Raw genomic sequence first — 57,671 nt, forward strand, 5'->3', positions numbered from 1 at the left:
AGACCAAGAGCTACCGATTGCTAATGCAACGATAGAACAAATAATTGTAATTGAAACTAAAAATAGTGATGGAGTTAAAAGTTTTAAGCCGTAATAAATCATAGTAGCGACGATTCCGCCGCCAATCCAAGCACCGATCGTTAAACCTACAAGAATAATGATAACGATAGCGGGTAATGCGAGACGAATTCCTTTATACATCGATTCTTCAATGTCATTCCATTTGTAACCGTATCGCCAAGCGACGATCGAAGCAACGGTTGTACCGATAATAAGTGGGACGTGAGGGCTTTGTTCTAATACAACAATTGTAACCATCATAACTGCAACTGTAATGATAATAGGGATTATTGCTATGCCAAAAGGTATTTCTCTTTTCATAAACTGCCTCCTCATTATGTATGTTTGTATTTTTAGAATTGTCGCAAAATAGACGTTATTAAGTTATAATAACTAAAAATAGATGTAAGCGTCAACATACAAACAGAAAATATTGAATGTTCTATTTGTATGGATATCTTTATAAGATGAGTTGAAATCGGGTATTAACGTTATTAAAAAATAAATAATTGACTTTTTTCTTAAAATTCAATATGTTCATAAAAACATCTGTTTTTCATAAGTATAATTAATCTGAATGGTTTGTAATTAGGGGAAGGAGAATGAAGCTTTGAAAACATTAGAACTACAAGAGCGTTTAACTGAAATTTTTCAGCATTTACATGAAAACCCTGAAGTAAGCTGGAAGGAATATGAAACGACAGCTTATATTACTAACTTTCTAAAAGAAGAAGGAATTTCATATAAAATATTTGATGATTGCCCTGGCGTGATTGCTGAAATCGGAAGAGGGAATCCAGTTATCGCGATTCGTGCTGATATGGATGCACTATGGCAAGAAGTAGACGGAGAATTTAAAGCGAATCACTCATGCGGCCACGATGCTCATATGACGATTGTGATGGGCCTTATTTTACAATTGAAAAATATGAGATGGGATAGCGGTACTGTTAGATTTATTTTTCAGCCGGCAGAGGAAAAAGGAAATGGTTCCTTAAAGATGGTAGAGAAGGGCGCCGTGGATGATGCTGATTTCTTATTTGGTGTTCATTTAAGACCGATTGAAGAACTGCCTTTGAAACAAGCTGCACCATCTATTCGTCACGGAGCAGCAGGATTTTTAGAAGGTATGATTCATGGAGATGATGCACACGGGGCACGCCCGCATCAAGGTATAAATGCAATTGATGTCATTTCGATGATCAATATTGGATTGAAAAATATATGGTTACCGCCGCAGACGTCTTATTCTGTTAAGATGACGAGATGCCAAGCTGGTGGTGATAATCTAAATATTATTCCAGGTAACGGACATTTTAGTTTAGATGTAAGAGCAGAAAATAACATATTACTAGATGAATTGAAGCGAAAAATAGAGCAAGTAATTCAGTCAGCTGAATCAATGGGATCTAAACTTTCTTATGAGTGGATTGATCTCGCACCAGGAGCTGAAGTGTCAGAAGAAGCTGAGCGTTTCATGCGAAAAGGTATTCTTGAAGTATACGGGGAAGAGGGATGTACTGGACCACTGTATACGACAGGAAGCGATGATTTCCATTACTACACAGTGAAGAGACCGCATTTAAAAGCTGTCATGCTTGGACTAGGGGCGAACTTACAACCTGGATTACACCATCCGTATATGAAGTTTGATCATAGCTGTATAATGGATGGAGTAGAAATATTGAAACAGACTGTATTGAAAGTGCTGGAAGACAGGGGCTAGAAAGCTCCTGTTTTTTGTAGGAATTTGTCGTTAAGTCGATATATTCGATTTTGCGGCGGTATAATTTCACGTACCAATTAATTTGATGAAAAATTCTCCTCTAGTACATGGTGTATAATAATAAGTACCATTTGTTAATAGGAGAAAAAAATGAACGAACAATATTACGATGCTGTATTAAATATAAAAACCGTTGGTGAGCAAAAAGGGTTTAATAAATCTATGCACTATCACCGTTATGAACCGACACCGTATAGCGGGTTGGATGAGTTATTGAATCAATATGAAATAAAAAGTAGCGATCGAATTGTAGACTTTGGGTGTGGAAAAGGGAGATTGAATTTTTACATGCACCATAAGTGCGATGCATCAGCGGTTGGAATTGAAATGAATGAAGCGTTTTATAAAGAAGCAATGGAAAACCGTGAGCGTTATGCAAGGAAGGTAAGAAACAGTAAAGATAAAATTCAATTTGAATGTTGTTTAGCACAGGAATATGAGATTGATCCACGTGATAACCGGTTTTATTTCTTCAATCCATTTTCTGTCCAAGTGTTTATGAATGTAGTAAATAACATTTTGCTTTCGGTAGAGGAAATAGAGAGGAAAGTGGATATTATTTTATACTACCCTTCTGAAGATTATATTTTCTTCTTGGAGAATCAGACTGCTTTTGAATTGAAGAGAGAAGTTAGATTACCGGGTGCTTATGATAAGAATGGGAATGAGAGATTTTTAGTTTATACATTAGGATTATAAAAAAAGCAGGTGCCTTGGCACCTGCTTTTGTAAAACTCACGTCTATATAATTAGTTACGGATTAAGTAATCAAATGCACCTAAAGCTGCATTCGCACCTGAACCCATAGAGATGATGATTTGTTTGTACGGATTATTTGTACAGTCACCTGCACCAAACACTCCTGGTACGTTTGTAGCGCCGTGTTTGTCTGTTACGATTTCACCGCGAACGCGTTCAACTGTTTCGCCTAACCAGTCTGTGTTTGGCACAAGACCGATTTGAACGAACACACCTTGTAATTCAACGTGATGAACTTCTTCAGTTTCACGATCGATGTAAGAAATACCGTTTACTTTGTCAGTACCAGTGATTTCTTTCGTTTGAACGTTTTTCAGAACAGTTACGTTAGGTAAGCTGTTAAGACGTTCTTGTAATACAGCATCAGCTTTTAATTCTGGCATGAATTCAAGAACAGTTACGTGCTTAACAATACCTGCTAAGTCGATAGCTGCTTCAATACCAGAGTTACCACCGCCGATAACCGCTACGTCTTTTCCGATGAATAATGGACCGTCACAGTGTGGGCAGTATGCTACACCTTTGTTTTTGAACTCAGCTTCACCCGGTACGCCAACATTACGCCAGCGAGCACCTGTTGAAACGATTACGCTCTTACTTTTCAGAATAGCGCCGTTTTCAAGTTCCACTTCAATAAGTTCTTTTTTCTCTAAACGTTTCGCACGTTGTAGATTCATTACATCGATGTCGTATTCTTTTACGTGCTCTTCAAGGCTTGCTACTAGCTTAGGACCTTCAGTGCGTTTTACGCTGATGAAGTTCTCAATACCCATAGTATCCATTACTTGACCACCGAAGCGCTCAGCAACGATACCAGTGCGGATGCCTTTACGTGCTGCATAAATTGCTGCACTTGCACCAGCTGGGCCGCCACCAACAACAAGAACATCGTATGGATCTTTATCAGAAAGCTCTGATGCATCTGGACCGTTACCCATTTTAGCTAAAATTTCTTCAAGTGTCATACGACCACTTCCGAAAGATTCGTCGTTTAGGTAAACAGTTGGTACTGCCATGATGTCTTTGCTTTCTACTTCCTCTTTAAATGCAGCGCCATCAATCATAGTATGTGTAATACCAGAGTTTAGAACGCTCATTACGTTAAGAGCTTGTACAACATCAGGACAGTTATGACAACTTAGGCTGATATAAGATTCAAAATGATATTCGCCTTGAATGTTTTTGATTTGATCGATTAATTTTTGTTCAACTTTTGGAGCACGTCCACTAACTTGTAGTAAAGCTAACACTAATGAAGTAAATTCGTGTCCTAATGGAATACCAGCGAATACGACACCAGTGTCTTCGTCAGGGCGATTTACGCTAAAGCTTGGTGTTCTCTCTAGTTCAACTTTTTCTACTGTAATCTTAGATGACATAGTAGCTAATTCATCTACTAGAGCTAACATATCTTTAGATACGTTGTCTTCTCCTGCGCTTACTTTAAGTAAAATATCGTTCTCCATTAACTGAAGGTATTGGGATAGTTGTGTTTTTATATCTGCATCTAGTATCATTTTGATCGAACTCCTTAGATTTTGCCTACAAGGTCAAGGCTTGGTTTAAGTGTTGCAGAACCCTCTTGCCATTTAGCTGGACAAACTTCACCTGGGTTGTTACGTACGTATTGAGCTGCTTTAATTTTGTTAACAAGAATGCTTGCGTCACGACCGATACCGTCAGCATTGATTTCCATAGATTGGATAACGCCGTCTGGATCGATGATGAATGTACCACGAGCAGCAAGACCTTCTTCTTCAATTAAAACATTGAAGTTGCTAGTGATTGTGCGAGTTGGGTCACCAATCATAATGTATTCGATTTTGCCGATAGTTTCTGAGCTATCATGCCAAGCTTTGTGAGTGAAGTGAGTGTCTGTAGATACAGAGTATACTTCAACACCTAAGTCTTTTAGAGTTGCATATTGGTTTTGTAAGTCTTCAAGTTCAGTTGGGCAAACGAATGTGAAGTCAGCTGGGTAGAAACAAACTACACTCCATTTTCCTTTTAAACTTTCGTCAGTAACTTGAATAAATTCTCCATTATGGTAAGCATTAGCTTTAAACGGTTTTACTTCTGTGCCGATTAATAACATATTAAAATTCCTCCTAAAGGTTGGTTTTGAGCATCGGAAATTAGTTTGCTCATAAAATATATTTTTTAATTAACTATAATAATTCTAATTCGATATTAATTATCATATAGAAGTGGTTATTTTGTCAAGAGAATAAACCAACTTTATACCAATTTAATTAATATTTATTCTCAATTAAGGTTGTTAGGGAATTAAAAGGTAATTTTTAAGTCATAAATTTTCAATGAGTGTTTGAAAGAGTAGTGTGTATGTTAGAGACATGGTGTAAGTATAAATTCTTAGGAAGGAAATATTTCTTAGAAGTTGTGGATTTGAAAAGGAACTGCTTACTTCTATTTTACAAAGAATTGTGCAATAAATAAAACAAAATGTATCGGAATCTTTGTGAACAATTATTGTCATCTTAAATATATATAATAAGAAGTATATTGCAATGAGAAATAGAAACATTGACGCTCATTTCTAACAAGATATAATAAAAGCGAGATATGTATTGCAATAGAGAAGATATAGTATAGATTGAAAAAATTTCAGTCTATTATTTTTTACGGCTTTTAGAAAACGTTTACATTTAGTGTGGAGGGGAAACCATGTCTAAGTTCACGAAGTATTTTTTAATGGAAGCTAAAGATGTGATTGCATATGTGCAAGAGAAATTACCTAAGTTCGAACATGCAAAGGGGCTAAAGTGTAAAGAAATAGGTGATGGTAATTTAAATTATGTGTTCCGCGTTTGGGATGAACAGAAGAACATTTCTGTCATTGTAAAGCAAGCTGGGGATACAGCGCGTATTTCAGATGAGTTTAAGTTGTCGACGAATCGAATTCGTATAGAATCAGATGTTTTGCGATTAGAAGGAGAGTTAGCACCTGGACTCGTGCCAAATGTATATTTGTTCGATAGTGTGATGAATTGTTGCGTGATGGAAGATTTATCAGATCACACAATATTGCGCACAGCACTCATAAATCATCAAATGTTTCCGAAGCTTGCTGAGGATTTAACTACTTTTATGGTAAACACTCTTCTATTAACATCAGATGTTGTAATGAATCATAAAGAAAAGAAGGAACTCGTGAAGAATTATATAAATCCTGAGTTATGTGAGATTACAGAGGACCTCGTATATTCAGAGCCATTCACAAACCATAATAAACGAAACGAATTGTTTCAATTAAATGAAGGATGGATTAGGGAGCATATTTATAGTGATAAAGAGCTTCGTATGGAAGTAGCAAAACTTAAGTTTTCGTTTATGACGAATGCACAAGCGCTACTTCATGGTGATTTACATACTGGTTCTGTTTTTGTAAAAAGTGATTCTACAAAGGTTATTGATCCTGAATTTGCTTTTTATGGACCTATGGGATATGACGTTGGAAATATAATGGCAAATTTAATGTTTGCATGGGTGAATGCAGATGCAGTGATGCAATCTGGTATTGAGAAAGATACATATATGAACTGGATAGAATCTACCATGATAGATGTAATTGATTTATTTAAGAAGAAGTTTTTAGATGCTTGGGATATTCATGTGACAGAGATTATGGCGAAGGAAGAAGGCTTTAACCGAGTTTATTTACAATCTGTATTAGAGGATACAGCTGCAGTAACGGGTCTTGAGTTAATTCGTCGTATTGTTGGTCTAGCGAAGGTAAAGGATATTATTTGTATTGAGAATGACGCGGCGCGTGCTAGAGCGGAGCGAAGAAGTTTATTTTACAAGCGAATCAATATAAAACAGGTAGCAGTTTTGTAGAAACGTTAAAAAAACAGTCAATGCATAGTGCGAAATAAGGGGAGAAGATGATGGCAGAGCAATTAATACCAATTCAGTGGAAAGATGATGCTTTAGTGTTATTGGATCAAACGGTATTACCGAACGAAGTAGTCTATGAATCTTTTAAAACGGCTGAGGGTGTGTGGGATGCGATTCAAGTAATGAAAGTACGAGGAGCGCCGGCAATAGGTGTTTCAGCAGCCTACGGTGTGTATTTAGGGATAAAGGAAGTTGCGAAAAGTTCGGCGGAAGAATTCATAGCGGAAGCAAAAAAGGTATGTGCATACTTAGCGACATCAAGACCGACGGCAGTAAATTTATTTTGGGCGCTTGAAAGAATGGAAAGTGTAGCGAAAGAGAATGCTCACTTATCAATTGCGCAGTTGAAAGATAGATTATTAGAAGAAGCAAAAGAGATTCATAGAGAAGATGAAGAAATTAACCGTCAAATTGGAGAACATGCATTAACATTATTTCATGATGGCATGGGGGTATTAACGCATTGTAATGCAGGTGCGTTAGCAACGACTAAGTATGGTACTGCGACAGCTCCAATGTACTTAGCGAAAGAAAAAGGATGGGACTTAAAAATCTATTCGGATGAAACACGCCCTAGATTACAAGGTTCAACGTTAACAGCATTAGAACTGCAGCGAGCGGGAATTGATGTAACGGTCATTACAGATAATATGGCAGCAATGGTCATGTCACAAGGAAAAATTGATGCAGTAATCGTTGGATGTGATCGTGTAGCAGCAAACGGGGATGTAGCAAATAAAATTGGAACATTAGGTGTTTCGATTTTGGCTAAATATTATAACATTCCGTTTTATGTAGCAGCACCAACGCCGACAATTGATTTGAAAACACTGACAGGAAAAGAAATTCCAATTGAAGAAAGGGATGCTTCTGAAGTGATCAATCGCTTCGGACAATACTCTGCTCCGCAAGAAAGTAAAGTATACAATCCGGCATTTGATGTCACGCCATCTGACAATGTAACAGCGATTATTACGGAAAAAGGAATTGTGAAAGCACCGTTTACGGAGAATTTAAAAAAGCTATTTTAGTAAGTAGATATATATAGTCAGTCATCATAAGCTTCATACTTAGGGGGATGTATATGTTATTACAAAAAGAAAGAGAAGAAATTGTAGCGTATGGAAAGAAAATGATCTCTAGTGGTTTAACAAAGGGGACGGGGGGAAATATTAGTATTTTCAATCGTGAACAAGGTCTTGTTGCAATTAGCCCAAGTGGTCTAGATTATTATGAAACGACGCCTGAAGATGTAGTTATATTGAATTTAGATGGTGAAGTGATAGAGGGAGAGAGAAAACCATCAAGTGAATTAGATATGCATCTTATCTATTATAGAAATCGTGAAGATATAAATGCGCTTGTACATACACATTCTCCTTATGCGAAGACAATCGCATCATTAGGATGGGAACTTCCTGCTGTGTCATATTTAATTGCTTTTGCAGGTCCGAATGTTCGCTGTGCACCGTATGAAACATTTGGTACGAAGCAATTAGCAGAGGCTGCTTTTGAAGGAATGATTGATCGTCGTGCAGTTTTACTTGCGAATCATGGTTTAATGGCCGGTGCGAATAATATAAAAATGGCGTTTACTATTGCAGAAGAAATAGAGTTTTGTGCTCAAATTTATTATCAAACGAAAAGTATCGGAGAACCGAAATTACTGCCAGAAGACGAGATGGAGAATTTGGCGAAGAAGTTTGAAGGGTATGGGCAGCAGTAGAATGAAATGAAAACCCCCTCAAGAAAAAATCTTGAGGGGGTTTTTCTATGCCTTCTTCAATAACAAATACATAAAGTAAGGTGCACCAATTAAAGCAACGACAATCCCTGCTGGAATACCGTTAGGTTCAACGATATTTCGTCCGATTGTGTCTGCAAATAGTAATAGCCATCCACCAATTAAAACAGCGATTGGCATGAAGATTTGATGCCTTGGACCTACTAAAGATTTCGCGATGTGAGGAGCCATTAGTCCAATAAAGCTAATGCCACCTGTTACAGAAACAGCAGCGGCAGCAAGTGCAACGGCTGCGATTAATAAGTATCTTCGCTCTTTTTCAATTTCAATTCCAACACCGATTGCTACTGGCTCGTTTAATGCTAGTATATTTAATCGATTTGCTTTATAGAAGACAAATGGGATTAATACGATTAGCCAAGGAAGCATTGCTAAAACAAATGTCCAGTCATCTCCCCAAATGTTTCCGGCAATCCATTTGGCGATAAAGTTCACTTTCATACGATCAGCGGATGAAATAAGGACAATCATTATTCCAGATAGTGCAAATGAAAAACCGATGCCGGTTAATGTTAATCGTATTGGCTGAAGGCCGGTGGATTTACTATATGAAAATACGTAAATTAGAACAGCTGTTAGAAACGCACCGATAAATCCAACAACTGGTAGTAGGTAAAGGAATGAACCTACGTCTATCGGGAAGTATAGAAAGAAAACAGAAACTGCAACACCAGCACCAGCGTTAATGCCGAGAATACCAGGTTCAGCTAAATCGTTTCGGGTAATACCTTGTAATACAGCACCTGATAAAGCGAGAGCCATACCAGCTAATAATGTAATGACGATTCTAGGTAGCCTTAAAGAATATAAAACGAATTCTTCTTTAAATGTACCTTGTCCCATAAGTGTTGGGATTAATCTGTCATAGGAGAGAGCGGCAGAACCGAGTCCCATTCCAATTACAATTGTTGTGATGGTAAGTATAAGTAATGCAAGTATGATAAGGCGTTGTTTCTTTAGAATAGATTGCATCATGAGAAAGTTCTTCCTCCTTTACGTACAATGAATAGGAAGAATGGTAATCCTACAATTGCGACGATTGCAGCAACTGGTGTTTCATACGGAGCGTTAATTGTACGTCCGATTGTATCTGCGAGCAGCATAAAGGAAGCACCAGCAATCGCTGACATTGGTATAACAAAACGGTAGTCTGGTCCAACGATTGGACGAACCATATGGGGTACCATAAGTCCGATAAATGCCATGTTTCCGACAAGTGCTACAGAAGCACCAGCAAGCAAGATAATAATGATAAATAAAATCGTTTTAATAACGATAATTTTTTGACCGAGTCCAACGGCAACTTCTTCACTGAAACTAAGAACTGTTAATTTCTTTGCAAGTAAGATAGCGATAAATATACTTATTGAAATAACCGGAATAATAATTTTTAATTGACTCCAACTCGTTCCAATTACGCCCCCAGCCGTCCACATTGATACATCTTGTGAAATTTTAAAGTAAATGCCGACTCCTTCTGAAATTGCGAGTAGAAATGCTGAAACAGCAGCACCGGCTAATACAATTCGAAGGGGAGAAAGTCCGCCCTTTTTCACCATGCCAATTCCGAATACCATAATAGCGCCAATTGCAGCGCCGATAAAGCAAGCTAGTGTTAAGTAAAGGTAGCTTATAGAAGGATTGAAAGCAAGTGTTAGTGCAAGTGCAGCATTTGCGCCACCAGTTAAGCCTAGTAATCCCGGATCGGCAAGTGGATTTCGTGTTAATCCTTGCATAATCGCCCCAGAAACAGCAAGTCCAGCTCCTACAAAAATAGCAGCAACTTCACGTGGCAAACGTATTTCGCGAATAATAGATATTTTGTCTCCTTTAGCGGAGGAAGTGAGTGCTAACCATACGTCTTTTATAGAAGTATCAGCAGCACCTAATACCATTGCAAACATAAAAATAAGAAAGAATGCAATGATACTCAAAATTAATTTGTATGTAAAAGCGTTGGAACGTAGGTTGTCTTGCTCTTTTTTCATCAGTTTCACATCTTTTCTTTTCATAGAATAAAGGAAGAGGAATTCTTAAATTAAGAATTCCTCATGTTTGTATTATTGACCAAGAAAGCTCTTCTTGAAGAAGTCTAGTTGGAAATCTAATGTAAGTGGATCATTGAAATAGAATTCCATCATGTTTGCTTCATATACACGATTATTTTTTACTGCTGGAATGTTTTTATATGATTCTGTCTCTTGGAATGAGTTATCAGTATCTTTGTTTTTACTTACGATTAAGTAATCACCAGCGAACTCAGGTAATACCTCAGTAGATAATGCGTAGTATCCTTCTTTTAAAGCTTTTTCTTTTACTTTTTCAGGCATTTTTAATTTCATTTCTTGGTAAAGAATTTCTGTTCCACGGCCCCAGTTTTCGCCGTATACGTAAAGCTGTTTGTTGAAGTTTTCAACAACAGAAACTGTTGCATCTTCACCGATCTTCGCTTTAATGTCTTTTCCAGCTGTTTGTGCGCGTTTTTTGAAATCATCAACCCAAGTTTTTGCTTCTTTTTCTTTATTTAATAATTTACCGATTTCTAAGTGTTGTGTTAAGTAATCAACTTTTCCGTAAGTGTATGTTACAGTAGGAGCGATTTTCTTTAACTTATCAACATTTTTAACATTTGATAAACCAATGATTAAATCTGGATTTAATTCTGCAATCTTTTCAACATTCTCATCTGATACTTCAGCGACATTTTTCAGTTTGCTATCGAAACGTGGGTTTTGTTTAGACCATGAATCTACCCCAACAAGGTTTACACCTAATGACATTACGTTACCAGCGAATGATGATAGGACAACAACACGTTGTGGATTTGCTGGAACTTCTACTTTACCATTTTCTGATTGGTATGTAATTGTTTCTGATTTTTTACCTTTTGCGTCGTTCTTCTTGTCTGTTGAACCGTTGCTACAAGCACTCATAACAAGGACGAACAGAACTGTTAGTGAAATAAATAATTTTTTCATCGTCTTTCTCCTTTAAATAGATGATATGTGTATACAATAATTTGTTTAACTGCAATCTTTTTGAAAGAGTAGTGGTAATACAGAATACAAAATATTTATTAAAAATCTTGAATATGAGATTTCACAATATAGTATTGACCATATTAATGAAAGAAGATGTAATCCCAAATTTGCTAATTATTAACAAACTGATAATGATTATCACTATTGATTCTTTAAATAATATAATTTTATATAGGTGTATTGTCAATAGTAATTTTGATTGTAAATTTTGCGGAAACAGGTTATATTTTATTGAGAATGATAATCAACGACTAATAGCTGAGGAGTGGGCACGAATGAATCGAGAAGAATTGTTTGATGTAACTGTGATAGGCGGAGGACCTGCAGGGCTTTATTCAGCTTTTTATAGTGGACTCAGAGAGATGAAAACGAAAATAATAGAATTTCAACCACAGTTAGGTGGAAAAATACATGTTTATCCAGAAAAAATGATTTGGGATATTGGCGGATTGTTACCGGTTACTGGTGAGAAATTAATTGAGCAACTTGTACAACAAGGATTAACATTTCAACCTGAAGTTGTATTGAATACAAAAATAGAATCAATTATTCGTAATGAAGAGGGTATTTTTACGTTGAAAACAAGCTCTGGGGAAGAACATTTTTCAAAAACAGTGATCGTCGCAACTGGGAGTGGTATATTGAATCCACAAAAGTTATCAATTGAAGGTGCTGAGAGATTCGAAGTCTCAAATTTAAATTATACAGTTAAATCGTTAAAACGTTTCAAAGATAAAACCGTAATTATTTCAGGCGGAGGGAACTCTGCAATTGATTGGGCAAATGAATTAGAACCGATTGCAAAAAAAGTTTATTTAACATATAGAAAAGAAGAATTATCTGGTCATGAAGCACAAGTAAAACAACTTATGAACAGTTCGGCAGAATGTTTCTTTAATACATCGATTACAAAATTAATTGCCGGTGATAACCATGAAGCGATTGAACATGTAGAATTAACAAATCATGAAACTGGAGAGGTTTCTCATTTATCTGTTGAAGAAGTTATTATTAATCATGGATATGAACGTGACATTACATTATTGGAAAATAGTGAGCTAGATGTCGCTATTGTTGATAATTATTATATTGCAGGGAATGCAAATAGTGAGTCCTCGGTAGACGGGTTATATGCCGCTGGAGATATTTTAAAGCATGACGGAAAATTACATTTAATCGCAGGAGCGTTCCAAGATGCTGGAAATGCTGTGAATAAAGCGAAACAATTTATTCAACCAGATGCAAGTGAGTACGGAATGGTTTCTTCGCATAATGAAGTATTTAAGAAGAGAAATCGAGAATTGATAAAGCAGATGATGAATTAATAAAGAAACAAGTATACCCCCATTTACTTCTCTATTCGTATGGACGAGAGAGGTAAATGGGGGTTTTCCTGTTTATTATATCTTCAATCATTATCATGACACCGGTTTCATTAGTTCATGTGGCATGAACGTTTTATTTGTAATCTCTCTAGAAAACAATGAATCTAGGATTGGTTTATGCTGTCCCTTTTTCCTGTTCATTAGGAAATGGTATATTTAGTATAGACGCAATGTATTGTTTTCCGTGTTTTCGAGCTAATGATTCTAATATTTGGCGAACGCGTTTTGTAAGATGACCTTGTTTTTTTATAGCCTCACAATATACGTCATAGAAAACGTATTTAGCCCAAAGGAAATCATCTTGTTGGAATAAGAAATGATTTTTGTACCATTCGCCAATTGTATGATAGCAATTGTTTTCATGTACTGCTGCACTTTGTGAAAGAATACGATCGGATAAAGAATTAGATAGATGAGAAATTGTGTTTTCTGTTTCAACTTGTAATGTTTTTTCTAACATTGTAATGATGTGACGAGTAGCCATATGTTAACTCTCCTTTGTGTAAATGGGTAATACCATTCTATATTTTAAAAAATACTTACTATACTATTATACAATATATGGAATGCATCTACCTGCTTTTTAATTTGTATTTACAAAATCTTTTTTATTTGTTTACAAAAATAAAGTAAGATACAGTATATATATGAAAAAATAATAAAGGAATGAACACATTGTATATAACGATAGAAGAGGCTGCGGAGTATTTGAATTTACCAAAATCTTATGTTGAAGATTTGATTCAGCAAAAGAAAGTTCGTGCGTTGTTCGATGGAGAGCAATATTTATTAAATAAAGAACAATTTAATACACATTTAGAGCAAATGGAGAAATATAAACAGTTAGTGGAAGAAATATTAAACGAACCAATTCCGGAAGATATGGATGTTAAGGACGAAGATTAAATTTATGAAAAGATCCCGTAATAAGATATGCAGGAATGTATCTTATTACGGGATCTTTTTGTATTAAGATATAAAAAATTACCGGAAACCCTAGGATTCATTTAAGCGGAGGAAGGTTTCGTAGGTATTAGTACTACATGTTAAAAGCATATTTTTTCATAGCGGGGACAAACATAGAGAACGTAACCTGTACAGATACATATACTATCAGTGCAAAAGCTTATAAATTAATGGAAGGGGTTTTCTCGTGAGTTTATTTAATTGGGATTTTTTGGAAGGTTTAATTGGATCTTATGTAAGAGTAAACAGAGGTGGACCAGAATCTCAAAAAGGAGCAATAGTATCAGTATATGCGGACTACTTCGTATTACAGAATGAAAAAGGAGAGTACCATTACTACCAGCTTCGCCATCTGAAAAGCATTACAAAAAATACGAAAGATGGTGGGATAGGTGATTCTGTATGGCCGGAAGAAGACAGTGCAGAAGACTTTGAAACGCTACTTCAAGGCTTCAAATACCGCTGGGTAAAAATTAATCGTGGTGGTCCAGAGAAAATTGAAGGTATTTTACAAGATGTTTCTAGCGATTATGTAACGTTAATTATAAAAGAAGAAGTTGTATTAATTGCACTATCTCATATTAAAAGTGTTAATTATAATGCACCAGTAAGTGGAGAGAGCGATGAGAGTAGTGATGAGAGTAGCGATGAGAAAAGTAATGAAAACAGCAATAATTCAAGTCGAGCTCGCGCACAAAGACAATCAAGTAGAGGAAGATAATACAGAAAGGAGGATACGAATTTGAAGGGTGTAGTATGCTGTGATCAAATCAAAGGTTTAGTCGGTGAGAATGTAAAAGTAAATCTTCGCGGACCGGAAAGTCGAGTAGGTGTACTGTCATTGTTAGGAAAAGATTACCTTACACTACAATTACCTCCTGGAGAAGTGGTGTATTATCAACTGAAACATGTGAAGAGTCTAGTCAAGAAAGTGAAAGAAGCACAAGAAGACTATGGTTCATGTTTCTACGCTGATGAAGATACTTTTTTAGATGTATTAAATGACTTGAAGTATAAGTGGATAAAGATTAATCGTGGTGGACCAGAGTGTGTGGAAGGTTTATTAAGTGATATACATGATAATTGTATTACACTAGTAAACTGTGATGAAGTCATTTATGTAATTAATTCTCATATTAAGAGTGTGAGTCAAGTAGTTAAAAGTAAAAAGAATGAAAAAGAATAATGTTTAATAAATAAGAGGGGCATTATGATTGAAAGTGAAGAACGATTTCATATTTCGCTGCAATAATTTCGCGGTATATGAAAAAGAATTCTTACTATTAAAAGACAGAACATTGCCCCTGATTATTTTTTAGAAATGGAAGACAGAAAAGTGCAATTCCATAGAAAGGAGGATATAGATGAATGAGTTAAACAAAAATATTGGAGAAAATATATACGTTAAATTAATCGGTGAAAAAAGATTTAAAGGTGTATTAATTGATGTAGGGAATGATATTGTTGTTCTTTACAATGGACAAGACTATGTATATATATCTTTATATCATATTCAATATTATAGATTTTTAAGAGAGTATGATGAAGAAATATTAAAACCAGATGTGGATTCTGTAATTAAGAGGGAATCACCTTCAATTTCTTTGAGAAAAGTATTAAGTACATCTAAAGGGATTTTTACAGAAATTTATGTGGCAGGAAATGCTCCAATACACGGTTATGTTACAAGTGTAATGAACGATTATATTGTTTTTTATAGCCCAGTTTATAGAACGGTATATATATCTTTAAAGCATTTGAAATGGTTAATTCCTTATAAAGAGAACCAAGTACCTTATTCCCTCAATAAAAATGAACTCCCCGTAAATCCCTTAAATATTACTTTAGCTAGAACGTTTGAAGAACAGCTTATTAAAATGGCTGGGAGAATTATGGTGTTTGATTTAGGTGAGGAATCTAATAAAATTGGAAAAATGGTGAAAATTGATGAAGGACATATTGAAATATTAAAAGCACGTGACGCAAAAATGTACGTGAATATTCAACATGTGAAATCTGTCCATTGTCCGTAGGCTAGTTTAAAGGGCTGGCTTTTTCTTTTATATATGCGGAAGAAAAGGTCGAGCCTATTTGTTTACCGCTATTTGGGTATGAGGGGGAAAGCGAATTGAATATATAAGTATGTTACTATTTTTTACTTATGAAGAGGTAATCTTGTACGAAATTATAAAAAATCTGTACGAGCTATCTTTTATTGTATTCAATTCATTTTTTGAGGAAGTACTGCTCAACTAATCTATTAAAGGGGTTTTGTTTGTGGAGCAGTTTCCAAATGCGTTTTCGATTACATTACTTGGCAGTGCTGGTGGGGCAGCAAAAGCAGTGTTAGCAATTTTGAATCAAGCGGTAGTAAATGAAAAAGATCCAATTTATGAAGTTATAAAGAATGTGAACTTCCATTTGGTGGATATAAAACAAAAAGATAAAAGTTATTATGATGAGTTGTTTCCAAATCTGAAAGGGCAATTTTTTTTATATGAAATAAACCTTCAAGATGTAGTCAAATTTAAACAACATTTAAAAGAAAAAAGAACGAAGGTTGTTATTGATGTTTCAGGGGCAGATACGATTAGGGTACTGAGTTGTTGTAATGACCTTGGCATTTGTTACATTAATTCGGCTTTGGAAAATGAGGCAGTAGATCAAGACGATAGTTTACTTGGTTTTCAGCTTACTGAAAGGTATACGAGGTTTGAGAAGGAGAAAGAAACATTTACAAATACAAGAGCGATTATAGGCTCAGGTATGAATCCGGGTGTTGTTCAATGGATGGTTGTTGAACTTATGAAAGAACGTCCAAATGAAAAGCCGCGAGCATGCTATATTGTAGAACATGATAATTCATTTTTGGGTGATAAAGGGCTAATAAAACCTCATACACTTTATGCATCATGGGCAGTAGAGCGTTTTCTTGATGAAGCGATATGGAGTTATCCTATGTATATGAGCCATCATCGTCCACTTTACTTTTATGAGGATGTATATGCTTCAGAGTATAAAGTGAATTTAGGTGAAAAAGAATTTTATGGTTGCTTAATGCCGCATGAAGAAGTTTTAATCTTGGGAAAATCTTTTGATATGGAAGTGGGTTTTCTTTATCGGATTAATGAGTATACAACAAACTTAATTAGACAGAACTTAGATAAAGTGGAAGATTTATGGAATTGGAATCGTAAAGTATTTAATCCAGCAGAAGATGATATTATAGGAGAAGATTTAGTCGGTGTGTTACTCGTTTATGAAAATAATGAGACATACATGTATAATGTAATGAATAGTAGCCAAGTTTTTCAAAAATATAAAACAAATGCGACGTACTTTCAAGTAGGGTGTGGAATTTATGCTGGTTTATGTAGTTTACTGTTAGATACTTTTGGACAAGGTGCTTATTATGTAGAAGAATTATTATTAAATACTGAAAGTAAGTATGGGGAATATTTAAATTTATATATGAAGGATTTTGTAGTAGGACATAATAATTTTACAGATGGATTGCTAAATGATAGGGTAAGATGGATATAAATTGTGACTGAAAAGGAAGGAGCTGTATCTCCTTCCTTTTATAGTATGAGAAGGTTACATGTTGCCCTGAAAGCAATTTCATAATTATAATTTAAAGAGATAATAGTTGAAATGTTTTTTTGGTATTGATCAAGAGGAGTTTTTATATGAACAAATACAAGAGCTTGATTTATGAAGAAAGAGAAGCTTTAAAAGTATTTATATTATTATTCTATATTATATTCTTTTTATATGATGTTATTTATTATTTCGTTTATCCTGCTATGAATATTAATGAAGCAAGGGTAGGGTGGCCAGAAGGTGGTATGGGAATAGGTGTATATATATTAGTAATATCTTTATTTCCTATTTCAATATATCTTCAAAAACAAGGTTATGTATATTTTGTAAAATATTTATTTTTAATTGGGTACATGCTTATTGATCTTATTAATAACTTAATGATTTATTTACACAGTGATCGTGTTTTTGAACAGGGAAATATGGTTGAAATATTTTTAATTTTATTTGCACCGATTTTCGTGAATAGAAAATATTTTTATTTCGTTTCCTGTAGTGTAATTGGAAAATATGTATTTTTTACTTTGATATTACAAGATGTAAAAGTTGTGATTCCGCTTGTATTATGTATATTCTTTTTCATCATTTCGCATTCTTTATTAAAGAGATTTCAATCTTATGTAAGGACAGTTGTTGAGATGATGAACAATATGAAAGAGACAGAAAATTTAGCTGTTATTGGGACTATGTCTACAACAATCGCTCATGAAATTCGAAATCCATTAACAGCTTTAAAAGGATTTACACAAATTCAAAAAGAAAGAAATCTTGAAGATACGATGAGCTATGAGATTATGCTGCAAGAAATTGAGAGAATTAATGAGTTTGTTAGTGAATTGATGTTATTAGGAAAACCGAAACCAACAAATTATGAAGGGTGTAATATACGGGAAATCCTTTTATATGTTGTACAGTTAATGGAAAGCTATGCGACTCAATATAAAGTGAAATTTCATTTGCAAGTAGATGGAAATTTACCCGTTATAAATGGTGATGATAAGCAATTAAAACAAGTGTTGTTAAACATCATCAAAAATGGAATTGAATCGATGCCAGAAGGTGGGGATATTCAGATTCACGCATATGAAAAAGTTGGAGAGAACTTGTGTATTTCTGTTGAAGATCAAGGTTTTGGGATAGAAAATGAGGAAATAGAAAAGATCGGAAAAGCTTTTTATACAACAAAAGAGAATGGTACAGGACTTGGATTAATGATTACATATAAAATTATTGAAGAACATCAAGGGAGTATCGCGATTCAAAGTAGTATGGGGGTAGGAACGAAAGTAGAAATTTATTTACCAACAGTGTAGTGCATTAGACGAAATTACTTTTCAGAAAAGTGTTCTTGTTGTGTAAATATAAACATTTTATAAAATGTTTAAAGAAGGGTTTTTTTTATAAAACACTTCGTTTATAATGGAGGAAAATATCGACATAGAGCTTTTAGCTCATGTAACGGTTCGGTAGTGTTATGAAAAGAAAAGTAGGGGTGCACGCGCATCCTTTTTTCTATGCAGATATGATGAAAGGGGTGGTATGATGGAATTAACATTGAATTCAACTGTATGTTTACACACAATTCAATTTCGAAAAGAGAGATTAAATTATATTGTAAAAGATACAATTACAGGAGAAACATATGAAATGCCGCCACTTTGGATTGATGCACTAGCAATGATGCGTGACGGTTTTTCATTAGGAGAAATTGAGGAGAAATTAAAAGAAGAGTATCCGGCAGAAGAAGTAAATATGCTAGCATTCACGAGGCAACTGTTAGAGCTAGAGCTTGTCGGAATGATAGATGGAGAAGAGATAGCTTGTACAAAGAAGAAAGATAAAGATTATTTAGCTTGGGTACGTCCAAGGGTGGAACAATTCTTTCTTAACTTAAATAAAAAATATAAAAGCAAAGGTCAAAAGTGATCTTTGCTTTTTTAGTGCAATACAAAATAGGTATTCACCCAAATAAAGATTTTCGCATATTGTAGCTTATGTAAGTAGAATGCTGCGAAGGAGTGAGTGCAGTGACAGGGAATGTATTGAATTATTATGCCGGTGGAAATACAGCTAGAGGATTTCACAGCTTATACGAAGAGAATTTGAAGGGGTTAGACAGGTTGTTTATTTTAAAGGGAGGCCCAGGAACGGGAAAATCTTCTTTAATAAAGGCAATAGGGCGTGAATGGGTCGATAAAGGGTATAATATTGAATTTTTACATTGTTCTTCTGACAATAAATCAGTTGATGGTGTGATTATTCCAAAATTAAAAGTAGGGATTGTTGACGGTACATCACCGCACGTTATTGAGCCGAAAATGCCTGGAGTTGTAGAAGAGTATATAAATTTAGGTGTTGCTTGGGATTCAGATAAATTAAGAAAGCAGAAAATAGAGATTGAACGATTTGTTTCAGAAGCAAGCAAAGCCTTTCAAGCAGCTTACGGGTGTTTTAAAGAGGCGCTAGTTATACATGATGAGTGGGAGAAAATATATATTAATAACATTGATTTTAATAAAGCAAACGAATTAACAGATCAGCTTATACAGAAATTATTTGCAGATAAAGGCGGGAAGAAATCAATTGTGAAACATCGTTTCTTAGGTGCTGCTACACCGAAGGGAGCAGTTGATTTCGTTCCTAATTTGACAGAAGGGCTTCCGCATCGCTATTTTATAAAAGGCCGCCCAGGTTCTGGGAAATCAACAATGCTTAAAAAATTAGCTAAGGAAGCAGAAGAAAAAGGTTTTGAAGTAGAAGTGTATCATTGTGGATTTGATCCAAATAGTCTCGATATGATTATCGTAAGGGAATTAGGATTTGCAATTTTTGATAGCACAGCACCGCATGAATACTTTCCGAGCCGTGAGGGGGATGAGATTATCGATATGTATGATCTCATTGTTGCACCAGGGACAGATGAAAAATATGCTAAGGAAATTCGCGACGTTTCAATTCAGTATAAAACAAAAATGAATGAGGCGATGTCTTTCTTAGCAAAGGCAAAATCAGTTCGTGATAAATTAGAACGAATTTATATTGCCGCTATGGATTTTTCAAAAGTCGATGCATATAGAGAAGAAATCCAAAAAGAGATTGAACGAATTGCAGTTACTGTAATTGAAAAGAAAAAATAGATGTTTTGTTAGGCTGTCGGGAATTTTCTGACAGCTATTTTAGTATCTGGTAAAATTAGTCTTATATTTGTCGAATTTCCAGGGAAATGATCAAAAAATGGGGAGGATATGAAATGAGAGAGAAAATTGAATTAGAACTAGAACGAATTGAAAAAGAGAATGATGTGAAAATTTTATTTGCTGTAGAATCAGGGAGCCGGGCGTGGGGATTTCCATCGAAAGATAGTGATTATGATGTTAGGTTTGTTTATATACGTCCTGTAGAGTGGTATTTATCAATTCATGATAAACGTGATGTGATTGAATACCCAATTAGTGATGATTTAGACATAAGTGGCTGGGATCTTAAAAAGGCATTGCAACTATTTGCAAAATCTAATCCAGCGTTACTCGAATGGATTAGATCACCGATTTTTTATTCGAAAAACTCTAACCTTCCAGAAGAACTTCAGCAAATGAGTGAAAAGGATTTTAATCCGAAATCAACGATATATCATTACTTACATATGGCTTCAAAAAACTATCGTGAATTTTTGCAAGGTGAGAATGTAAAGTTGAAAAAGTACTTTTATGTATTACGTCCTATTTTAGCTTGTAAATGGTTAGAGGAGAAATCGACTTTGCCTCCTGTAGAATTTGATCGATTGATTACAGAATTAATATTAGAACGTAGCGTGTTAGATGAAATTGAAAAGTTATTAATAAAGAAAAAAGCAGGTACTGAATTGGACGTTGGATTGAAAATTGAGGTGCTAAATCAATTTTTAGAAGAACAAATTGATTATTATCAGCAATACGTGAAAGGTATTGAAAAGAGATTAGGGATTGATATTGAGAGTTTGAATACATTATTTCGAAATATGTTGTTTGAAGTATATGAAAAAGAGCACAAGTGAGTTTGTGCTCTTTTTTGTGTTTTAGGAGTAAAGAAAACGGCGCTAGTTACGATTAGTCTTACGAAAGGGAGTAAATGAAAATTCACGCTGAATCTGTAATTATTCGTTATCAACTCGTTTTAATGGTTGATCTGCTGGACCTTCCATAACATCCCCATCAATTGAAAAACGGGAACCGTGACAAGGGCAATCCCACGTACAATCACCGTTATTCCATTCAACTTCACAGCCGAGGTGTGTGCAAGTTGTATCGACGATATGTAATTTTCCTTCTTTATCTTTATAAGCACCTGCTCGTTTACCGTTGACATGTACAACAGATCCTTCGCCAACTTCAAGATCTTCTGGCTTACGTAATGCGGTTTCAATTTTTCCTTCAATTAAGTGTTTAGCAACATCAATGTTCTGAGAGAGGAAAGTTTTTATATCTGGATTTGCATGAAAGCGTGATGGTGCAAACAGTTCTTTATATGGACTGTGGATTTTTAGAATGGAGTCCTTCAGTAAATGAGCTGCTGCAGTTCCAGTCGTCATTCCCCATTTACGATATCCAGTTGCCACAAATATATTTGGATTCCTTTCGTTAATATGTCCGATATAAGGAAGCTTATCTAGCGTGATTAAATCTTGTGCTGACCATCTATAGGGAACTTCATCTACTCCAAAAGTTGCTTCAGCAAAAGAATAGAGTGCTTCGTAATGAAGCATCGTATTAATTCCTTGGCCTGTTTTATGGCTCTCTCCGCCAATCAATATCAGCTTTTCTCCATTGCTTGTCGTATAACGTATGGAGCGTTTTGGATCATCGATACTTAAATACATGCCCCCTGGATAATCTGTTTTTGCTTTTATTGCGAGAGCATAGGAGCGTTCTGCGTACATTCGCGTAAAGAAAAAGCTATTAGCATCATAAAAAGGAAAATGTGAACAAGAGACAATATATTTACAAGTGATGCGATGGTCACCCTTTGTAATTACTTGTGGATAATCTCCTTTTTCCACATCAATAGCTGTTGTTTGCTCATAAACCATTCCGCCCATTTCCACAAACTTTTCTAAAAGTGTTTTTAAATAAAGGAGGGGATGGAATTGCGCTTGATTTTTCATCACAAGTGCAGATTGTACGGGAATAGGAATCGACAGAGATTGAACATAGTCACAAGGTATATTTAACTTTTGATAGGCTTCATATTCTTTCGTTAAATTTCGCAGGCCATTATTGGTAGTTGTATATAAATAAGAATCTTCATTTGTGAAATTACAGTCGATTTTATATGTTTGTACAGTCTCATTTATGAATTGTAGAGCTTTACTATTTGATTCGTAGTAAAGTTGAGCTTTTTCAACACCAAAATTGTTTATTAATTCATCATAAATGAGATCATGTTGGGCTGTTACTTTTGCGGTTGTATGCCCAGTTGTTCCATTTAAAACAGAACCAGAATCAATTAAAACGACTTTCATTCCTTCTTTAGCGAGTAAATAGGCGGTGGTAATGCCTGTAATACCAGCTCCGATAACGGCAACTTCGGTCTTTATATTTTCGGATAAATGAGGAAAAGTAGGAAATTGAGTAGATTCAATCCAATAGGATGATGGTAACTGCGGAAATGTGTCATCTGTCATTTTGAAAACCTCCTAAATTAGAACAATTTTCCTTTTAATATTTCCATATTATATGGAATTCATGTATGTTGTTTTCGTAGCGTTCTATTTTTATTAAACGAAAGATAAAATTATTTTAATATAATTATTTTATTGGGGCAGTATGAAGAAGTAGGATTTATATAAAGCTAAATTCAAGTGATTCCATTTGTTGATTACATAGAGAGTTCTTGAATGAGATAGAGTCTGTGTTGTTTAAGTGGATGTGTACATATAGCGGATAAAGCCTTATGAAATCTATGCTTTTTCTTTAGTGAAATAAAGTATAATTATAAAAATACAACCAACTTTTATTACTAGGTCATAAAAGTTGTTGACAATATAGAAATTCTATTGTTATGATTCATCATGTGGAAAGGTTGATAGAGAGTAAAAAGAGAAATGTTTTTCATTGATAATAAAAGCGGAAAAATAAGTGACGATAGAGTGAGTATATTTTCCTTATGATAAATGCTTTTTGGATCACGTAGTAAAATCAATCTGGAAGCAAGAATTAATATATGCAAGTTGCGCAGGGCGCGGCATAAGAAAGGGGCAAAAGGATGAAGGAGCTTCATACGTTTGGGTGGTATGCAGCGCGTGTATCACCACATTTGCCGAAAAAAGCATTTAAACCAGTTCCTAATCGTTTATTTGGTGGACTGGCTTATTTACTTGTGGCATTGGCTGGTTTAATAACGATCGGTGTATTTGAATTGAATGTGTGGGCAAATCTAGGAATTGCAATTGTTCTTGGATTATGTTTTGCTTCACTTGGGTTTTTAGGACATGAAATTTTACATGGAACAGTTGTAAGAAAGGCATGGCTTCGTGATTTTTTAGGTGCGATAGCATTTATGCCATTATCAACTGGCCCAAAACTTTGGAGAAAGTGGCATAATGCAACGCATCATGTTCACACACAGCATGAAGAGAATGATCCAGATGCATGGCCGACATTTGAGAAACTGAAAAAGAGTAAGTTTTTGAGTTGGGTATATCGCATGCCTCTTCATGTACGTTCATTCTTTAGTTTTCTGTCACTAACAATTCAATTTACGTTACATTCGACTCGAATGTTCTTTCATTTTATAAAAGAATTTAAGTCATCCAATCAAAAATCTGTATGGCTTCAACTTCTTTTGCCCTGGACAGTTTGGATTAGTTTATTGTTTATTATGGGACCTGCAAAGTGGTTCTTTGCATACGTGATTCCGTTGTTAATTGCTAACTTTATTGTAATGGCGTATATCGCAACAAATCACCGCTTAAATCCAATTGTTCCAGTAAATGATCCGTTAGCAAACTGTTTATCAGTAACAGTGCCGCGCTGGGTAGACGTTTTACATTTCAATTTCTCATACCATACAGAACATCATCTGTTTCCTGCTATGAGTTCTAAATACTATCCATTAGTAAAAGATAAAATTAAAGAAATGTGGCCGGAACGCTATCACGAAATGCCGATGACAAAAGCATTGGCAGCACTTTGGAATACACCACGTGTGTATTATCACGGAAGTGAATTAGTTGATCCGCATAGGGAGCATTTCTATGGTTCTTTAGGAAATGGATTGGATCCTCATAATATTTCATATCGTGAGGAACATATAGAGGAAAAAGAGACTATAAAAAAAGCAAATCAATAATAGATATAGTTTACGATGAAAAAGCAAGCTCTTTTAGAGCTTGCTTTTTGTTATAAAGAAACTTCTTTCTTGTTCTTTGTCTTGACTTGGACAGAGTTATTTTCTTTCCGTTGTAGTCGTTTTTCTAGAAGACTAACAAAATAAGTAAATAGAAGAACTAGTGCGAGATAGTATACACCAACAATGATATATGTATCTAATTGCTGGAAGTTACCTGCGGCAATTGATAAACCGGATCCCCATAATTCGGACATTCCTACATAAGCGACAAGTGAAGAATCTTTTAATCCTATGATAAATTGGTTCCCTAGAGGGGGAAGAGATAGACGAAATGCTTGTGGTAATATAATCCGGCGCATCGCTAAAGGGTAAGGCATCCCTAAAGAGCGAGCAGCTTCTAATTGTCCACGGTCAACGGATTGAATTGATCCGCGGAAAATTTCAGTAATATATGCACCGTTATGAATTGCTAAAGCAATTGCTCCTGCCCAAAAAGGGGTAAAAACAACAACGGATGTAATCCCAAAATAGAGAATGGCAATTTGAACAATTAAAGGTGTACCACGAATAATGGCGATGTATACATGAGCAATACTATTTAAAACCTTATTGTTAGAGATTCGAAAGAAAGCGACTAGTAATCCAATTAGTGAACCGAGTAATAGGGATGTTAATGTTAATTGTAATGTGACAATAGTAGCCTTTAAGAGTGTGGGATAGGTAGAGATAAAAATTTCAAACATATGTGTCACCTCATATTGTATGGATTTTAGTAGGGAATGAAATGCCCCACATACAAGGTGGGGCATAATTTATGAAATCTCTAAATGGCTAACTTACTTTGTTTTTGCCTCGTCTCCAAGAATATTACGCCCAAACCATTTCTTACTAATCTTTTCATACGTGCCGTCTTTAATGATTTCATCTAGCGCTTTATTTACCTTTTCAACCATGTCTTTATTGTCTTTATGAATAGCAATTCCCATTTCATCAAGGTTTAACGGTTTTCCAGCTTCTTTTATATTTGATTTACCTTCTTTAATCATACGAAGACCAACCATTTGATCAGTAATAACTGCGTCTACACGTCCTGGTTCTAAGTCCATAAGTGCAGTAATATCACTATCATATTCTGTAATTTGATCTGTATGTTTTGCAACAAGGGTTTTGAAAGTACTTGCTTTTACAACACCTATTTTTTTCCCTTTCAAGTCCTCTGGAGAAGAGATAGATGTATTCTTTTTAGCTACAAAAATTTGTGCACCAGAGCGATAATATGGATTTGAGAAATTCACGGCTTTTAATCGTTCTTCTGTAATTGCCATACTTCCTAATATCACATCATATTTTTTTGATTGTAGACCTTGAATCAATGTTTCCCAAGGATTTGTAACAGGAACAGGTTTCATTCCCATCTTTTTCGCGAGAGCTTCGCCTATTTCTACATCAAAACCGACAAGTTTCCCGTCATTTTCTTTATAGTTAAAAGGTTTGTATAAACCACTCATCGCATAACGAAATTCTTTTTGACCATTAGATGAAGTGGTAGAGCTTTCCTTACTACAGGCTCCTAGTATGAAGGATGTACATAATGTAATACTCGCAACAATGGTTAATAGTTTTCTTTTCATAAAACCCCTCCTATATATTGATCATACGGATTGTTTTCAATATGCTATGGAGATATTTTATTTGGACAATTAGTTGTGTCCCGTATGAATGAATTTCTTTATGTTTGAAACAGAAGTTACATTATAAAACGTTGCGTAAAAATTGCTTTGCCCGTTCATGCGATGGAGCGGAAAAAAATTGCGCTGGCGAAGCATCCTCTACAATTTTCCCGTCATCCATAAAGATAACGCGGTCAGCTACATCTCTTGCGAAATTCATTTCATGAGTAACAATAACCATTGTCATTCCTTCTTCAGCAAGTTCTTTCATAACTTGCAACACTTCTCCAACAAGTTCAGGGTCTAAAGCTGAGGTAGGTTCATCAAATAGCATAATTTTAGGATTCATGGCAAGAGCTCGTGCAATCGCAATTCGTTGTTTTTGACCACCGGAAAGGAGGTGGGGAGTTACATCTGCTTTATCTTGTAGGCCGACTTTTTGTAGGAGTTGATTTCCAATCTCCTTTGCATTTGCTGTCTCCAATTTTTTTACGTGAATAGGTGCTTCTATGATGTTTTCTAGTGAGGTCATATGAGGAAATAGGTTAAAGTGCTGAAAAACCATACCGACATTTTCACGGACTTTGTTTAAATTTGAATGCTTTGGATCAATTCGCTCACCTTGTAAGTGAATTTCACCTTCATCGTACATTTCTAAAAAGTTAAGACAGCGAAGTAATGTACTTTTGCCGGAACCACTGGCGCCGATTAAAACAACAACTTCTTTTTCTTTTACTTCTAAATCAATTCCTTTTAAAACATCAAGTGATCCGAATGATTTTACTAGATTTCGAACTTGAATCATACAAAACCCCCAGTCAAAAATATATTTACAAATGTTGCCCCGTATTTCTGTTATTAGTCATAAATTGTCAGAATCCTTTATTTTTTTCATGTAGTTTGATATTCAAAGAAATAATGATTTTTTAAAATCCTTATATCTTTCTATAACGAAAATATGGATAATAATATATATGTAGTACTTACAATAAGGGGGAAAGAAGAGATGGAAAAAGAAAGGAAGACATTTTCCTTTGGCTTACGTACACAACTTATGCTATTCACTACAGTTTTAGCTTTCATTACATATTCAACAAGCTTATTTTTTATTTACGTTATATATGATTATTTTCAAATTTATGTAAGTCGAACTGTTTATAATATTATCGTTATGTTATTAGGTGTAGTATGGTCTGGAATTTTAGCGTATGGAGCAGCAATATTTTTAATTAAACCACTTCGAAAGTTGGAGGAAGCTGCAAGGAAAGCGGCTGATGGTGATATTCGTGAAGATGTCCCGTTGCCAAAAGTAGATGATGAGATTAAATCTTTAAGTGTTGCATTTAATATGATGCTAGGGAACTTAAGGGGCATGGTAAAAAATATTGATACTACATTTTCGTATACAAATAATCAAGTTCAGCAAATTAGAAAACAAACAGGGGAAGCGACGAAGCAAGCACAAGGTGTGTCTGAAACTCTTGCAGAGATTTCTTCCGGTGCTGAGCAATCAGCAGCGTCAATTCAGGCGATTGTTTCTGTTGTTGATACAACGACTTCTATTGCAAGTGAAGTAGAAGAAAAGGCGAAACAGTCGGATGACTTGTCTTCAGAAATGGTTCAAGCTTTAGGGCAAAGTACACGTGTCTTTAATTCCTTAATTCAAGGTATTCAAACATTGGCGAAAGAAAATGAAGATTCGATGCGAAATGTACAGCAGTTAGAAGAACGAATGAAACAAGTTGAACATATTGTTTCTGTTGTAAGTGAGATTGCTAGCCAAACCAATTTATTAGCACTCAATGCTTCTATTGAGGCAGCTCGTGCTGGTGAACACGGAAGAGGTTTTGCAGTTGTAGCAGAAGAAGTACGTAAACTTGCTGATGAAAGTGATCATTCTGCAAGAAACATATCGCAGTTATTACGGAATATGCAAGATGAAGTGCAACAAGTCGCGATGAAAATGACAGAGCAAGTGAAAAAAGCTAAAGAAGAGGCGAAACGCGGGGGAGCTACAGAATTAATTTTAAAAGAAATGTCATCAAGTATTATGGAAGTAGCAGATGCAACTAAGCAAATTAGTAGTTATATGAATGAACAAGTGAGTCACATTCATCAAACAGGGGCACAAACAAAGGCTGTAGCAGCCATCGCTGAGGAAACGTCAGCTGGTTCACAAGAAGTGGCGCGTGTGACTCTGCAACAGTCTAAAAATATGGTAATAATCGATCGATTATTAAAGGATTTAGAGAAGCAAGCAGCTGAATTGAAACAAACGATTGAACGATTTTCAATGTAAAAAGGAAGAACAGAATTCTGTTCTTCCTTTTTACGTATGGAAAGGAGGAATGCTTTGTTGAAAACGAAAAACATTACAAGGGTCATATGCTGTCTTCACTTTACGCAACCTTTGAAAATTAGAGCCATAATAACTAGTTTGCCAATTTTTTATGTCGATATCGGGCCAATTGACATAGTCTCCTAGTGTGTAAGGATCTAAGCTTTCCCGTAAATCTTTAACCCAGCGTATATTTCGGTTTTCTTCATCATCGCATTTCCAAGAGGTAATATATTCTTGAGCAATAATTGCCTTGCGGTGGAAATAAGCTGTTTCATTAGGGGAAATATTTTCTACAGCACCTACGAGTGATTGGTGCCAAATACTCGCATCGTTATTTGGTGCATGAGAAAGAAAATGTTGCATGATTTGAATGCCTTTAAAGGGAATCGTTTTATATACATAGGAACCAGAGCGCTTAAATTTTTCAGGAATATTACCACCGTTAAAAAATTGAACAGCTTTTATATATGGAACCTCCTCAATAAAGCGAGAGGGATTACCGGTTTTAAGAAGAGGAGATAATAGATGATAGAGTTCAGAAGGAGAGCCGACAAATTCACCTTTCACCTCAATTTTATTTCGTTGTTTAGAGAATAATTCAATTGATGAAGTGAGACGTTCATCTATATAAGGTGCCCAGTTTTGCCAAGCTTGAAATGCAGCAACAAAGTCTTTCCATTCCCATGTAAGTGAGAAAATTGATACGTTTTTTATAGGGTGGACTCGAAATGTTAAGGAAGTAACAATCCCGAAATTCCCACCCCCACCGCCGCGGCATGCCCAAAACAGGCTAGAGTTTTCTCGTTCATTTGCGCGAATGATTTTTGCACCAAATTTTCCACACGCCTGTACCATTTCGACTTCTACTAATTGATCACATGTTAGTCCAAATAAGCGTGAAAGCATGCCAATGCCACCGCCGAGTGTTAACCCCACAATTCCGACACTTGCACTTGTGCCAGCTGGTATTGTAACACTATATTTCCAAAGTTCTTTATAAACAGTTCCGAGATTTGCACCAGCTTCAATTGTTGCTGTTAATTTCTCTGTACTAACCGTAATTTGCTTCATTTCACTCACATCAATAATAAGCCCGCCATTTAAAAGAGAGAAATTTTCGTAGCTATGACGTCCACTTCTTAAGCGAAATGGTATATGACGCTCACGTGCCCATTTTAAGGCGTTACACACATCATTTTTATTTTGACAAAAAACAATAATACAAGGGAATTTTGGAATGCTTAAATTTAAATTTATTCGGGCTATGTCATACCCAGGATCCGAGGGAACGACGATACGACCAGTTAATTTTGTTTGTTTCAATTTATATCTCCTTTCTGAAATAATATGAGCTTGTATTAGTATATGAAGAGTATATTTAACACGCATGGACGAGAAGAGGAGAAAGATTAGATTTATCCCGTTATTTGCCGAGCAGTAAGACAATCCGGCTGAAGCAAAGAAGATAGGGCTGCTCGTAAAAGCCCGATTGGTAAGGGCTAATAATCAGTGGGGATGGACACCCCCGACTGATTAAAGTTTCACTTTATCTTTGTGAGAAATAAATAAAGCATAAGAATAAGGAATCTACATAGAGTTCAATGAAAACAGTTGCAAACTATTCATATTTTGTTATGATAGTGTTACGAAAACGTTTGCATAAAAAATCTGATGGGATGCAAAAGGAGAGAATTAGTATGAATAAGACATGGTGGAAAGAAGCTGTCGCTTATCAAATTTATCCACGTAGCTTTATGGATTCAAATGGTGATGGTATTGGAGATTTACAAGGTATTATTGCAAAACTGGATTATTTAAAAGATTTAGGTATAGATGTAATTTGGATTTGTCCAATGTATAAATCACCTAATGACGATAATGGTTATGATATTAGTGACTATCAAGATATTATGGATGAATTTGGTACGATGGAAGACTTTGATGCATTACTAGATGAAGTTCATAAGCGTGATATGAAGCTTATTATTGATTTAGTTATTAATCATACAAGTGATGAACATCCGTGGTTTATTGAGTCACGTTCTTCTAAAGACAATCCGAAGCGTGATTGGTATATTTGGCATGATGGTAAAGACGGCGCGGAACCAAACAATTGGGAAAGTATCTTTAATGGTTCTACATGGGAATATGATGAAGTGACAGAGCAATATTATTTACATTTATTCTCGCGTAAACAACCAGATTTAAACTGGGAGAATAAAGAAGTTCGTGAAGTTTTATATGATACTGTTAATTGGTGGCTTGATAAAGGTATTGATGGTTTCCGCGTCGATGCGATTAGCCATATAAAAAAAGAAGATGGTTTACAGGATATGCCAAACCCAAAAGGGTTAAAGTATGTGCCTTCTTTTGACAAACATATGAATGTAGATGGTATTCAGCCATTACTAGAAGAATTAAAAGAAAATACATTTGCTAAATACGATATTATGACTGTTGGAGAAGCAAATGGTGTGAAAGTTGAAGATGCTGATCTTTGGGTTGGAGAAGAGAACGGTAAATTCAATATGGTATTCCAGTTTGAGCATTTAAGCTTATGGGATGCAGAAAAGAAGAAAGATCTTGACGTTGTTGAGTTGAAAAAAGTATTAACAAAGTGGCAAAAAGGTTTAGAAAATAAGGGATGGAATGCTTTATACATTGAAAATCATGATAAGCCACGTATTGTGTCTACTTGGGGAAATGATAAAGAATATTGGCGTGAAAGTGCAACGGCTTTAGGTGCGATGTATTTCTTTATGCACGGCACACCGTTTATTTATCAAGGACAAGAAATTGGTATGACAAATGTTCAGTTCCCAAATATTGAAGATTATGATGATGTAGCAGTTAAAAATTTATATCGTGAGAAAATTGCAGAAGGAGTATCGCATCAAGATATGATGGAAATTATATGGGCTTCTTGCCGCGATAATTCACGTACACCTATGCAGTGGAGTGCTGAAAGTAATGCTGGCTTTACAACGGGAACACCTTGGTTTGGCATGAATCCAAATTATGAAGAAATTAATGTTGAAAAGCAGAAAAATGAAGAGGGATCTATTTTCAATTTCTATAAAAAAATGATTGCCTTGAAAAAAGAGAACGATGTATTAAATTATGGTACGTATGATTTACTTTTAGAAGATAATCCGCAAATTTACGCATATACTCGTACATTAAACGATGAAAAAATCATTGTTATTAGTAATATCTCGAAAGAGGAAGCAGTGTATAATGAGGATAAATTCGCACTAGAACGCAAACGTTTGCTTTTAAATAACTATGAAGTTGCGGAACATGAACAAATAACTACAATCACGTTAAAACCTTATGAAACAAGGGTTTATCGCACTGCATAATAAAAAAGGATGCTCTTTGAGCATCTTTTTTTATTAAAAAAAAAAAATTTCTATTGCAATGTGAAAACGCTTTTATTAAAATAGATTTATGAAAACGGTTGCGTAACAAAAAAGAAGGAATCGTTTTCATAAGAGAAACAGAAATTATAATTTAAATCATTATGTTGTTATAAATAAAGGGGAGGAAGAACAGATGAAAATTACGTCTTTTGATTTTTGGCAAAAGTTCGGGAAGGCATTATTAGTTGTTGTAGCTGTAATGCCAGCAGCGGGCTTAATGATTTCGATCGGTAAGTTAATTGGGATGTCTGCTGGGGATATTAACGCAGTTCATACAATTGCTCGAGTAATGGAAGACATCGGTTGGGCAATTATTACAAATCTACACATTTTATTCGCAGTAGCAATTGGGGGATCTTGGGCGAAGGATCGCGCAGGTGGTGCATTTGCAGCGCTATTAGCATTCGTCTTAACAAACAGAATTACAGGAGCTATCTTTGGCGTAAACGCTCAAATGTTAGCGGATTCAAAAACGACAGTTTCTTCAGTAGTAGCAGGAGATTTACTTGTAAAAGATTACTTTACTTCTGTACTTGGTGCACCAGCATTAAACATGGGAGTTTTCGTAGGGATTATCACAGGTTTCCTAGGAGCTACTTTATATAACAAATACTATAACTATAATAAACTGCCACAGGCATTAGCATTCTTTAATGGAAAACGATTCGTACCGTTCGTTGTAATTGTTTGGTCTACAGTTACTGCGATTGTATTATCACTTGTATGGCCATTTATCCAAAGTGGATTAAATGAATTTGGTCGCTGGATTGCAGCATCTAAAGATAGTGCACCAGTTGTTGCGCCATTTGTATATGGAACGTTAGAACGTTTATTATTACCGTTTGGATTACATCATATGTTAACGATTCCGATGAACTACACAGAGCTAGGCGGAACATATACGATGTTAACTGGCTCAAAGGTTGGACAAATTGTAGCAGGACAAGATCCATTATGGCTTGCATGGATTACAGATTTAAATAACTTATTAGCAAATGGAGATACGAAAGCATATAACGATTTATTAAATAACGTTGTACCAGCTCGTTTCAAAGCTGGACAAGTTATCGGCTCAACGGCAGCGTTAATGGGGATTGCGTTTGCGATGTTCCGTAATGTCGATAAAGAAAAACGTGCAAAATATAAACCAATGTTCTTATCAGCTGCATTAGCAGTATTCTTAACAGGTGTAACAGAACCAATTGAATTCATGTTCATGTTTATTGCGCCAGTATTATATGTTGTATATGCAATTACAACAGGACTTGCATTCGCATTAGCAGATTTAATTGATTTACGTGTTCATGCATTCGGATTTATTGAGTTAATTACACGTACACCAATGATGGTCAATGCAGGATTAACGAGAGACTTAATTAACTTTGTCATTGTTTCATTAGTGTTCTTCGGTCTTAACTTTACGTTATTCAATTTCTTAATTAAAAAATTCAATTTACCAACACCAGGGCGTGCAGGTAACTATATTGATAATGAAGATGAGTCATCAGAAGGAACAGGAAATGTACAAGACGGTTCATTAGCAACAAAAGTTATTGATTTATTGGGCGGAAAAGATAATATTGCTGACGTAGATGCTTGTATGACACGTTTACGTATAACAGTAAAAGATTTAGATGTTGTTGCACCAGAAGCACAATGGAAACAAAATGGTGCTTTAGGACTTATTGTAAAAGATAAAGGTGTACAAGCAGTATATGGCCCGAAAGCTGACGTATTAAAGTCAGACATTCAAGATATGTTAGGTGCGTAATAATATGAAATTGCTAACTTTAAATTGTCACTCTTGGCAAGAAGAGAATCAAATTGAAAAAATAAAGTATCTTGCTAAAGCAATTCAAGAAGAAGATTATGATGTGATCGCATTGCAAGAAGTAAGTCAGTCTATACAAGCTGAAAATGTATGCGGTAACAAGAAAAAAGATAATTTTGGACTTTTACTGCTAGAAGAGTTAAGAGCATTAAATGTAAAAGGATACAATATTATTTGGGATTTCTCTCATATTGGATATGATGTGTACGAAGAAGGATTAGCAATTATAACAAAGCATAACATTGTAAAGAAAGACACGTTCTTTGTCTCAGAAAATAAGGATACAACGTATTGGAAAACACGCAAAATTGTAAGTGCAACAATTGCTTATAATGATAAGAATATAACGTTTTATTCTTGCCATCTCGGTTGGTGGAATGATGAAGAAGAATTATTCAAAGACCAAGTTGATCGTTTAATGGAGCGTGTAAATAGCAATGAACTTTCCTTCTTAATGGGTGATTTTAATAACAATGCTCGTTTGGAAGGAGAGGGTTATGAGTATATGATGCAAAAAGGTTTATATGACACATATGAACTAGCGATAGAGAAGGATGAAGGAACAACTGTCCAAGGAGAGATTGCTGGTTGGGATGAAAATAAACAAAAATTACGAATCGACCTAATATTAAGCAATCAAAGTAAAACAGTTAATTCTTCAAAAGTCATTTTTAATGGAACAAATCGAAATGTAATTTCTGATCATTTCGGTGTAGAAGTACAATTAGATATATAATAGAAGAAACCCTCACAGATAATGAAAAGCTGGGAGGGTTTTTTGATAAATACAAGTATTCCCAAGAGAAAATACTTGTATTTTTTATGACATTTCCTATATATTTGTTATTATTGAATGTAAAACTAATTTGGTCATTTTGTATGCATACTTTTTTTATTTCGTTATATAATGAAGTAAGTGAAATATTTAATGGGAAAAATAGTATGTTTTCGTTTAATCCATGATGTAGAAAGTGATATAATTGCAAAATGTATGTATCATTTTCTAAAGAAAGAAAAATATATAATTAGGTGATTGCTTATATGAAACAGATTTGGCGTATTTATAAGACAGATTTACGGAATGTAGCCAAACATTGGGCTGCAATTGTTATTGTTTTAGGGTTAATGATTTTACCATCGTTATATGCATGGTTTAACATTAAAGCTTCTTGGGATCCTTACGGAAATACGAAAGGAATCCAGATTGCAGTTTCTAACCAAGATGTTGGATCAAATTTAAGAGGGAAAGATATTAACATCGGGGAAGAAATTGTAGATTCACTTAAGAAGGACAAAAATTTCGGGTGGAAGTTTGTTGATGAAAAGCAAGCAATTTATGGAGTAGAGCGTGGAGATTATTCCGCAAGTATTACTATTCCAAAAGATTTTTCTGAAAAGATTGCAACAGTCTTGAATGAAAATCCACAGAAACCGGAAATTGATTACTATGTAAATGAAAAGGTGAATGCCATTGCACCGAAGATTACAGCTAAAGGTGCATCGGGTCTTACAGAAGAGGTTAGTAAAAACTTTGTTAAAACAGCAAACGGTGAGATTTTTAAAATCTTCAATGATCTTGGAATCGATTTAGAAACAAACTTACCAAGTATCGAGAAGGTAAAAGATCTTGTATTTAAGTTAGAAGCGCAATTCCCAGAGATGAATACACTTATGGATAAGGCGTTAGATGATGCAACTCGAGCAGAAGATATTGTGAAAGTAGCGCAAAAAGATTTACCTGTTGTAGAGAGTGTAATAAATGATGGGCAGGAAGCATTGGCAAATTTAGATAAGTTCTTTGCAAACAACGATCAAACATTGCAAAATGCACCTGGGACGATACGAAATCATTTAACAACGGCTAAAGATGTAATGGACAAAGCAAATACGTTTACGAACTTTTTAATGAATCCAGGGATAGACCTTTCTGGTATGAAGGGATTACCTGAGTTTCCAGCACGTCCAGATCTTTCAAAGTTAAATGATGAAGGTTATAAAAATATTGCAAGAAATATTAATCAAACGGTGAATAATGTTTTAAACTCAGCACGTGCAGGAACAGCATATGGAAAAAGTGTTGTGAATGGATTGCAAAATGGACAGTTTGATCCAGAAAAGGCAAAGCAAGATCTTAATGCGGTTTCTGGAAATCTTCAAGGTCGTACAGATAGTGTTGCATACCTTATTAATGTATTTACTGAACTTCAAAAATCGGCTACGACTGATTTTGGTCAAAGCTTTTTCCAAGGGCGAGTGGATCGCTTAACTAAGCTTAAAAGCGGTATGGAAAATGCAAACAACGGTATTAAAGATATTGTAAATGTTATTGGTACAGGACAAGAAGTAAAGAAAGATGTAACAGATGTAGCAAATCAAAAACTAGATGCAGCAAATGGATTAATTGATCAAGCTGAAAAAGATTACAATGAAACATTTGTAGCAGATTATCAAAAAGCAGTTAGCACAGTTGATCAAGCTAAAGCTGATGCAAATGAAGCATACGATACTGTGAAAAATGAATATGATAAGGCAAAAAATAATTTTGAAGGTGTTATAGCAGACGTAAATAATAGAGGTGTTAATGGATTAGATAGCACAAAAGTAGCTTTAAACGATTTAAATGGTCAATTACAAGCTACTAAGAATCTAATTGGTGATGCAATTCCGGTTCTAGAAAGCACAAATAAGGTATTAGCAGATGTAAATAGTGGAAAAAACCTTAATAATGGAATTGCAAAATTGAATAAAGCACAAAATACTGTTCAAAAAGGTATAGATGCAACGAATAAGGCAACTACACTAATTAACAATGGACAGAAGCCTACAAAAGAGGTTGTAGAAAGTATTAATGAAGCAACTAAAAATGCTTCAGCTCAATTAGGAGATTTCTTAGCAACATATGATTCAGAAATTGTTCCAAACTTTAACACAGCAATTGCTCGTACAAAAGAGATGTCGAAAAATACAACTCAAATTTTAAATGATGCAGACAAAAAGCTTCCAGATGTTAAAAAATTACTAGAAGATTCATCAAAAGGCTTAGTAGACGGTAGAAAGAAATTAGCAGACATTAAAGCTGAAATGCCGGAGACTGAGAAAAAGATTAAAGAATTAGCAGATAAAATTCGTGATTTTGAATCTGAAGAGGATATAAAAGACATCATACGCTTATTGAAAAACGATGTTGAAAAGCAAAGTGACTACTTTGCAAATCCAGTGAATTTAAAAGAGAATAAATTATTTGCAATGCCGAACTACGGTTCAGCAATGTCACCATTCTATACAGTGCTTGCATTATGGGTAGGCGCACTATTAATGGTTTCACTATTAACGGTAGAAGTACATGAAGAGGGCGCTAATTATAAGAGCCATGAAATATACTTTGGACGTTTATTAACATTCTTAACGATAGGTCTTTCACAGGCGTTTATCGTATCGATGGGGGATATATTCTTACTCGGTACGTACGTAGTCGACAAATTCTGGTTTGTGTTATTTAGTTTATTTATTGGGGGAGTATTTGTTTGTATCGTGTACTCACTCGTTTCTATTTTCGGAAACGTTGGGAAATCGATGGCAATCATTTTACTTGTACTGCAAGTAGCAGGATCGGGCGGCACGTTCCCAATTCAAATGACACCACCGTTCTTCCAAGCACTGTATCCGTTCTTACCGTTCACATATGCTATTAGTGCAATTCGTGAAACAGTAGGTGGAATGCTTTGGGATATAGTAACTAGAGATTTACTTGTGTTAAGTGCTTTCGTAGTAATCATGGTTGTGGCTGCATTATTACTGAAAAAACCAATTAACAAATCAAGTGAAAAGTTTGTTGAGAACGCAAAAGGAAGTAAAATTATTCATTAAAAATAAAAGGTTCCTACCGATAGTGGTAGGAACCTTTTTGTTTAATCAAATTTTAATTTCTTTAATGCTTCTGCGAATGGATTGTTTAATGGTTCTTCTTCTTTGTTCTGTTGTTTCATATACTTTTGGACGTCACGTTTATCAGCTTTGCTGCCGGATTCTTTTTTACGTCTCTCTTGGAATGTAGAAAGTTTCTCACGATAGCCACATGTACATGCGAAAATTTGGCCTGCTCCTTCACCACGAAGTTCTAGTTTCTTTTTACACTGAGGACAGCGTGCGTTTGTGGTGCGGGATACATTTTTACGGTGACCACATTCGCGATCTTGGCATACAAGCATTTTTCCTTTTTTACCGTTTACTTCTAACATTGGTTTACCACAGTCTGGACAAGACTTCGTTGAAATGTTGTCGTGCTTATATTTTTTATCGCTTGATTTAATTTCAGTAACAATTTCCTTCGTATAGTTCTTCATTTCTGAAATGAATACTTCTTTCTTTAATTTTCCTTTAGCGATAGCTTCTAACTTTTGCTCCCATTCACCAGTTAGTGTAGGAGATTTCAGTTCTTCTGGCACTAAATCAAGTAACTGACGGCCTTTTGAAGTAATATGAATATCTTTACCACGTTTTTCAAGTAAGAACGAATTGAATAACTTGTCGATAATATCAGCTCGTGTAGCTACAGTACCTAATCCACCAGTTGACTTTAACGTGTCAGCAAGTTGTTTGTTTTGCGTATCCATGTATTTTGTTGGGTTTTCCATCGCTGAAAGTAATGTTGCTTCATTAAAGCGTGCAGGTGCTTTCGTTTGACCTGATGTTTGGACAATTAGTTTTACGTTTAATGTATCGCCTTTTTCGATGCGAGGTAAGATTTGTTCTTTTACATCATCGATTGCATCATCATCTTCAAATCGATTTTCATAAACTTCTTTCCAACCAGCATGTAAAATCGTTTTTCCTCGTGCGATGAACGTTTCGTCACCAATTTTCGTGCGCAATGTTAGTTGTTCATATTCAAAGGCCGGGAATAAAACAGCTAAGAAACGTTTTACAACTAAGTCATAAATTTTACGTTCTTTATCGGTGAAAGCTGAGAAGTTTACATAGCTCTCTGTTGGAATAATTGCGTGATGATCACTTACTTTACTATCATCAACAAATGATTTATTAGATTTTACAGGTTTCTGCAATACTTTATGTGCTAAAGGACGGTATTCTCCAACTCCGCAAGCCTTCAGACGCTCTGGAAGTGTTCCGACAATATCAGATGAAATATAGCGTGAATCTGTACGAGGGTACGTTAAAACTTTATGCTGTTCATATAATTTTTGCATAATGTTTAATGTTTCTTTCGCAGAGTAACCAAATATTTTATTCGCATCACGTTGTAGTTCAGTTAAATCGTAAAGACCAGGAGCAAACGATTTCTTTTGTTTTTTATCAATGTCTACAACAGTAGCGTTTTGCTTACTAATTTTGTTCACGATTGCATCAGTTTTTTCTTTATTAAAGCTACGGCTATTTCCTTTTGTATCTTGCCAAGTTAGCTTTAATCTCTCAGCTGTTTGAGCTTCGATACCATAGTAAGTTTGAGCTTTGAAATGTTTGATTTCATCTTCACGGCTTGCAATCATGGCTACAGTAGGTGTTTGAACACGACCACAATTTAGTTGGGCATTAAAGCGAGTAGTTAATGCTCGAGTCGCATTAAGCCCGATATACCAGTCAGCCTCTGAACGTGCGACAGCTGAAGCATATAGATTTTCATATGCTTTTCCTGGTTTTAAATTTGCGAAGCCATCTTTAATTGCTTTATCGGTAACAGATGAAATCCATAGACGTTTAATCGGTTTCTGCATTTTAACTTTATCGATAATCCAGCGTGCGACCAACTCTCCCTCACGACCGGCGTCAGTAGCTATAATGATTTCATTTACATCTTTTCTAAGTAGTTGGCTTTTCACAGCATTGAATTGTTTACCAGTTTGTTTAATAACTGTTAATTTCAAACGCTCCGGTAGCATCGGTAAATCTTCTAAATTCCAATTTTTATATTTCACATCATAGCTTTCTGGATCAGCTAATGTAACGAGATGACCTAAAGCCCAAGTTACAATATATTTACTACCTTCAAGATAGCCGTTTCCTTTTTTATCACACTTCAGTACGCGAGCAATATCTCGTGCAACGGAAGGTTTTTCAGCAATTATAACGCTTTTTACCATATTAAAAACATCCTTTCAAATTTCCATACGTTAAATATAGCACACATCTTCTTGAGATTCAGTTGCGCCTAAGGTTTGTATGTTTTTTGATTAAAGTCCCATTTTATGTAAGGAAGTAAAGAGCTTGTCATTTTATTAGAATAAGAGTAGACTTTGAAGTAGATGAATAATAAACACATGGGAGTTTGTGGATGCAAACTGAGAGTATGACTACTAGTCCGTCATTGACCATTTGAACCTGTTGGATAATGCCAGCGTAGGGAGAGTGTAAAAGCACATGTTCAGGCACTTTGCGTACGCGCAAAGTGCCTTTTTGTGTATCTCCCATCATTAAAGTTAGGAGATGAATAGAATGAATGTACAAGAAATTAGTAAAATCGTGGAATTGGTGAGAGAGTTTAATCCACTCGTGCATAATATTACAAATGTTGTTGTAACAAATTTTACAGCAAACGGTTTGTTAGCATTAGGAGCATCACCTGTAATGGCGTATGCAAAAGAAGAAGTAGCAGAAATGGCTAGCATTGCAGGAGCCCTTGTATTAAATATGGGTACACTTCGTCCTGAAGAGGTAGAAGCGATGTTACTTGCTGGTAAATCAGCAAATACGAATGATGTACCAGTATTGTTTGATCCAGTTGGGGCAGGAGCAACTTCTTATCGAACAGAAGTTGCGAGATATATTCCAGCTGAAATCGATTTAGCTGTTATCCGCGGGAATGCAGCTGAAATTGCTAATGTTATTAATGAGAAATGGGAAATTAAAGGTGTAGACGCTGGTACTGGAAATGGTAATGTTGTAAATATTGCAAAACAGGCAGCGGATGAATTAAATACAGTTGCGGTAATTACTGGGGAAGAAGATGTTGTTACAGATGGAGAGCGAACTATTCTTATTCGAAATGGCCATCCTATTTTAACGAAAGTTACTGGAACAGGTTGTTTACTAACTTCTGTAATAGGAGCATTTGTAGCGGTAGAAAAGGATTATGTAAAGGCAGCAGTAGCCGCATTAATATTCTATGGAGTAGCAGCAGAAATAGCGGCTTCGAAAACAGTAGAGAATGGACCAGGAAGCTTCCAAATTGAGTTTTTAAATCAGTTAGCGAATACAACTTCAGATGATATTGAGAAGTATGGAAAGATTGAGGTTATCCAGTAAGGAGGGGAACTAGATGTCGCGTATTACAATGGATGAAATGTCTAGGTTATTACGAGTATATTTTATTATGGGAAGTAACAATTGTACGAAGGAGCCACTACAAGTATTGAGAAATGCACTAGAAGGTGGGATAACAATTTTTCAATTTCGTGAAAAGGGAGAAGGGGCTTTAACGGGAGAGAAACGTATTGATTTTGCGAAAGAACTACAAGCGCTTTGCAAGGAGTACGGTGTACCATTCATCGTAAATGATGATGTGGAACTAGCCCTCAAGTTAGATGCAGATGGCGTGCATGTTGGACAAGATGATGAAGGAATTACATCTGTTCGTAAAAAAATGGGAGATAAAATTATTGGAGTATCTACACATACAATTGAAGAAGCACGCTGGGCGATTGAAAATGGAGCCGATTATTTAGGAGTTGGTCCAATTTTCCCGACGAGTACGAAAAAAGATACGAAAGCGGTTCAAGGAACGAAAGGTCTAAAGTATTTTAGGGAACAAGAGATTACAATACCGATCGTTGGGATTGGTGGGATTACAATTGAAAATACTGCTTCTGTTATAGAAGCGGGAGCGAATGGTGTTTCAGTTATTTCAGCGATTAGCTTAGCAGAATCTGCGTATGAAAGTACGAAGAAATTAGCTGAGGAAGTAAATAAGAGTTTGTAGAGTCGCAAAATGGGTTGTTTCGTTTATCCCGCTATTTGTGGGAGCCCTGCTGCCCGTAAACGTCCGATTGGTGAGGGCTAATAATCAGTGAGGGATGAACAGAATCCCCACTAATTAAAGCTTCACTTTATTTAAGCAAACGTTTGATTAAAAACGCACAAACCCTTTAAAATTGTAGGTTTGTGCGTTTATCCCGCATTAACGGGCAGTAAAACTCCCACCTCAAAATTCGGCTTTAGCAAAGAGGTTAGGTGGGAGATCAACTGCCCGTAAACGCCCGGTTGGTGCGGGCTAATAATCAGTGGGGGATGAACACCCCCCCACTGAATAAAGTTTCACTTTATTTAAAACATAATTGAAATTAAGAGCATTCCAATTCCGATAGAAGTAAAGGTTGCGATCAGGCCAGGAATCATAAAGCTATGATTTAAAACATATTTACCAATTCCTGTTGTACCAGTGCGATCAAAATTAATTGCAGCAACGATTGTCCCGTAGTTTGGAATGAAGAAGTATCCATTTACCGCAGGGAACATTGCAATAAGTAATGCCGGTGGAATACCAAGTGATAGTCCAAGTGGCACTAAAGCACGAACTGTTGCTGCTTGGCTATACAGTAAAATAGATAGAATGAATAGTGCGATAGCAAATAGCCATGGTGCACTTGTTACTAAGTGTTGAATTGATCCTTGAATTATATTTAAGTTTCCGTTGAAGAACGTATCTCCCATCCAGGCGATACCAAAAATAGCAACAACTGCTGTTGCGCCTGCTTTAAAGACGTTACCAGTTACAATGCTTTCCACATTTGGTTTACAGAAAATAATAATAAGAGCAGCAATGGTTAACATGACCATTTCAATTGTGTTTGGCATTGACAGACGAACTAATTTCCCATCAACCATCCATCCTGGACGAAGTGTTTCAAATGAACCTAGAAGTACAACAAGGAAAGTTGCGACTAGGAAAAGAATAACTGATAATTTCGCGCCTTTTGAACCTACAAATTCTTTTTTCTCTTCAAGTTTAGGAATCATTCCCTCTTTTAATCGCTTCAAGTATTCAGGGTCTTCATTTAATTCTTTTCCCATTTTACTAGCAACGAATGCAGCTACCATACAAGCGATGAAAGTAGAAGGGATACTGACTTTTAAAATATCTAACAGGGTGATTTTATAGTCGGCTAACATTGCTAAAAGTGCAACTGTTGCAGCCGATATTGGACTAGCTGTAATTGCCTGCTGGGAAGCGATAACGGCAATTGACATTGGTCGTTCAGGTCTAATTCCTGATTCACGAGATACTTCGGCGATAACGGGAAGTACAGAATAAGCGACATGACCAGTTCCTGCGCATAGCGTGAATAAATAAGTAACAATAGGAGCAAAAAATGTAATGCGCTTTGGATTTTTTCGTAATGCTTTCTCAGCAAGGTAGACGAGATAATCCATTCCTCCAGCAGCTTGCAAAGCACCGGCAGCTGTAATTACTGCTAAAATCATAAGCATGACATCAATAGGAGGAGCTGTAGGTTGTAAGTGGAAGACGAAAACAAGTATTGCCATACCAACGCCACCCATTACTCCTAGACCAACTCCGCCTAGGCGTGCACCAATAAAAATACAGAGTAGTAACGTAAGAAATTGTAGCCAAAACATGATAAACTACCTCCGAAATTCGTAAGTTAAGATATATTCGAATAGTTTAATTTGAGTGAAAATTAAATAGGTATCCGAAAAAATCCTTGATTTTTCTACATTTTTTATTATATAACACAAAAAAAGTAACATTCATGTATTTTTTGAAAGTATTTCGAAAAAATAACACATTGGAATTTTATATTTACATCTCTAAATAAGTAGACATTTTAATCCGTATGTTGTAATCTTTGAAAGAGAATAATTTAATTCTCATAGAACTCCCATATCGTTCAACTCGTTCAGCGAGAAAGGCAAACTGATGGAAACATGAGGACGCAAAACTACAGGGGCTAAGGTCGAAAGGCTATGCTAGCCAGTTACCGGACGGATAGGGTTGGTCTTGACCAATGCTTTTTTCATTGGTCTTTTTTTTATTTGCAAACAATTGAGAAATGTTATCAGTTATTAAGTGTTTATATTTTGATAGTTTTACTTGATATTAAGTTAATTAAGAAAGGTGATGTTAATGAAAAAATATTGGCATAAGCTATCTTTTCTTCAAAAAAATGTATTGTTAACGGTATTAGTTATTTTGACGCTTGTTGGTACTATGGGGGCGTTAAGTTTTAACATGTTTCAAAATAGTATGATGTCTTTATTTGAAAGACATTCTTTTGAAACAGGAGATACGGTATTACATAAATTAGATGCAGAAATAGTAAGAGATGTTGCAAAAGACCCAACGGCACAAAGAGAAAAGAGAGAGAAGTTAACAGAGCAATTAGATGAAGTAACGAAAGAATTGAACAGTGTTGGACAAACATATGTTGTTGGAGCGAAAACAAATGAAAAAGGTGAGTTACAAGTCGTCGATTTGGCTACAGGATTAGCAAATGTTGTTCAAGTAAAGCCAGGAGACTATTATAAACAACCAGATCGTTGGATGAAAGCATATGATAAAGTAATGAGCACAAAAAAAGCAAACATGACAGAAGTATATGAAGATGAATTAGGGTCATGGGTAACAATATTAGAGCCAATTAAAGATGGAGAAGAAAATATTGTCGCAATTGTTGCCGCTGATGTAGATGCTTCTATTGTTCCTAGTACAAAGAAAAAATTTATTATACAAGGTTTAATGTTTATTTGTATTTCTGTTTTAATTGCAACTGTTATTCAATTCTTGATTGTGCGTAATGCACTTGCTCCATTGCAAGATTTACGTGAAGGATTGCGTAAAGTGGGTGAGGGAGATCTAAGTATTAAATTAGAGGAAAGACCAGATGATATTGGTATTATTAATACGTATTTTAATAATACAATTGAGAAGTTTAAAGGAATTATAGATAAAGTGAAGCAGACAGCAGAACAGGTTTCCTCATCTTCACAAGAATTGTCAGCAAGTACGAAAGAGAACAGTATGGCAGTTCAAGAAATCGTAAGTTCTATGGTTGGGTTAAGAGCTGGCGCTCAGTCTCAAGAAACTTCAGTACAACAGTATTTAGGTATTGTATATGAAATGGAAGATAAGATGGAAGAGATAATGAATGCTGCAAAACAAATGGCGACAGCGTCTGAAGGTATGGAGCATCATTTAGTAGAAGGAAATGGTGTTATTGAACAGGCGATTAATCAAATGAGCATAATACAAAATGCAGTACAAGATTTATTTTCTATCATTTATTCTCTGGAAACAAGATCAAAAGAAATTAGTGATATTGTAACTGTAGTTACAGGTATTTCAAATCAAACTAATTCGCTAGCTTTAAATGTTTCTATTGAAGATTCACGTGCTGGGGTAACCGGAAGGGGATTTGCCGCTGTTGCTGATGAAGTGCGTAAATTAGCAGAGCAGACGGAAGCATCAGCAAAAGATATAGCAAAATTAATAGGGGAAACACAAGCTGAAACGGAAGAAGCTGTTGTTTCAATGCAAAAAGGTTCAAAAGAAGTAGAATCTGGAATTAAACTTGTTCAAAGTAGTGGTGCTTTCTTTGAAAAAATTTCAAAATCAGCGCAATCTGTTACAAATCAAGTTAGAGTTGTTTCTAGCAATTCAAGTGATATACTGCAAAATAGCCAAAATATGGTTCGTGTTGTAAATGAACTATCACATATCGCAAATACGTATGCGAATAGTAGTAATATTGAAGAGCGTATGAAAGAACAGGAAATGTCTGTACAAGATATTGCCGAATTAGCTACTTCTTTAAGCTGGCTTTCACAGGAGTTACAAGAATTAATTGGGGAATTTAAAAGTTAAATGAAATGATATGTACGCTTTTGTTTGTTCAATAAAATAAATCATGCTACAATGAAAACGAATTAAGAACCGGGGAGCCAATTGGCTGAGAGGATGTAAGTATACATCGACCCTCAACCTGATCTGGATAATGCCAGCGTAGGGAGTTACTTTAAAGTGATGTAGCATAAGTTATTATAGAATAACTTGTATACAAGGCTTTCCTACATGGTAGGAAAGCCTTTTCTTTTTTTGAAACCATATTTTGTAAGGGGGATTTTATTATGTCACAACAAGTTACAATTTCATTTTCAGTAGTACCACAAGCGAAGAACAAAGATGTGTATTCCGTTGTTGATAAAGCAATTGAAGTTGTACAACAGTCGGGAGTTCGTTATGAAGTAGGGGCAATGGAAACAACGTTGGAAGGAGAATTAGATGTACTTCTTGACGTCATAAAACGTGCGCAACAAGCTTGCGTTGATGCTGGAGCAGAAGAAGTGATCACTTCTATTAAAATTCACTATCGTCCAAGTACGGGCGTAACGATTGACGAAAAAGTTTGGAAGTACCGTGATGAATATGCAAAACCAGAAGCGATCTAAAATAATCACAACAATTTGGCTTATCCTTCTCATTGCTATATGGGAAGGATCTGTTTCATTATTTAAAATTGAGCCGTGGATTTTACCGAAACCGTCTGCAATTGTGCAAGAGTTAATTGGAATGAAAGATTTACTATTACCGAATACAGTGCAAACGTTACAGGAAGTAATAATTGGGTTGTTTTTTGCAATTTTACTTGGGACGAGTATTGCTATCATTATGGATGTCATCCCTTTATTTCGGATTTTAATGAATCCGTTGCTCGTTATTTCGCAAACAATTCCAATCGTTGTGCTCGCACCATTATTTATTATTTGGTTTGGATACGGAATGTTGCCAAAAGTAATGGTTGTTATTCTTGTTTGTTTCTTCCCAATTGCGCTTAGCATTTTAGAAGGTTTCCAAACGGTAGATAAAAATATGCTGAAGTTGTTACAAACGATGAAGGCGACAAAGTGGCAAATTTATCAGAAAGTAAAATTTCCAGCAGTGCTCCCGTACTTTTTCTCAGGTTTAAAAATTGCTGTTACATATAGTGTGATGGGAGCGATTATTGGGGAATGGCTTGGAGCGAGTGAAGGATTAGGGGTTATGCTCACAAGAGCGACAAAATCCTTTTTAACAGCTCGAGTATTTGGTGTTGCAGCGATTATCGTCATGGTGACATTATTCCTGTACTTTATTGTTGAATTTATGGCAAGAATAACAGCACCATGGATATACAGAAAGGGCGGCAGAAAATGAAAAAAGGTTTAAAAATTATGTTAGCTGCATTACTAGCAGTTGGTGTTGCCGGATGTAATACGGCGAAGAAAGAAGAGAATACAAGCAAAGAAAAGAAAGTGAAAGTCGTTTTAGATTGGTTCCCGAATACAAACCATACTGGTTTATACGTAGCGAAGACGAAAGATTATTATAAAAAACAAGGATTAGATGTAGAAATTATTCAACCAGGTGATAATGTTACAGCGGAACAAATGATAGCTTCAGGAAAAGCTGATTTTGCAATAAGTGCACAAGAAAATGTAACGTTAGCTCGTGTTGAAGGTATTCCTGTTGTATCTGTAGGAGCGATTATTCAGCATAATACTTCAGCTTTTGCATCACTTAAAAAAGATAATATGACGTCACCAAAAGATTTTGAAGGTAAACGTTACGGCGGCTGGGGAGGACCAGCGGAAGAGGCGACGTTAAAGACAATTATGGATAAACATCAAGCTGATTTTAATAAAGTCGAAAAAATTATTCTTGGACAAACAGACTTCTTCAAATCAATTGGCCGCGATGCAGACTTTGAATGGATTTATTACGGATGGGATGGAATTGAAGCGAAGCGTCAAGGAAAAGAGTTAAATGCAATTATGGTGAAAGACTTAGATCCAGCGCTCGATTTCTATAGTCCTGTTATTATTACAAGTGAAAAACATACGAAGCAAGATAAAGATTTTGTGAAAAAGTTCATGACTGCAACGACAGAAGGTTATGATTTTGCAATTAAAGAACCGAAAGAAGCGGCGGATATTTTAATTAAAGCTGTTCCAGATGTGAATAAAGAATTAGTACAAGAGAGCCAAAAGTGGTTAAGTACAAAGTATCAAGATGATGCAAAAGCGTGGGGAGTACAGAAGGAAGAGATTTGGACAAATTACATGAATTTCTTATATGACAACAAAGTTATTAAAAAGAAAATTGATGTAAAAGATGCCTTTACAAATGAATTCCTTCCAAGTGAAAAATGAGTGGATTACAAATAAAAGATATTGTAAAAGCTTTCGATGGAAAGAATGTATTAGAAAATATTAGTGCTTCTATACAAGAGGGAGAGTTTGTCTCTTTTGTAGGTCCGAGTGGTTGTGGGAAAAGCACATTGTTAAATATGATTGCGAGTGTTGAAGAGCCAACGAGTGGAGAAGTGTTTTATAACGAGGAGTATGTAAAAAAACAAGATGTTGTTAGTTATATGCCGCAACAAGATTTATTACTACCGTGGCGATCGGCTTTACAAAATATTGTTCTTCCATTGGAAATCGAAGGAAAGCCTAAAAAACAAAGGCTGACAGAAGGAATGGAAGCATTAAAACAGTTTGAGCTAGATGAATATGCAGACCATTATCCAGATGAGTTATCAGGTGGAATGCGTCAAAGAATTAGTTTCCTTCGCACATATTTATGTGAAAAGCCAATTATGCTGCTTGATGAGCCTTTTGGAAAATTAGATGCATTTACAAAAATGGAAGTACATAGTTGGCTTTTAAATTCTTGGCATCAAGAAAAGCAGACAATTGTTATGGTTACACATGACTTAGATGAAGCAATTTTGCTTTCTGATCGCGTATTTATTTTATCTCAAAGACCAGCATCAATTGTTGGAGAGGTACAAGTGAAATTACTTAGGCCGCGAACGATGGATATGTTAACATCTCTTGAGTTAAAGAAGGATAAGGAAGAAATTTTAAGAGTATTAGCTCCTTATATGAAAAAATAGAAAAAGTCTTTTAACAGTTTTTGGTATAATTGCTGTTAAGAGGCTTTTTTATATAGGAGGAAAAAGATGAAATCTATAGGGGAAATAGTGGATTCATTAACATCAGATAAATTGGAAGAAGGAACAAAAGAAAAAGTAGAGAATAGAATATAACAGAGTGGTTTATACTCTTAATATAACAAATGTTAAAGGAGTGAAAGGATAAAATGACTTTATCAACTGTTCTTCAAATGGTTTTAGCTTGATACGGGAGAAGTCTGCCCATTTTTAAAGATTAAGCTAAATTGAAGACAGCAGGTAAAGAACCTTAATCCTTTCTTACGATAATATGTAATGGGTAAGGTGTATTCACCTTACCCATTTTTATATGTATAACTAAATAAGGCTTTATACTGTTGTTCTCTCTATTTAGCTTATGGATCATAAGAAAAGGAGAGAAAAAAATGAGTATATTAACAGTAGAAAATGTAAGTCATTCATATGGTGAGAAAACCATTTTATATAATGCGTGCTTTCGATTATTAAAGGGCGAACATGTTGGGCTAGTAGGGAAAAATGGAATTGGAAAATCCACATTATTACGCTTATTAACAGGAGAACTTATACATGATGATGGAAACATTGAATGGTTTCCACATGTGAAGATTGGCTTTTTACAACAGCATATAGATTTACAAGAAGGCATAACAATTGAAGAATACTTGCAAAGTGCGTTTTCTAACCTGTATGAGTTGGAACGTGACATGTTAAAACTTACAGAAGAGATGGCTGGAGCAGGAGAAGTAGGAAAATTGTTAGTAAGGTATGGAGAGTTACAAACTATATTGGAGAATTCTAATTTTTATCAAATTCATACAAAAATTGAGGAAGTAGCAACCGGCTTAGGCTTGTTTGAAATAGGATTGGAAAAGGATATTTCAAAGTTAAGTGGTGGTCAGCGGACAAAGTTGTTACTTGGGAAACTCCTTTTAGAAAAAGCGGATGTTTTATTATTAGATGAGCCAACTAACTATTTAGATACGGCACATATAGAATGGTTGCAATCATATTTACGAATGTATGAAAAAGCTTATATTATCATTTCGCATGATGAAATATTTTTGAACAATATTACGAATGTTATTTATCATCTAGAGGAGCGTACAATTAATCGCTATGTAGGTGATTATAAGAGTTTTCTGCGTAATTATGAACTGCAAAAGAAACAATTACAAGCAGCATATACGAAACAGCAAAAGGAAATTGCACATTTAGAGAGTTTTATTCAAAAAAATAAAATTCGTAAAGCGAAACAAGCGAAAAGTCGTGAAAAAGTATTAGAGAAAATGCAAAAGGTTGAAAAGGTTAACGATGTATCTCGTGCTCGTTTTGATTTTAATGTTTATACTGAGCCAGTGAGTCGTATATTACAGGTAGAGAAACTAAAAATTGGTTATGGTGAACCGTTATTTCCAGAATTGGATTTTCAAGTGAAAAAAGGGGAAAAGATTGCAATTATTGGTCATAATGGGATTGGAAAAACAACAATGTTAAAAACATTACTAGGACAAATAAAACCGTTAAGCGGTTCAGTTTCTGTTGGGGAAAGAGTAAAACCCGCTTATTTTGCACAAGAGGAATTTTCCTCAGAAATAACTGCACTAGAGAGAGTATGGGCAGGAAGACCAGACATGACAAGAAAAGAAATCCGACAAGTATTAGCAAAGTGCGGATTGAAAGAAGAACATGTATTAAAACCTATTCAGTTATTAAGTGGAGGAGAACAAACAAAAGTACGATTATGCGAACTTATCGTAACTAAAAGCAATGTTTTAATTTTAGATGAACCAACTAACCATTTGGATACAGAGACTAAGACGGCTTTACAGGAATCGTTAAAACAATATAAAGGTACGGTTTTAATTGTTTCACATGAGCCATCTTTCTATGAAGCATGGATAACGAAAATATGGAATATCGAAGAATGGAACGTTTAACAGCATGAATCAAGAAAAAGCATTAGCTCTTATGAGCTAATGCTTTTTCTTTGGTTATATTTATAATAATACTAGATGCCTTTCCCTAATAGGCTACTATCTTTCTTTATATATATAGATAGTTTGAAATGGAATGGAAATGATTCCTATATGTAAAGGATAATGTGATTAGTATGGGAAGACAATAGAACTTAAAGGGAATTCATGTGAAATTCAGATGAACTTCACATAAACTTCATATTGGAAACTGAATATAATTATAATAGGTTATTATAATATTTATTTTCGATTTTTCGCAAAATTAAAAGTGTGGCGGGGGTTTTTGTGCCTTCGTCATCGATTTAGGAGAAGGGATATCGCCGTTTTTTTATGCATTAGTAATTTCATAATGATTATTTGTTTTACTACAAATTTTAACGTGCAAAATTTGTGTTCGATTATCGTTTAAATAAAGTGAAACTTGGAAAAATTGTATGAAGTCAATCTTGAATGACGTAGCAGGATGATGAAATTTCATGTAAAATAATAGTGAAAATATGTAAAGTAGTGGATAGTGTGGATGTGTTTTTGAACATTGCTGAGGAAAAAATTCGTCAAGCAATATGGAATGGTGATCTTGATAGTATTCCGGGAAAAGAAAAACCACTACAATTAGAAGATTTTTCAATGGTACCTCCAGAATTAAGAATGAGTTATAAAATCTTGAAAAATGCAGGAAGGATGCCACTAGAAATGGAAATACAAAAAGATATATTGAAAATAGAGGATTTAATCGCTTGCTGTTATGATGAGGCAGAGAGAAAAAAATTATAAGAAGAGTTAACGGTAAAAACGCTGCGCTTTCAGCAGGTAATGGAAAAGAGAAAGGTTAAAGATAGTTCAGCATTTCGTATGTATCAAGATAAGTATTTCGTAAATTACGTGAAGAGGGATAAGATGAGTAAATTTGAAACGATAGAAGAATTAGCGACATATATTGAAGAACAACAATTAGTACTCCTGTTTATTAAAACGGAAAATTGTGGTGTTTGTGATGTCATGTTAAGGAAAGTAAATTACGTATTAGAGAATTATGATCACGTAGAGAAAGTAGAGATATTACTACAAGACATGCAAGAGATTGCAGGGCGGTATTCAGTACTTACAGGGCCGACAGTTTTATTATTTTATAATGGGAAAGAAATTCTTCGTGAATCGCGCTTTATTTCACTTGAAAATATTGAGAGAGTACTTCAGTTGTTAGAAAAATAAGGGAGGTTTTTATATGGGGTTTGTTATAGCGGCATTACTATTTTGTGTTTTAATTTGGATGATTGCAGCATCAGTTAGATCAAATAAACGAAGAGTAAATCTTACTAAAAAGAGTAATACACATAGTACGTCTAACAGCTCATCACCATTATTTTTCTTTGCTGGATCTGATAGTGATAGTTCACATGATGGTGGCTCGCATGATTGCGGAGGATCTTGTGGCGGAGATAGTGGAGGCTGCGGTGGTGGCGGGGATTGATGAGAATACGCCTTATATGGGCGTATTTCTTTTTAAACAAACGTTTGATTAGTTGGTTTACATATGCTTAAAAACAGTTAAACAAACGTTTGTTTAAATTTTATAAACGTAATGAGGGGAAGGGAATCGAAAGTAAAAAACAAAGGGAAAGTGGCATTATTCATATTAGTTGCTGGAGGTGTATTTCTTGTTAAAACCGGGCTTGAATTTGGAGCAATACATTTCAGTTGAGTTTGGTTTGAAAATACATTTTCTTAAATAAGGGATATAGCCTCTTGCGATAGAGGTTTTTCATTTGTTATTATTAGACTGAACGGTCGGTTTAGTGAGGTGTGAATATGAGAAGAAGTGCAGAAGAGATAAAGAAAGAAATTGCATATAAAGCAGAAAGTCTGTTTTCACAAAAAGGTTATGCAGCTACATCTATGGAAGATATTTGTGAAGTTACAGGGCGAAGTAAAGGAAGTATTTATTATCACTTTAAAAGTAAAGAAGAATTATTTTTATTTGTAGTGAAACAGCATACGTATGATTGGCTTGAGAAATGGAATGAAAAAGAGAAGTTGTATGTTACTAATATTGAGAAATTATATGGTCTCGCAGAATATTATGTAGAGGACATACAGCAACCTATTTCTAGTGCAATAGAAGAATTTTCTATGAGCCAAGTTGTAAGTAAAGAGATTTTAGATGAAATGTTAGCTCTAACTAGAGAATCGTATGTGATTTTTGAGAAATTAATTGAAACAGGCATAAAGTCTGGAGAGTTCCGTGAAGATAATACTCGCGATCTCATGTATATTGTGAATGGGTTATTATCAGGGCTTGGAGTACTTTACTATGAGTTAGATTACCAAGAGCTAAAACGAATTTATAAAAAGGCAATAGATGTATTGTTAAAAGGGATGGCAGCTGAATAATAAGTCAGCGGCTTTTCTTACAAAAAAATTAGACTGAACGGTCGGTTTATAAAAGGAGAAATGAGGATGAAGACTCTATTTAAAAACCGAGCATTTATGCTCGTTATGGCATCTGATATTTTACAACAATTTGCAATTTGGATCAGAAATATGGCTCTTTTGTATTTTATTATGGAGCGAACGAATAATGATCCGGTTTCAGTTTCTTTATTGTCGGTTATGGAATATGCACCAATTTTTATTTTTTCATTCATCGGTGGTGCGTTAGCAGATCGCTGGAATCCGAAGAGAACGATGGTTGCTGGAGATGTATTAAGCGTACTATCTATTATAGGAATTGTTTTATTGTTAAAGCTTGATTATTGGCAGGCTATATTTTTCGCAACACTCGTTTCCGCAATTGTAGGTCAGTTTTCTCAACCGTCATCTTCACGTATATTTAAGCGTTATGTAAAAGAAGAACAGGTAGCGAGTGCTATTGCATTTAACCAAACGTTACAGTCGTTATTTATGATTTTCGGACCAGTTGTAGGGTCAATTGTGTATACACAACTTGGTTTATTTACGTCACTATATAGCTTGATCATTTTATTTTTGTTATCGGCTATTGTCCTTTCGTTTTTACCAAAATGGGTTGAACAAGAGCAAGCAGTGAGAGGTTCATTAAAAAATGATATAAAAGAAGGATGGAAATACGTTCTTCACACGCGAAATTTACGTATAATTACAATTACTTTTACTATTATTGGTTTAGCAGTCGGATTAACGAACCCATTAGAAGTATTCCTTGTAATCGAACGTTTAGGCATGGAAAAAGAAGCTGTTCAATATTTAGCAGCAGCGGATGGAATAGGTATGCTAATCGGTGGTATTGTTGCTGCAGTTTTCGCTTCAAAAGTAAATCCGAAAAAGATGTTTGTATTTGGTATGAGTATATTAGCAATCTCATTTTTAGTCGAAGGGTTGTCTACATCATTTTGGGTTACTAGTTTGATGCGATTTGGAACAGGTATTTGTTTAGCCTGTGTCAATATCGTTGTCGGTACGCTTATGATTCAACTTGTACCAGAAAATATGATTGGAAGGGTAAATGGGACAATTTTACCACTGTTTATGGGTGCAATGCTAATTGGAACTTCACTAGCTGGGGGATTGAAGGAAATGACTTCACTAGTTATTGTATTTTGTATAGCGATGTCATTTATTTTATTAGCGATTGTGCCAGTTTTATGCATGAAGATAAGTGGAAATATTATAAATAAAGAAGAAGACGCAAATCAAAAGGAGTTAAACAATTCTTTAATTTCGAAATAAGTATCGTGAGGGAGCATGTTTGCTTCCTTTTTCTATGGAAATCTTTTGACAATGAAATGTACCAACTATATACTGATGTTGTAAAAAAAATTTTACAGGTTAGGAGAAACGGTGTGAAAAATCAAATCTATGAATTACGCACTGAAAATAATATTTCACAAGGTGGATTAGCTGATAAGTGTAACGTATCAAGACAGACGATAAATGCAATTGAGAATAATAAGTATGATCCAAGCTTAGCGCTAGCATTCCGGTTAGCGGAAGTATTAGGAACAACTGTCGATAAACTATTTTTGTACAAGCTGTAGAGTCTTTAATCGTACAACGTTATCGTTAAAAATAAAGGGAAAGATCCTCTTCGCGTTTGAAGAGGATCTTTTTCTTATATTGTTTTAGTTTTCGGATTAGGTGGTGTAACAGACGTATCATTTTCAGGTACTCTAGTTAATAAGAATCCACCGATAATAAATAGGACAATAATACTAAGGACACCAGCGTTCGTTTTTCCTGTTAATTGTGTTGTGACACCTACTAATACTGGACCCATAATTGCCGCGAATTTACCAAAGATATTATAAAATCCGAAGAATTCATTTGCAGATTCTTTCGGCACTAGTTTTGCGAAATAAGAACGGCTAAGTGCTTGAATCCCGCCCTGAGAAGTAGCAACCAGCATTGCTAAAATCCAGAAATCTAGTGTCGTTTTTAAGAAATAAGCATATATGCAAATAATGATATAAATAATAATACCGACATATAGCATTTTTTTACCGGTAAATGTTTCTGATAGTTTTCCATATAATAAAGCGAATGGACAAGCGACAATTTGTGTTACAAATAAGATGATTAATAGATTGGTTGCACTAATACCGAGATCTGTTCCGTAAGCAGTAGACATAGTGATAATTGTATCTACCCCGTCAATGTAGAAAAAGTAAGCTATTAGGAACATAAATACAGTTTTATATTCTTTAATATTTTTAAAAGTATCAGCAAGGCGCTTGAAGCTCATTGCAATTGGTCTTGGATGACGTTCAATATAGTGTGTTTGCTCTACATTTTTTAGCATTGGTATCGTAAATAGTCCCCACCAAAGAGCTGTTATTGCAAAGGAAATTTGACTAGCAATTCCGACCGATAGGGGGATAGTTCCTTTTTGAGCAAGAATGATAAGAGCAATACAACCGATAAAAGGAATTGTGCTCCCAATATAACCTAATGCAAAGCCTCTTGTAGAAATTCGGTCCATTCTATCTTTAGATGTAACATCTATTAAAAATGCATCATAAAAAATATTTGCTCCAGCAAAGCCGACTAATGCGAGCATATAGCATCCTAGTAATAAGTACCACTGAGATGTTGGAACAACTGCTAGCATACTTGTAAATACGATACCGAGTCCAAAGAAGAATGTGAAAAATCGTTTTTTAAATCCCTTATAATCAGCAACTGTGCCGAGAATAGGAGCGAGTATAGAAATTAAAAGTGTAGCGAATGAGTTTGCATATCCCCAATAGGCTGTTGAAGTTGCACCAGATAGTCCAGCTTCTTTTGCAGCTGCTTTAAAGTAAATTGGAAATAATGCAGTTGTAATGACGAGCGAATATACCGAGTTAGCCCAATCATATAATATCCAGCTTTTTTCTTGTCTGGACATTTTTTTCATATAATGTTCCCCCTTAAATTTGTTCTACTAACAGTGTACAAAAATAAAAATTGTAAAAAGAGAAACAGTGATGATTTTTACATAACTTTTACATATATACACAGTTCTTTACAAATGAAGCAAATCCTCTACAATTGCTCCGTCTGTTTCACCTAAGTGCAAACCGAGTAACCTAGCAATAGTCGGGCCTTCATCAATAAGTCTCATATACGGGACTGTAACACCACTTTGAATGCCTTTCCCAGCAGCTATAAAAATTGTTTCATAGTTAGGTTTTGTTGGAGAATATCCGTGTGTTCCAAATGTATATTTCTTACTAGAAGTAACATCTTTTTTAGTAATTTCTTTTATGAAATCCCCTGTATAATTTTCAATGAAGTAATAACCTTCCATGGCTTCTAGCATAAATAAGCAATTACCATCAGCACCACGTTCTTTTGCATCTTCATCGTGCAGAATAAATTCAATTCCATTTTGTTTATCCTGAAGAAGCTCTTCAAGAAGAAGTTGAATCTCTTTAATCGTTTCAGTATCATTTTTATCTTTTACATGTACGTAGGCAGATCCATCACAGCTTTGGCAATAGGCTTTCCAATCTAGTAACTTTCCACTTTTATTTACGGATATAAGTCCTTTTTGACGAAATAGGACATTTAATTGGATTGCTTTATTTTCACTTAAAGCGCTATGGTCACCAAGTGCAATAATTGTACTCTCTTCGTATATCCCGCTTTCTTTTAATGCATGAATAATTTTTCCAAGGCGTTCGTCGTGTCTATGGATTGCAGCTACTGTTTCCTCGGACTCGAAGCCATGGTAATGTCTTTGAGTGTCTAAATCAGTAAAATGTACAAACATAACATTAGGCTTTTTCGTATGGATGGTATGTACGGCAGAAGCAAGGACGAAATCATCAAGCTCAGGCTGTGATAATCCATTTCGTATATGGCCGAAACGACGATTTAAATCTAATTGATATAGCGGGCTACCGCTAAATAATGAAACTAAAATTTGATTTTGCCACGGTCTATTTGGAAAAATTTCTGGTAAATTGTAATCGATATTTGCTCTTCCAGTAACAGGCCATAGAAGGGCTGCTGTCGTTAAATTTGCTTTGCGTGCTTCATCATATAAAGTTGTTCCTTTAATGGACTTTCGATACCAATGCCAATCTGGTGACTCACGTCCTGGTTGAAGTAATGTATTGCTGACAACGCCATGCTTATTAGGATAATTACCGGTTACGATTGTTGAGTGGCTTGGATATGTTACAGAAGGATAAATTGGCTCCACTTTTTTCGCAATCGCGCCCTTTTTTATTAAAGTTTGGAAATTAGGTAGTTTTTGTAATATAGGAAAATCTAAAGCTGATAAGCAGTCGAAAGATAAAATAATGACGTGATTTGTTAATGCTTTATCCATAAAGTTTCCCTCCTGATTATATAAAACCTATTCTTATATATTACT

50 protein-coding genes, 3 pseudogenes and 3 riboswitches (1 of these 56 running past the window's edge) are annotated in these 57,671 nt (G+C 35.2%); of the genes and pseudogenes, 37 read left to right on the forward strand and 16 right to left on the reverse strand.

Going from position 1 to position 57,671, the window contains the following annotated elements; genetic code table 11:
- Positions 1–381 carry the start of a Na+/H+ antiporter NhaC gene (gene nhaC / locus NSQ47_RS22630; protein ID WP_002063594.1) on the reverse strand. 1,041 nt of this gene lie to the left of the window's left edge, so only the first 381 of its 1,422 coding nucleotides appear in the window; its start codon is at positions 379–381; its stop codon lies beyond the left edge, outside the window.
- 289 nt (positions 382–670) lie between these two features.
- Here nhaC and NSQ47_RS22635 point away from each other — a divergent pair, with 289 nt between their 5' ends.
- Together NSQ47_RS22635 and NSQ47_RS22640 are read left to right on the forward strand one after the other, a co-directional pair.
- Positions 671–1,786 (forward strand): M20 peptidase aminoacylase family protein, encoded by a 1,116-nt coding sequence (locus NSQ47_RS22635; RefSeq protein ID WP_002159466.1) that lies wholly within the window; start codon positions 671–673, stop codon positions 1,784–1,786.
- Between the two features lie 150 nt (positions 1,787–1,936).
- On the forward strand, positions 1,937–2,545 hold the full coding sequence (locus tag NSQ47_RS22640; protein ID WP_002159465.1) for an SAM-dependent methyltransferase: 609 nt from the start codon (positions 1,937–1,939) through the stop codon (positions 2,543–2,545).
- 50 nt (positions 2,546–2,595) lie between these two features.
- Here NSQ47_RS22640 and ahpF read toward each other — a convergent pair whose 3' ends face one another.
- Positions 2,596–4,122: an alkyl hydroperoxide reductase subunit F gene (ahpF, locus tag NSQ47_RS22645; protein WP_341038025.1), complete on the reverse strand. Its 1,527-nt coding sequence runs from the start codon at positions 4,120–4,122 to the stop codon at positions 2,596–2,598.
- A gap of 14 nt (positions 4,123–4,136) precedes the next feature.
- The gene (gene ahpC / locus NSQ47_RS22650; RefSeq protein WP_002115711.1) at positions 4,137–4,700 is read right to left on the reverse strand and encodes an alkyl hydroperoxide reductase subunit C; all 564 of its coding nucleotides are present in this window, start codon (positions 4,698–4,700) and stop codon (positions 4,137–4,139) included.
- 590 nt (positions 4,701–5,290) lie between these two features.
- Between ahpC and mtnK the strand changes: the two are divergent.
- The 3 genes and pseudogenes from mtnK (at position 5,291) to NSQ47_RS22665 (ending at position 8,249) form a co-directional block, all read left to right on the forward strand.
- A pseudogene (gene mtnK, locus NSQ47_RS22655) lies at positions 5,291–6,501 on the forward strand (S-methyl-5-thioribose kinase).
- Positions 6,502–6,513: 12 nt separating this feature from the next.
- Positions 6,514–7,554, forward strand: a complete 1,041-nt coding sequence (gene mtnA, locus NSQ47_RS22660; RefSeq protein ID WP_002159462.1) for an S-methyl-5-thioribose-1-phosphate isomerase — start codon at positions 6,514–6,516, stop codon at positions 7,552–7,554.
- Positions 7,555–7,607: 53 nt separating this feature from the next.
- On the forward strand, positions 7,608–8,249 hold the full coding sequence (locus NSQ47_RS22665) for an L-fuculose-phosphate aldolase (protein ID WP_002159461.1): 642 nt from the start codon (positions 7,608–7,610) through the stop codon (positions 8,247–8,249).
- 45 nt (positions 8,250–8,294) lie between these two features.
- Here the strand turns inward: NSQ47_RS22665 and NSQ47_RS22670 are convergent, their stop codons facing one another.
- The 3 genes from NSQ47_RS22670 to NSQ47_RS22680 are packed head-to-tail and all read right to left on the reverse strand — an operon-like array spanning position 8,295 to position 11,305.
- Positions 8,295–9,302, reverse strand: a complete 1,008-nt coding sequence (locus NSQ47_RS22670; protein WP_341038027.1) for a FecCD family ABC transporter permease — start codon at positions 9,300–9,302, stop codon at positions 8,295–8,297.
- Complete coding sequence (locus NSQ47_RS22675) at positions 9,299–10,339, reverse strand: FecCD family ABC transporter permease (protein ID WP_131232499.1); 1,041 nt, start codon at positions 10,337–10,339, stop codon at positions 9,299–9,301. Before NSQ47_RS22675 ends, NSQ47_RS22670 begins: the two co-directional genes overlap by 4 nt.
- A 48-nt stretch (positions 10,340–10,387) precedes the next feature.
- Entirely contained in the window at positions 10,388–11,305 is a 918-nt protein-coding gene (locus NSQ47_RS22680) for an iron-hydroxamate ABC transporter substrate-binding protein (protein ID WP_002159458.1), read from the reverse strand.
- 338 nt (positions 11,306–11,643) lie between these two features.
- Here NSQ47_RS22680 and NSQ47_RS22685 point away from each other — a divergent pair, with 338 nt between their 5' ends.
- On the forward strand, positions 11,644–12,693 hold the full coding sequence (locus NSQ47_RS22685) for an NAD(P)/FAD-dependent oxidoreductase (protein ID WP_340821654.1): 1,050 nt from the start codon (positions 11,644–11,646) through the stop codon (positions 12,691–12,693).
- A gap of 175 nt (positions 12,694–12,868) precedes the next feature.
- Here NSQ47_RS22685 and NSQ47_RS22690 read toward each other — a convergent pair whose 3' ends face one another.
- Positions 12,869–13,237 carry a hypothetical protein gene (locus tag NSQ47_RS22690; protein ID WP_002159456.1) on the reverse strand — a complete coding sequence of 123 codons (369 nt, stop codon included), beginning with the start codon at positions 13,235–13,237 and terminating at the stop codon, positions 12,869–12,871.
- A gap of 182 nt (positions 13,238–13,419) precedes the next feature.
- Between NSQ47_RS22690 and NSQ47_RS22695 the strand changes: the two genes are divergently transcribed.
- The 9 genes from NSQ47_RS22695 (at position 13,420) to NSQ47_RS22735 (ending at position 21,355) form a co-directional block, all read left to right on the forward strand.
- On the forward strand, positions 13,420–13,659 hold the full coding sequence (locus tag NSQ47_RS22695; RefSeq protein ID WP_080018159.1) for a helix-turn-helix domain-containing protein: 240 nt from the start codon (positions 13,420–13,422) through the stop codon (positions 13,657–13,659).
- 247 nt (positions 13,660–13,906) lie between these two features.
- Positions 13,907–14,440: a spore coat protein gene (locus tag NSQ47_RS22700; protein WP_340821657.1), complete on the forward strand. Its 534-nt coding sequence runs from the start codon at positions 13,907–13,909 to the stop codon at positions 14,438–14,440.
- Between the two features lie 21 nt (positions 14,441–14,461).
- Positions 14,462–14,905, forward strand: a complete 444-nt coding sequence (locus NSQ47_RS22705) for a spore coat protein (protein ID WP_340821659.1) — start codon at positions 14,462–14,464, stop codon at positions 14,903–14,905.
- Positions 14,906–15,083: 178 nt separating this feature from the next.
- On the forward strand, positions 15,084–15,752 hold the full coding sequence (locus NSQ47_RS22710; protein WP_340821661.1) for a DUF2642 domain-containing protein: 669 nt from the start codon (positions 15,084–15,086) through the stop codon (positions 15,750–15,752).
- 244 nt (positions 15,753–15,996) lie between these two features.
- Positions 15,997–17,262 carry an S-adenosylmethionine decarboxylase related protein gene (locus tag NSQ47_RS22715; protein ID WP_341038029.1) on the forward strand — a complete coding sequence of 422 codons (1,266 nt, stop codon included), beginning with the start codon at positions 15,997–15,999 and terminating at the stop codon, positions 17,260–17,262.
- A gap of 146 nt (positions 17,263–17,408) precedes the next feature.
- Positions 17,409–18,635, forward strand: coding sequence for an ATP-binding protein (locus NSQ47_RS22720; protein ID WP_002159451.1), 1,227 nt, complete (start codon positions 17,409–17,411; stop codon positions 18,633–18,635).
- 229 nt (positions 18,636–18,864) lie between these two features.
- Positions 18,865–19,248 carry a hypothetical protein gene (locus NSQ47_RS22725; protein WP_033710503.1) on the forward strand — a complete coding sequence of 128 codons (384 nt, stop codon included), beginning with the start codon at positions 18,865–18,867 and terminating at the stop codon, positions 19,246–19,248.
- Between the two features lie 92 nt (positions 19,249–19,340).
- Entirely contained in the window at positions 19,341–20,459 is a 1,119-nt protein-coding gene (locus NSQ47_RS22730; RefSeq protein ID WP_078173530.1) for a PRK06851 family protein, read from the forward strand.
- A 113-nt stretch (positions 20,460–20,572) separates the two neighbouring features.
- Positions 20,573–21,355, forward strand: coding sequence for a nucleotidyltransferase domain-containing protein (locus tag NSQ47_RS22735; RefSeq protein ID WP_002159448.1), 783 nt, complete (start codon positions 20,573–20,575; stop codon positions 21,353–21,355).
- Between the two features lie 99 nt (positions 21,356–21,454).
- On the opposite strand, the gene NSQ47_RS22740 is transcribed toward NSQ47_RS22735, so the two are convergent.
- Positions 21,455–22,981 (reverse strand): FAD-dependent oxidoreductase, encoded by a 1,527-nt coding sequence (locus NSQ47_RS22740; protein WP_002159447.1) that lies wholly within the window; start codon positions 22,979–22,981, stop codon positions 21,455–21,457.
- Between the two features lie 581 nt (positions 22,982–23,562).
- Between NSQ47_RS22740 and NSQ47_RS22745 the strand changes: the two genes are divergently transcribed.
- The gene (locus tag NSQ47_RS22745; RefSeq protein WP_002159446.1) at positions 23,563–24,648 is read left to right on the forward strand and encodes a fatty acid desaturase family protein; all 1,086 of its coding nucleotides are present in this window, start codon (positions 23,563–23,565) and stop codon (positions 24,646–24,648) included.
- A 50-nt stretch (positions 24,649–24,698) separates the two neighbouring features.
- Here NSQ47_RS22745 and NSQ47_RS22750 read toward each other — a convergent pair whose 3' ends face one another.
- The 3 genes from NSQ47_RS22750 to NSQ47_RS22760 form a co-directional block, all read right to left on the reverse strand.
- Positions 24,699–25,391: an amino acid ABC transporter permease gene (locus tag NSQ47_RS22750; protein ID WP_002159445.1), complete on the reverse strand. Its 693-nt coding sequence runs from the start codon at positions 25,389–25,391 to the stop codon at positions 24,699–24,701.
- Positions 25,392–25,484: 93 nt separating this feature from the next.
- Positions 25,485–26,279 (reverse strand): ABC transporter substrate-binding protein, encoded by a 795-nt coding sequence (locus NSQ47_RS22755; protein WP_002159444.1) that lies wholly within the window; start codon positions 26,277–26,279, stop codon positions 25,485–25,487.
- Positions 26,280–26,400: 121 nt separating this feature from the next.
- Complete coding sequence (locus NSQ47_RS22760; RefSeq protein ID WP_002113623.1) at positions 26,401–27,123, reverse strand: amino acid ABC transporter ATP-binding protein; 723 nt, start codon at positions 27,121–27,123, stop codon at positions 26,401–26,403.
- Positions 27,124–27,489: 366 nt separating this feature from the next.
- Between NSQ47_RS22760 and NSQ47_RS28265 the strand changes: the two are divergent.
- Positions 27,490–27,675 (forward strand): annotated as a pseudogene (locus NSQ47_RS28265) (HAMP domain-containing protein); the annotation flags it as partial.
- A gap of 15 nt (positions 27,676–27,690) precedes the next feature.
- The gene (locus NSQ47_RS22765) at positions 27,691–28,617 is read left to right on the forward strand and encodes a methyl-accepting chemotaxis protein (protein WP_445662105.1); all 927 of its coding nucleotides are present in this window, start codon (positions 27,691–27,693) and stop codon (positions 28,615–28,617) included.
- Between the two features lie 30 nt (positions 28,618–28,647).
- Here the strand turns inward: NSQ47_RS22765 and NSQ47_RS22770 are convergent, their stop codons facing one another.
- Positions 28,648–29,982: an FAD-dependent oxidoreductase gene (locus tag NSQ47_RS22770; protein WP_341038031.1), complete on the reverse strand. Its 1,335-nt coding sequence runs from the start codon at positions 29,980–29,982 to the stop codon at positions 28,648–28,650.
- A 374-nt stretch (positions 29,983–30,356) separates the two neighbouring features.
- Here NSQ47_RS22770 and NSQ47_RS22775 point away from each other — a divergent pair, with 374 nt between their 5' ends.
- The 4 genes from NSQ47_RS22775 (at position 30,357) to NSQ47_RS22790 (ending at position 37,779) form a co-directional block, all read left to right on the forward strand.
- Positions 30,357–32,021: a glycoside hydrolase family 13 protein gene (locus NSQ47_RS22775; protein WP_215580466.1), complete on the forward strand. Its 1,665-nt coding sequence runs from the start codon at positions 30,357–30,359 to the stop codon at positions 32,019–32,021.
- A gap of 193 nt (positions 32,022–32,214) precedes the next feature.
- Positions 32,215–33,852, forward strand: a complete 1,638-nt coding sequence (locus NSQ47_RS22780; RefSeq protein WP_340821682.1) for a PTS transporter subunit IIBC — start codon at positions 32,215–32,217, stop codon at positions 33,850–33,852.
- A 4-nt stretch (positions 33,853–33,856) separates the two neighbouring features.
- Complete coding sequence (locus NSQ47_RS22785; RefSeq protein ID WP_341038032.1) at positions 33,857–34,648, forward strand: endonuclease/exonuclease/phosphatase family protein; 792 nt, start codon at positions 33,857–33,859, stop codon at positions 34,646–34,648.
- Between the two features lie 305 nt (positions 34,649–34,953).
- On the forward strand, positions 34,954–37,779 hold the full coding sequence (locus NSQ47_RS22790; RefSeq protein ID WP_341038033.1) for a YhgE/Pip domain-containing protein: 2,826 nt from the start codon (positions 34,954–34,956) through the stop codon (positions 37,777–37,779).
- A gap of 41 nt (positions 37,780–37,820) precedes the next feature.
- Here NSQ47_RS22790 and topB read toward each other — a convergent pair whose 3' ends face one another.
- Entirely contained in the window at positions 37,821–40,010 is a 2,190-nt protein-coding gene (gene topB, locus NSQ47_RS22795; RefSeq protein ID WP_341038034.1) for a DNA topoisomerase III, read from the reverse strand.
- A 167-nt stretch (positions 40,011–40,177) separates the two neighbouring features.
- Positions 40,178–40,290: riboswitch (TPP riboswitch) on the forward strand.
- Between the two features lie 72 nt (positions 40,291–40,362).
- Between topB and thiM the strand changes: the two genes are divergently transcribed.
- Positions 40,363–41,172, forward strand: coding sequence for a hydroxyethylthiazole kinase (gene thiM / locus NSQ47_RS22800; protein WP_341038035.1), 810 nt, complete (start codon positions 40,363–40,365; stop codon positions 41,170–41,172).
- A gap of 13 nt (positions 41,173–41,185) precedes the next feature.
- Positions 41,186–41,845, forward strand: a complete 660-nt coding sequence (gene thiE / locus NSQ47_RS22805) for a thiamine phosphate synthase (protein WP_341038036.1) — start codon at positions 41,186–41,188, stop codon at positions 41,843–41,845.
- 344 nt (positions 41,846–42,189) lie between these two features.
- Here thiE and NSQ47_RS22810 read toward each other — a convergent pair whose 3' ends face one another.
- Positions 42,190–43,503: an anaerobic C4-dicarboxylate transporter family protein gene (locus NSQ47_RS22810; protein WP_016103429.1), complete on the reverse strand. Its 1,314-nt coding sequence runs from the start codon at positions 43,501–43,503 to the stop codon at positions 42,190–42,192.
- A 282-nt stretch (positions 43,504–43,785) separates the two neighbouring features.
- Positions 43,786–43,870: riboswitch (cyclic di-GMP riboswitch) on the forward strand.
- Between the two features lie 141 nt (positions 43,871–44,011).
- Here NSQ47_RS22810 and NSQ47_RS22815 point away from each other — a divergent pair.
- The 13 genes and pseudogenes from NSQ47_RS22815 (at position 44,012) to NSQ47_RS22875 (ending at position 54,846) form a co-directional block, all read left to right on the forward strand.
- Complete coding sequence (locus tag NSQ47_RS22815; protein ID WP_341038037.1) at positions 44,012–45,748, forward strand: methyl-accepting chemotaxis protein; 1,737 nt, start codon at positions 44,012–44,014, stop codon at positions 45,746–45,748.
- Between the two features lie 60 nt (positions 45,749–45,808).
- Positions 45,809–45,910, forward strand: a riboswitch (TPP riboswitch).
- A gap of 101 nt (positions 45,911–46,011) precedes the next feature.
- A complete protein-coding gene (locus NSQ47_RS22820; RefSeq protein WP_000082898.1) occupies positions 46,012–46,332 on the forward strand; it encodes an MTH1187 family thiamine-binding protein in 321 nt (106 codons plus the stop codon).
- A complete protein-coding gene (locus NSQ47_RS22825) occupies positions 46,304–47,077 on the forward strand; it encodes an ABC transporter permease (protein ID WP_002113653.1) in 774 nt (257 codons plus the stop codon). Before NSQ47_RS22820 ends, NSQ47_RS22825 begins: the two co-directional genes overlap by 29 nt.
- Positions 47,074–48,072: an ABC transporter substrate-binding protein gene (locus NSQ47_RS22830; protein ID WP_002159432.1), complete on the forward strand. Its 999-nt coding sequence runs from the start codon at positions 47,074–47,076 to the stop codon at positions 48,070–48,072. The genes NSQ47_RS22825 and NSQ47_RS22830 overlap by 4 nt, the downstream gene beginning before the upstream one ends.
- The gene (locus tag NSQ47_RS22835; protein ID WP_002159430.1) at positions 48,069–48,818 is read left to right on the forward strand and encodes an ABC transporter ATP-binding protein; all 750 of its coding nucleotides are present in this window, start codon (positions 48,069–48,071) and stop codon (positions 48,816–48,818) included. The genes NSQ47_RS22830 and NSQ47_RS22835 overlap by 4 nt, the downstream gene beginning before the upstream one ends.
- Before the next feature lie 443 nt (positions 48,819–49,261).
- Entirely contained in the window at positions 49,262–50,794 is a 1,533-nt protein-coding gene (locus NSQ47_RS22840) for an ABC-F family ATP-binding cassette domain-containing protein (protein ID WP_341038038.1), read from the forward strand.
- Between the two features lie 555 nt (positions 50,795–51,349).
- A pseudogene (locus NSQ47_RS22845) lies at positions 51,350–51,729 on the forward strand (DnaJ family domain-containing protein).
- A 1-nt stretch (position 51,730) separates the two neighbouring features.
- Complete coding sequence (locus NSQ47_RS22850) at positions 51,731–52,045, forward strand: thioredoxin family protein (RefSeq protein ID WP_002113668.1); 315 nt, start codon at positions 51,731–51,733, stop codon at positions 52,043–52,045.
- 13 nt (positions 52,046–52,058) lie between these two features.
- Positions 52,059–52,304, forward strand: coding sequence for a hypothetical protein (locus NSQ47_RS22855; RefSeq protein ID WP_341038039.1), 246 nt, complete (start codon positions 52,059–52,061; stop codon positions 52,302–52,304).
- 111 nt (positions 52,305–52,415) lie between these two features.
- Complete coding sequence (locus NSQ47_RS22860) at positions 52,416–52,535, forward strand: histidine kinase (RefSeq protein ID WP_082187190.1); 120 nt, start codon at positions 52,416–52,418, stop codon at positions 52,533–52,535.
- A 107-nt stretch (positions 52,536–52,642) separates the two neighbouring features.
- Entirely contained in the window at positions 52,643–53,224 is a 582-nt protein-coding gene (locus NSQ47_RS22865; protein WP_016103436.1) for a TetR/AcrR family transcriptional regulator, read from the forward strand.
- 66 nt (positions 53,225–53,290) lie between these two features.
- The gene (locus tag NSQ47_RS22870) at positions 53,291–54,538 is read left to right on the forward strand and encodes an MFS transporter (RefSeq protein WP_341038040.1); all 1,248 of its coding nucleotides are present in this window, start codon (positions 53,291–53,293) and stop codon (positions 54,536–54,538) included.
- 56 nt (positions 54,539–54,594) lie between these two features.
- Entirely contained in the window at positions 54,595–54,846 is a 252-nt protein-coding gene (locus NSQ47_RS22875; RefSeq protein ID WP_341038041.1) for a helix-turn-helix transcriptional regulator, read from the forward strand.
- 74 nt (positions 54,847–54,920) lie between these two features.
- Here the strand turns inward: NSQ47_RS22875 and NSQ47_RS22880 are convergent, their stop codons facing one another.
- Together NSQ47_RS22880 and NSQ47_RS22885 are read right to left on the reverse strand one after the other, a co-directional pair.
- Positions 54,921–56,204, reverse strand: a complete 1,284-nt coding sequence (locus tag NSQ47_RS22880) for an MFS transporter (RefSeq protein ID WP_016103438.1) — start codon at positions 56,202–56,204, stop codon at positions 54,921–54,923.
- A 108-nt stretch (positions 56,205–56,312) separates the two neighbouring features.
- Positions 56,313–57,626: an alkaline phosphatase family protein gene (locus NSQ47_RS22885; RefSeq protein WP_341038042.1), complete on the reverse strand. Its 1,314-nt coding sequence runs from the start codon at positions 57,624–57,626 to the stop codon at positions 56,313–56,315.
- Between the last annotated feature and the right edge of the window lie 45 nt (positions 57,627–57,671).

The sequence above is a fragment of the Bacillus sp. FSL R10-2780 genome, from assembly GCF_038006125.1.
GTDB lineage: Bacteria > Bacillota > Bacilli > Bacillales > Bacillaceae_G > Bacillus_A > Bacillus_A cereus_U.

What these genes read in the sequence shown, in the direction of transcription:
- NSQ47_RS22640 (WP_002159465.1), top strand. Translation starts at nt 1,937, where the DNA reads ATGAACGAACAATATTACGATGCTGTATTAAATATAAAAACCGTTGGT.
- ahpF (WP_341038025.1), bottom strand. Translation starts at nt 4,122, where the DNA reads ATGATACTAGATGCAGATATAAAAACACAACTATCCCAATACCTTCAG.
- ahpC (WP_002115711.1), bottom strand. Translation starts at nt 4,700, where the DNA reads ATGTTATTAATCGGCACAGAAGTAAAACCGTTTAAAGCTAATGCTTAC.
- mtnA (WP_002159462.1), top strand. Translation starts at nt 6,514, where the DNA reads ATGGCAGAGCAATTAATACCAATTCAGTGGAAAGATGATGCTTTAGTG.
- NSQ47_RS22665 (WP_002159461.1), top strand. Translation starts at nt 7,608, where the DNA reads ATGTTATTACAAAAAGAAAGAGAAGAAATTGTAGCGTATGGAAAGAAA.
- NSQ47_RS22670 (WP_341038027.1), bottom strand. Translation starts at nt 9,302, where the DNA reads ATGATGCAATCTATTCTAAAGAAACAACGCCTTATCATACTTGCATTA.
- NSQ47_RS22675 (WP_131232499.1), bottom strand. Translation starts at nt 10,339, where the DNA reads ATGAAAAGAAAAGATGTGAAACTGATGAAAAAAGAGCAAGACAACCTA.
- NSQ47_RS22680 (WP_002159458.1), bottom strand. Translation starts at nt 11,305, where the DNA reads ATGAAAAAATTATTTATTTCACTAACAGTTCTGTTCGTCCTTGTTATG.
- NSQ47_RS22685 (WP_340821654.1), top strand. Translation starts at nt 11,644, where the DNA reads ATGAATCGAGAAGAATTGTTTGATGTAACTGTGATAGGCGGAGGACCT.
- NSQ47_RS22690 (WP_002159456.1), bottom strand. Translation starts at nt 13,237, where the DNA reads ATGGCTACTCGTCACATCATTACAATGTTAGAAAAAACATTACAAGTT.
- NSQ47_RS22695 (WP_080018159.1), top strand. Translation starts at nt 13,420, where the DNA reads ATGAACACATTGTATATAACGATAGAAGAGGCTGCGGAGTATTTGAAT.
- NSQ47_RS22710 (WP_340821661.1), top strand. Translation starts at nt 15,084, where the DNA reads ATGAATGAGTTAAACAAAAATATTGGAGAAAATATATACGTTAAATTA.
- NSQ47_RS22720 (WP_002159451.1), top strand. Translation starts at nt 17,409, where the DNA reads ATGAACAAATACAAGAGCTTGATTTATGAAGAAAGAGAAGCTTTAAAA.
- NSQ47_RS22725 (WP_033710503.1), top strand. Translation starts at nt 18,865, where the DNA reads ATGGAATTAACATTGAATTCAACTGTATGTTTACACACAATTCAATTT.
- NSQ47_RS22735 (WP_002159448.1), top strand. Translation starts at nt 20,573, where the DNA reads ATGAGAGAGAAAATTGAATTAGAACTAGAACGAATTGAAAAAGAGAAT.
- NSQ47_RS22740 (WP_002159447.1), bottom strand. Translation starts at nt 22,981, where the DNA reads ATGACAGATGACACATTTCCGCAGTTACCATCATCCTATTGGATTGAA.
- NSQ47_RS22745 (WP_002159446.1), top strand. Translation starts at nt 23,563, where the DNA reads ATGAAGGAGCTTCATACGTTTGGGTGGTATGCAGCGCGTGTATCACCA.
- NSQ47_RS22750 (WP_002159445.1), bottom strand. Translation starts at nt 25,391, where the DNA reads ATGTTTGAAATTTTTATCTCTACCTATCCCACACTCTTAAAGGCTACT.
- NSQ47_RS22755 (WP_002159444.1), bottom strand. Translation starts at nt 26,279, where the DNA reads ATGAAAAGAAAACTATTAACCATTGTTGCGAGTATTACATTATGTACA.
- NSQ47_RS22760 (WP_002113623.1), bottom strand. Translation starts at nt 27,123, where the DNA reads ATGATTCAAGTTCGAAATCTAGTAAAATCATTCGGATCACTTGATGTT.
- NSQ47_RS22765 (WP_445662105.1), top strand. Translation starts at nt 27,691, where the DNA reads ATGGTAAAAAATATTGATACTACATTTTCGTATACAAATAATCAAGTT.
- NSQ47_RS22775 (WP_215580466.1), top strand. Translation starts at nt 30,357, where the DNA reads ATGAATAAGACATGGTGGAAAGAAGCTGTCGCTTATCAAATTTATCCA.
- NSQ47_RS22780 (WP_340821682.1), top strand. Translation starts at nt 32,215, where the DNA reads ATGAAAATTACGTCTTTTGATTTTTGGCAAAAGTTCGGGAAGGCATTA.
- NSQ47_RS22785 (WP_341038032.1), top strand. Translation starts at nt 33,857, where the DNA reads ATGAAATTGCTAACTTTAAATTGTCACTCTTGGCAAGAAGAGAATCAA.
- NSQ47_RS22790 (WP_341038033.1), top strand. Translation starts at nt 34,954, where the DNA reads ATGAAACAGATTTGGCGTATTTATAAGACAGATTTACGGAATGTAGCC.
- topB (WP_341038034.1), bottom strand. Translation starts at nt 40,010, where the DNA reads ATGGTAAAAAGCGTTATAATTGCTGAAAAACCTTCCGTTGCACGAGAT.
- thiM (WP_341038035.1), top strand. Translation starts at nt 40,363, where the DNA reads ATGAATGTACAAGAAATTAGTAAAATCGTGGAATTGGTGAGAGAGTTT.
- thiE (WP_341038036.1), top strand. Translation starts at nt 41,186, where the DNA reads ATGTCGCGTATTACAATGGATGAAATGTCTAGGTTATTACGAGTATAT.
- NSQ47_RS22810 (WP_016103429.1), bottom strand. Translation starts at nt 43,503, where the DNA reads ATGTTTTGGCTACAATTTCTTACGTTACTACTCTGTATTTTTATTGGT.
- NSQ47_RS22815 (WP_341038037.1), top strand. Translation starts at nt 44,012, where the DNA reads ATGAAAAAATATTGGCATAAGCTATCTTTTCTTCAAAAAAATGTATTG.
- NSQ47_RS22820 (WP_000082898.1), top strand. Translation starts at nt 46,012, where the DNA reads ATGTCACAACAAGTTACAATTTCATTTTCAGTAGTACCACAAGCGAAG.
- NSQ47_RS22825 (WP_002113653.1), top strand. Translation starts at nt 46,304, where the DNA reads ATGAATATGCAAAACCAGAAGCGATCTAAAATAATCACAACAATTTGG.
- NSQ47_RS22830 (WP_002159432.1), top strand. Translation starts at nt 47,074, where the DNA reads ATGAAAAAAGGTTTAAAAATTATGTTAGCTGCATTACTAGCAGTTGGT.
- NSQ47_RS22835 (WP_002159430.1), top strand. Translation starts at nt 48,069, where the DNA reads ATGAGTGGATTACAAATAAAAGATATTGTAAAAGCTTTCGATGGAAAG.
- NSQ47_RS22840 (WP_341038038.1), top strand. Translation starts at nt 49,262, where the DNA reads ATGAGTATATTAACAGTAGAAAATGTAAGTCATTCATATGGTGAGAAA.
- NSQ47_RS22850 (WP_002113668.1), top strand. Translation starts at nt 51,731, where the DNA reads ATGAGTAAATTTGAAACGATAGAAGAATTAGCGACATATATTGAAGAA.
- NSQ47_RS22855 (WP_341038039.1), top strand. Translation starts at nt 52,059, where the DNA reads ATGGGGTTTGTTATAGCGGCATTACTATTTTGTGTTTTAATTTGGATG.
- NSQ47_RS22860 (WP_082187190.1), top strand. Translation starts at nt 52,416, where the DNA reads ATGAGGGGAAGGGAATCGAAAGTAAAAAACAAAGGGAAAGTGGCATTA.
- NSQ47_RS22865 (WP_016103436.1), top strand. Translation starts at nt 52,643, where the DNA reads ATGAGAAGAAGTGCAGAAGAGATAAAGAAAGAAATTGCATATAAAGCA.
- NSQ47_RS22870 (WP_341038040.1), top strand. Translation starts at nt 53,291, where the DNA reads ATGAAGACTCTATTTAAAAACCGAGCATTTATGCTCGTTATGGCATCT.
- NSQ47_RS22875 (WP_341038041.1), top strand. Translation starts at nt 54,595, where the DNA reads ATGTACCAACTATATACTGATGTTGTAAAAAAAATTTTACAGGTTAGG.
- NSQ47_RS22880 (WP_016103438.1), bottom strand. Translation starts at nt 56,204, where the DNA reads ATGAAAAAAATGTCCAGACAAGAAAAAAGCTGGATATTATATGATTGG.
- NSQ47_RS22885 (WP_341038042.1), bottom strand. Translation starts at nt 57,626, where the DNA reads ATGGATAAAGCATTAACAAATCACGTCATTATTTTATCTTTCGACTGC.